Origin of the sequence: Marinomonas algarum (genome assembly GCF_020532605.1) — a bacterium.
GTDB lineage: Bacteria > Pseudomonadota > Gammaproteobacteria > Pseudomonadales > Marinomonadaceae > Marinomonas > Marinomonas algarum.
This window is the reverse complement of the sequence record NZ_JAJATW010000001.1, coordinates 1-57,671: the sequence shown is the minus strand read 5'-3', so window position 1 is coordinate 57,671 and position 57,671 is coordinate 1. Positions and strand designations below refer to the sequence as shown.

The 57,671-nt window shown below is 41.2% G+C and carries 53 protein-coding genes and 1 pseudogene (1 of these 54 running past the window's edge); 23 read left to right on the top strand and 31 right to left on the bottom strand.

Features of this window, described 5'->3' with window-relative positions; genetic code table 11:
- Positions 1 to 86: the 3' portion of an MFS transporter gene (locus LG368_RS00265; RefSeq protein WP_226752744.1), read on the top strand. 1,087 nt of this gene lie to the left of the window's left edge; only the last 86 of its 1,173 coding nucleotides appear in the window; its start codon lies beyond the left edge, outside the window; its stop codon occupies positions 84 to 86.
- 239 nt (positions 87 to 325) lie between these two features.
- Positions 326 to 1,756 carry a sensor domain-containing diguanylate cyclase gene (locus tag LG368_RS00260; protein WP_226752743.1) on the top strand — a complete coding sequence of 477 codons (1,431 nt, stop codon included), beginning with the start codon at positions 326 to 328 and terminating at the stop codon, positions 1,754 to 1,756.
- Between the two features lie 781 nt (positions 1,757 to 2,537).
- Here LG368_RS00260 and LG368_RS00255 read toward each other — a convergent pair.
- The 3 genes from LG368_RS00255 to LG368_RS00245 all read right to left on the bottom strand — a co-directional run bounded on the left by LG368_RS00255 (position 2,538) and on the right by LG368_RS00245 (position 5,772).
- Positions 2,538 to 3,053, bottom strand: a complete 516-nt coding sequence (locus tag LG368_RS00255; RefSeq protein ID WP_226752742.1) for a tyrosine-type recombinase/integrase — start codon at positions 3,051 to 3,053, stop codon at positions 2,538 to 2,540.
- Positions 3,054 to 3,877: 824 nt separating this feature from the next.
- Positions 3,878 to 5,275 carry a DEAD/DEAH box helicase gene (locus LG368_RS00250; protein ID WP_226752741.1) on the bottom strand — a complete coding sequence of 466 codons (1,398 nt, stop codon included), beginning with the start codon at positions 5,273 to 5,275 and terminating at the stop codon, positions 3,878 to 3,880.
- Complete coding sequence (locus LG368_RS00245; RefSeq protein ID WP_226752740.1) at positions 5,272 to 5,772, bottom strand: hypothetical protein; 501 nt, start codon at positions 5,770 to 5,772, stop codon at positions 5,272 to 5,274. Before LG368_RS00245 ends, LG368_RS00250 begins: the two co-directional genes overlap by 4 nt.
- Before the next feature lie 91 nt (positions 5,773 to 5,863).
- On the opposite strand from LG368_RS00245, the gene LG368_RS00240 reads away from it, so the two are divergent.
- The 12 genes from LG368_RS00240 (at position 5,864) to brxL (ending at position 25,761) form a co-directional block, all read left to right on the top strand.
- Complete coding sequence (locus tag LG368_RS00240; RefSeq protein WP_226752739.1) at positions 5,864 to 6,073, top strand: helix-turn-helix domain-containing protein; 210 nt, start codon at positions 5,864 to 5,866, stop codon at positions 6,071 to 6,073.
- 260 nt (positions 6,074 to 6,333) lie between these two features.
- Positions 6,334 to 6,933, top strand: coding sequence for a DUF1819 family protein (locus tag LG368_RS00235; protein ID WP_226752738.1), 600 nt, complete (start codon positions 6,334 to 6,336; stop codon positions 6,931 to 6,933).
- Complete coding sequence (locus tag LG368_RS00230; RefSeq protein ID WP_226752737.1) at positions 6,921 to 7,496, top strand: DUF1788 domain-containing protein; 576 nt, start codon at positions 6,921 to 6,923, stop codon at positions 7,494 to 7,496. The genes LG368_RS00235 and LG368_RS00230 overlap by 13 nt, the downstream gene beginning before the upstream one ends.
- A gap of 39 nt (positions 7,497 to 7,535) precedes the next feature.
- Entirely contained in the window at positions 7,536 to 11,249 is a 3,714-nt protein-coding gene (brxC, locus tag LG368_RS00225) for a BREX system P-loop protein BrxC (RefSeq protein WP_226752736.1), read from the top strand.
- 8 nt (positions 11,250 to 11,257) lie between these two features.
- Positions 11,258 to 12,427, top strand: a complete 1,170-nt coding sequence (locus tag LG368_RS00220) for an AAA family ATPase (RefSeq protein ID WP_226752735.1) — start codon at positions 11,258 to 11,260, stop codon at positions 12,425 to 12,427.
- Positions 12,424 to 13,182 (top strand): hypothetical protein, encoded by a 759-nt coding sequence (locus tag LG368_RS00215; protein ID WP_226752734.1) that lies wholly within the window; start codon positions 12,424 to 12,426, stop codon positions 13,180 to 13,182. The genes LG368_RS00220 and LG368_RS00215 overlap by 4 nt, the downstream gene beginning before the upstream one ends.
- 3 nt (positions 13,183 to 13,185) lie before the next feature.
- Positions 13,186 to 16,857 (top strand): BREX-1 system adenine-specific DNA-methyltransferase PglX, encoded by a 3,672-nt coding sequence (gene pglX / locus LG368_RS00210; protein WP_226752733.1) that lies wholly within the window; start codon positions 13,186 to 13,188, stop codon positions 16,855 to 16,857.
- A complete protein-coding gene (locus tag LG368_RS15425) occupies positions 16,857 to 16,982 on the top strand; it encodes a hypothetical protein (protein ID WP_264193927.1) in 126 nt (41 codons plus the stop codon). The genes pglX and LG368_RS15425 overlap by 1 nt, the downstream gene beginning before the upstream one ends.
- Positions 16,983 to 17,320: 338 nt before the next feature.
- On the top strand, positions 17,321 to 18,289 hold the full coding sequence (locus LG368_RS00205) for an AAA family ATPase (RefSeq protein WP_226752732.1): 969 nt from the start codon (positions 17,321 to 17,323) through the stop codon (positions 18,287 to 18,289).
- Between the two features lie 80 nt (positions 18,290 to 18,369).
- Entirely contained in the window at positions 18,370 to 20,853 is a 2,484-nt protein-coding gene (locus LG368_RS00200) for a S8 family peptidase (protein ID WP_226752731.1), read from the top strand.
- Between the two features lie 114 nt (positions 20,854 to 20,967).
- Complete coding sequence (gene pglZ, locus LG368_RS00195) at positions 20,968 to 23,670, top strand: BREX-1 system phosphatase PglZ type A (RefSeq protein ID WP_226752730.1); 2,703 nt, start codon at positions 20,968 to 20,970, stop codon at positions 23,668 to 23,670.
- Between the two features lie 12 nt (positions 23,671 to 23,682).
- Positions 23,683 to 25,761, top strand: coding sequence for a protease Lon-related BREX system protein BrxL (brxL, locus tag LG368_RS00190; RefSeq protein ID WP_226752729.1), 2,079 nt, complete (start codon positions 23,683 to 23,685; stop codon positions 25,759 to 25,761).
- A 274-nt stretch (positions 25,762 to 26,035) separates the two neighbouring features.
- Here the strand turns inward: brxL and LG368_RS00185 are convergent, their stop codons facing one another.
- The 10 genes from LG368_RS00185 to LG368_RS00140 all read right to left on the bottom strand — a co-directional run bounded on the left by LG368_RS00185 (position 26,036) and on the right by LG368_RS00140 (position 35,276).
- On the bottom strand, positions 26,036 to 26,437 hold the full coding sequence (locus tag LG368_RS00185; RefSeq protein ID WP_226752728.1) for a DUF6262 family protein: 402 nt from the start codon (positions 26,435 to 26,437) through the stop codon (positions 26,036 to 26,038).
- Complete coding sequence (locus tag LG368_RS00180) at positions 26,430 to 27,902, bottom strand: tyrosine-type recombinase/integrase (protein WP_226752727.1); 1,473 nt, start codon at positions 27,900 to 27,902, stop codon at positions 26,430 to 26,432. Before LG368_RS00180 ends, LG368_RS00185 begins: the two co-directional genes overlap by 8 nt.
- Positions 27,883 to 28,950 carry a tyrosine-type recombinase/integrase gene (locus LG368_RS00175; RefSeq protein WP_226752726.1) on the bottom strand — a complete coding sequence of 356 codons (1,068 nt, stop codon included), beginning with the start codon at positions 28,948 to 28,950 and terminating at the stop codon, positions 27,883 to 27,885. The genes LG368_RS00180 and LG368_RS00175 overlap by 20 nt, the downstream gene beginning before the upstream one ends.
- A gap of 218 nt (positions 28,951 to 29,168) precedes the next feature.
- Positions 29,169 to 29,849 (bottom strand): pyrimidine 5'-nucleotidase, encoded by a 681-nt coding sequence (gene yjjG, locus LG368_RS00170; RefSeq protein WP_226752725.1) that lies wholly within the window; start codon positions 29,847 to 29,849, stop codon positions 29,169 to 29,171.
- Between the two features lie 2 nt (positions 29,850 to 29,851).
- Positions 29,852 to 30,496 carry an inosine/xanthosine triphosphatase gene (gene yjjX, locus LG368_RS00165; RefSeq protein WP_226752724.1) on the bottom strand — a complete coding sequence of 215 codons (645 nt, stop codon included), beginning with the start codon at positions 30,494 to 30,496 and terminating at the stop codon, positions 29,852 to 29,854.
- Between the two features lie 86 nt (positions 30,497 to 30,582).
- On the bottom strand, positions 30,583 to 31,680 hold the full coding sequence (gene aroC, locus LG368_RS00160; RefSeq protein WP_226752723.1) for a chorismate synthase: 1,098 nt from the start codon (positions 31,678 to 31,680) through the stop codon (positions 30,583 to 30,585).
- A gap of 3 nt (positions 31,681 to 31,683) precedes the next feature.
- The gene (prmB, locus tag LG368_RS00155; RefSeq protein ID WP_226752722.1) at positions 31,684 to 32,598 is read right to left on the bottom strand and encodes a 50S ribosomal protein L3 N(5)-glutamine methyltransferase; all 915 of its coding nucleotides are present in this window, start codon (positions 32,596 to 32,598) and stop codon (positions 31,684 to 31,686) included.
- A gap of 58 nt (positions 32,599 to 32,656) precedes the next feature.
- The gene (locus LG368_RS00150) at positions 32,657 to 33,436 is read right to left on the bottom strand and encodes a hypothetical protein (protein ID WP_226752721.1); all 780 of its coding nucleotides are present in this window, start codon (positions 33,434 to 33,436) and stop codon (positions 32,657 to 32,659) included.
- Between the two features lie 164 nt (positions 33,437 to 33,600).
- Entirely contained in the window at positions 33,601 to 34,629 is a 1,029-nt protein-coding gene (gene sppA, locus LG368_RS00145) for a signal peptide peptidase SppA (protein WP_226752720.1), read from the bottom strand.
- 2 nt (positions 34,630 to 34,631) lie between these two features.
- Positions 34,632 to 35,276 (bottom strand): HAD family hydrolase, encoded by a 645-nt coding sequence (locus tag LG368_RS00140; RefSeq protein WP_226752719.1) that lies wholly within the window; start codon positions 35,274 to 35,276, stop codon positions 34,632 to 34,634.
- Positions 35,277 to 35,343: 67 nt separating this feature from the next.
- On the opposite strand from LG368_RS00140, the gene LG368_RS00135 reads away from it, so the two are divergent.
- From LG368_RS00135 to LG368_RS00125, 3 genes are all read left to right on the top strand, one after another.
- Positions 35,344 to 35,769: a MaoC family dehydratase gene (locus LG368_RS00135; protein ID WP_226752718.1), complete on the top strand. Its 426-nt coding sequence runs from the start codon at positions 35,344 to 35,346 to the stop codon at positions 35,767 to 35,769.
- A gap of 149 nt (positions 35,770 to 35,918) precedes the next feature.
- Positions 35,919 to 36,221 (top strand): hypothetical protein, encoded by a 303-nt coding sequence (locus LG368_RS00130; protein ID WP_226752717.1) that lies wholly within the window; start codon positions 35,919 to 35,921, stop codon positions 36,219 to 36,221.
- 46 nt (positions 36,222 to 36,267) lie between these two features.
- Complete coding sequence (locus tag LG368_RS00125; protein WP_226752716.1) at positions 36,268 to 36,861, top strand: CBS domain-containing protein; 594 nt, start codon at positions 36,268 to 36,270, stop codon at positions 36,859 to 36,861.
- A 57-nt stretch (positions 36,862 to 36,918) separates the two neighbouring features.
- Here LG368_RS00125 and tusA read toward each other — a convergent pair whose 3' ends face one another.
- Together tusA and LG368_RS00115 are read right to left on the bottom strand one after the other, a co-directional pair.
- Positions 36,919 to 37,155 carry a sulfurtransferase TusA gene (gene tusA, locus LG368_RS00120; RefSeq protein WP_226752715.1) on the bottom strand — a complete coding sequence of 79 codons (237 nt, stop codon included), beginning with the start codon at positions 37,153 to 37,155 and terminating at the stop codon, positions 36,919 to 36,921.
- A gap of 43 nt (positions 37,156 to 37,198) precedes the next feature.
- On the bottom strand, positions 37,199 to 37,786 hold the full coding sequence (locus tag LG368_RS00115; RefSeq protein ID WP_226752714.1) for an alpha/beta family hydrolase: 588 nt from the start codon (positions 37,784 to 37,786) through the stop codon (positions 37,199 to 37,201).
- Between the two features lie 123 nt (positions 37,787 to 37,909).
- On the opposite strand from LG368_RS00115, the gene hemN reads away from it, so the two are divergent.
- The 3 genes from hemN to LG368_RS00100 are packed head-to-tail and all read left to right on the top strand — an operon-like array spanning position 37,910 to position 40,632.
- Positions 37,910 to 39,280, top strand: a complete 1,371-nt coding sequence (gene hemN, locus LG368_RS00110) for an oxygen-independent coproporphyrinogen III oxidase (protein ID WP_226752713.1) — start codon at positions 37,910 to 37,912, stop codon at positions 39,278 to 39,280.
- Positions 39,281 to 39,303: 23 nt separating this feature from the next.
- The gene (gene fnr / locus LG368_RS00105) at positions 39,304 to 40,065 is read left to right on the top strand and encodes a fumarate/nitrate reduction transcriptional regulator Fnr (protein WP_226752712.1); all 762 of its coding nucleotides are present in this window, start codon (positions 39,304 to 39,306) and stop codon (positions 40,063 to 40,065) included.
- Positions 40,066 to 40,089: 24 nt separating this feature from the next.
- Entirely contained in the window at positions 40,090 to 40,632 is a 543-nt protein-coding gene (locus LG368_RS00100) for an adenine phosphoribosyltransferase (protein WP_226752711.1), read from the top strand.
- A gap of 128 nt (positions 40,633 to 40,760) precedes the next feature.
- Here LG368_RS00100 and LG368_RS00095 read toward each other — a convergent pair whose 3' ends face one another.
- The 4 genes from LG368_RS00095 to LG368_RS00080 all read right to left on the bottom strand — a co-directional run bounded on the left by LG368_RS00095 (position 40,761) and on the right by LG368_RS00080 (position 44,587).
- The gene (locus LG368_RS00095; RefSeq protein ID WP_226752710.1) at positions 40,761 to 41,327 is read right to left on the bottom strand and encodes a YfaZ family outer membrane protein; all 567 of its coding nucleotides are present in this window, start codon (positions 41,325 to 41,327) and stop codon (positions 40,761 to 40,763) included.
- A gap of 10 nt (positions 41,328 to 41,337) precedes the next feature.
- On the bottom strand, positions 41,338 to 42,177 hold the full coding sequence (gene ttcA / locus LG368_RS00090) for a tRNA 2-thiocytidine(32) synthetase TtcA (protein WP_226752709.1): 840 nt from the start codon (positions 42,175 to 42,177) through the stop codon (positions 41,338 to 41,340).
- 92 nt (positions 42,178 to 42,269) lie between these two features.
- On the bottom strand, positions 42,270 to 42,803 hold the full coding sequence (locus LG368_RS00085) for a SprT-like domain-containing protein (RefSeq protein ID WP_226752708.1): 534 nt from the start codon (positions 42,801 to 42,803) through the stop codon (positions 42,270 to 42,272).
- On the bottom strand, positions 42,794 to 44,587 hold the full coding sequence (locus LG368_RS00080) for a RecQ family ATP-dependent DNA helicase (RefSeq protein ID WP_226752707.1): 1,794 nt from the start codon (positions 44,585 to 44,587) through the stop codon (positions 42,794 to 42,796). Before LG368_RS00080 ends, LG368_RS00085 begins: the two co-directional genes overlap by 10 nt.
- A 96-nt stretch (positions 44,588 to 44,683) precedes the next feature.
- On the opposite strand from LG368_RS00080, the gene LG368_RS00075 reads away from it, so the two are divergent.
- Positions 44,684 to 45,331, top strand: coding sequence for a UPF0149 family protein (locus tag LG368_RS00075; RefSeq protein WP_226752706.1), 648 nt, complete (start codon positions 44,684 to 44,686; stop codon positions 45,329 to 45,331).
- A gap of 32 nt (positions 45,332 to 45,363) precedes the next feature.
- Here the strand turns inward: LG368_RS00075 and LG368_RS00070 are convergent, their stop codons facing one another.
- The 7 genes from LG368_RS00070 to LG368_RS00040 form a co-directional block, all read right to left on the bottom strand.
- Positions 45,364 to 46,503 carry a PP2C family protein-serine/threonine phosphatase gene (locus LG368_RS00070; RefSeq protein ID WP_226752705.1) on the bottom strand — a complete coding sequence of 380 codons (1,140 nt, stop codon included), beginning with the start codon at positions 46,501 to 46,503 and terminating at the stop codon, positions 45,364 to 45,366.
- A gap of 9 nt (positions 46,504 to 46,512) precedes the next feature.
- A complete protein-coding gene (locus LG368_RS00065; protein WP_226752704.1) occupies positions 46,513 to 46,815 on the bottom strand; it encodes an STAS domain-containing protein in 303 nt (100 codons plus the stop codon).
- A 27-nt stretch (positions 46,816 to 46,842) separates the two neighbouring features.
- The gene (locus LG368_RS00060) at positions 46,843 to 47,148 is read right to left on the bottom strand and encodes a BolA family protein (RefSeq protein WP_226752703.1); all 306 of its coding nucleotides are present in this window, start codon (positions 47,146 to 47,148) and stop codon (positions 46,843 to 46,845) included.
- 79 nt (positions 47,149 to 47,227) lie between these two features.
- Positions 47,228 to 50,617, bottom strand: coding sequence for an SbcC/MukB-like Walker B domain-containing protein (locus LG368_RS00055; RefSeq protein ID WP_226752702.1), 3,390 nt, complete (start codon positions 50,615 to 50,617; stop codon positions 47,228 to 47,230).
- A 3-nt stretch (positions 50,618 to 50,620) separates the two neighbouring features.
- Complete coding sequence (locus tag LG368_RS00050; RefSeq protein ID WP_226752701.1) at positions 50,621 to 51,265, bottom strand: DUF4194 domain-containing protein; 645 nt, start codon at positions 51,263 to 51,265, stop codon at positions 50,621 to 50,623.
- On the bottom strand, positions 51,259 to 52,656 hold the full coding sequence (locus tag LG368_RS00045; RefSeq protein WP_226752700.1) for a Wadjet anti-phage system protein JetA family protein: 1,398 nt from the start codon (positions 52,654 to 52,656) through the stop codon (positions 51,259 to 51,261). The genes LG368_RS00050 and LG368_RS00045 overlap by 7 nt, the downstream gene beginning before the upstream one ends.
- Positions 52,657 to 52,692: 36 nt before the next feature.
- Positions 52,693 to 53,100, bottom strand: a complete 408-nt coding sequence (locus tag LG368_RS00040) for a sirohydrochlorin chelatase (RefSeq protein WP_226752699.1) — start codon at positions 53,098 to 53,100, stop codon at positions 52,693 to 52,695.
- A 177-nt stretch (positions 53,101 to 53,277) separates the two neighbouring features.
- Here LG368_RS00040 and LG368_RS00035 point away from each other — a divergent pair, with 177 nt between their 5' ends.
- Entirely contained in the window at positions 53,278 to 54,183 is a 906-nt protein-coding gene (locus LG368_RS00035; RefSeq protein ID WP_226752698.1) for a TIGR01777 family oxidoreductase, read from the top strand.
- A gap of 37 nt (positions 54,184 to 54,220) precedes the next feature.
- Here the strand turns inward: LG368_RS00035 and LG368_RS00030 are convergent, their stop codons facing one another.
- The 5 genes from LG368_RS00030 to LG368_RS00010 all read right to left on the bottom strand — a co-directional run bounded on the left by LG368_RS00030 (position 54,221) and on the right by LG368_RS00010 (position 57,342).
- Positions 54,221 to 54,727, bottom strand: coding sequence for a DNA topoisomerase family protein (locus tag LG368_RS00030; RefSeq protein ID WP_226752697.1), 507 nt, complete (start codon positions 54,725 to 54,727; stop codon positions 54,221 to 54,223).
- Positions 54,728 to 54,748: 21 nt separating this feature from the next.
- The gene (locus tag LG368_RS00025) at positions 54,749 to 55,090 is read right to left on the bottom strand and encodes a hypothetical protein (protein WP_226752696.1); all 342 of its coding nucleotides are present in this window, start codon (positions 55,088 to 55,090) and stop codon (positions 54,749 to 54,751) included.
- Positions 55,091 to 55,102: 12 nt separating this feature from the next.
- Positions 55,103 to 55,825, bottom strand: coding sequence for an HAD family hydrolase (locus tag LG368_RS00020; protein ID WP_226752695.1), 723 nt, complete (start codon positions 55,823 to 55,825; stop codon positions 55,103 to 55,105).
- A 2-nt stretch (positions 55,826 to 55,827) separates the two neighbouring features.
- A complete protein-coding gene (gene hemH, locus LG368_RS00015) occupies positions 55,828 to 56,820 on the bottom strand; it encodes a ferrochelatase (RefSeq protein WP_226752694.1) in 993 nt (330 codons plus the stop codon).
- 99 nt (positions 56,821 to 56,919) lie between these two features.
- Positions 56,920 to 57,342: a hypothetical protein gene (locus LG368_RS00010; protein WP_226752693.1), complete on the bottom strand. Its 423-nt coding sequence runs from the start codon at positions 57,340 to 57,342 to the stop codon at positions 56,920 to 56,922.
- 122 nt (positions 57,343 to 57,464) lie between these two features.
- Here LG368_RS00010 and LG368_RS00005 point away from each other — a divergent pair.
- Positions 57,465 to 57,671 (top strand): annotated as a pseudogene (locus tag LG368_RS00005) (IS1380 family transposase); the annotation flags it as partial.

Here is a 57,671-nt window from a genome sequence, read left to right as displayed (position 1 = left end):
GGGCCATATTGTCATTCTTAGCGTTACTTATGGTGTGGTCAAACTATCGAAAAGCCAAAACCTTAATCGCAGAACCCGTTGATTAATGTCACTTTACTTTTACACAAGGTAAGCGTTTGTTATGTTGCAGCTTTTCTTTATAGTCTTTACAATTTGATACAATTTTATTTCCTACGTGGCAACTCCATTGCATTCATTTAAAAGAAGATTTCTGACTCTTAATCGCTTGATTTTCTCATTGGCATTAACCGCCACGGTAGCGACATTTCTTAATAGCTTCTATTCAAGTTATGAAGTTCAAAAAGAGCAGCTTATAGAACAGAGAATGGAAGTAAATCGGGCTTATGCCAGCAAACTTGCCAAAACGACTGAACTTTTCTTACTGTCTTCACAGAAAACACTCGCTTATTCAGCGGATTCGTTAAGTAATAAAATGCAAGACAGTAATTGGTTACAAACAGAAGCCAATCGCTTGAAATTTCAAATCGACAGTTTTAACTCTGTTGTTATCAGTGATAACACCGGCTTAACCAAGGCGGCATCACCAGAAACACTCAATCTTGTTGGTCGAAAACTCACCTCCGCAGGAAGCGTCCGAGCACTAGAAGAGAAAAGGGCGTTTATTAGTGAGGCTTACATATCAACGTTAAAAAACCTGATTGTGGTGCTTTTTTCGCCTATTTACGGTGAAGGGCAAGAGTACCTTGGTTTTGTCAGCGGTTCCATCTATCTAAAAGACGACAACATCTTAAAAGAGCTGCTCGGCGAACATTATTATAAGAATGGTTCTTATATCTACGTTGTTGACCGCGAGCAACGTATATTGTATCACCCAAATAAAGCTCGAATCGGCGAGATTGTTACCGATAACACTGGCATGGCAAGAATGCAGGAAACCAAAGAAGGCGGTGTGCTGCTGACAAATAGTCAAGGCATCGATATGTTAGCAGGTTATGCGGACGTACCCAGTACCGGCTGGATTGTTGTAACACAGAGCCCATTGGAATCAAGTTTGTTGCCATTAACAGGGATTATGGAGCAAGTTATTTTACGCACTATGCCGTTGGCGATGTTGGCCTTTATTTTTATCTGGTTTTTCGCAAGGGCGATTTCAGAACCTTTACAACAGTTAGCCGATAAAGCTAGACACATAAACAGTCCCAACGTCAGTGTTGATATTGAGAATATCAACACTTGGTACATGGAAAGTTTAAAGCTAAAAAAAGCGTTGTTAAGTGGAGTGAAACTGATTGAGACGCAAATATTTGAGTTACGCAAAGACGCGGATACAGATCCATTAACCGGTGCTGATAACAGACGATCTCTGATGTTTAGATTGAATCAATTTTCTGTCTCAGAAATGCCTTTCGTTGTATTAGCCCTGGATATTGACCATTTTAAACGCGTCAATGATACCTTTGGTCATCCTATTGGTGACGAAGTATTGAAAAGAATGACGGATATTATTCGTTCATTTTCACGTGCAAACGATATGGTTGCACGTACTGGCGGTGAAGAATTTGTTCTTGTGTTAAAAAGTATGGACGTGAAAAATGCTTACAAAATTGCAGAACGTCTACGACTTGCTGTCTTTGAGGAAGAATTTAAAACAGTTGGCCATATCAGCGTGTCGATTGGCATTGCTCATTGGCGAGTGAGCGATTCGATTACGATTGACGAAACCTTGTCACTGGCAGACAAAAGTTTGTATCAAGCAAAGCAAAACGGACGCAATCAATGTGTCATTGCATCTTAATGATGCGCATCAAATAATCGACTAAAACAGTTTAATTGGGCCAGAAGTATCTATTTAAAGGCAATTATACTATTTCCGATAATTACTATTCTAAGCACCGAAAAGTATAAAATCATTTAAAATCAATGACTTATACGTAGTACACATAATGTTTTACGTATAGGTAAAAAGTCTGCAAGCTTATTATTTCACCCACCTTTTATGTAAATAATCACGCAAATTTCTTCATTCTATAAAGATTCTCAATTTGTCTGATTGTATCCACTATAATTTTATTTTCAGTTCGCAGACCATTAAGTGAGATGTAAGGGTTAAAGAAACACTATCAACTCAATTAACACCGAGTTATTAGGAGTCAGCATCAGGGGGAGAGTAGAGCTCTCATGTCTAATACTAAAATATCTGTTCAAGAAAAAGGTATTATTTAAAGATGATAATGAACTCGTAGTCATGTGTTAAGTTGTAAAATTAGTGCATATTGACCAAGTGAAATGATCTATATGAGGTTAGTAGATTTAGTTATCCGGTTATTTGGGAAATAAATCATTTGAATTGATGGCACAGCCCCCTAGACCTTTTATTAAAAGACATAGGGATAGCCGCTAGAAGATTGTAAAATTATTTTAATGTAACCTAAGAATATTTTTTAATTTGGTCTTGACTGGTTCTAATAATAATCCGATATTTTATTAAAATATCTATGATTAAATTCAATATTTTTTCTAATTTATAAACTGTTATATTCTCCTTAAAGCGAAATCATCATAAAGTTTGATTTTATTTATGAGCAGTAATACGTAGAAATATTGCGGATGGAATGCCCAGTGGTATTAGCTATCATTTCAAGTGATTGACCACTTTCTAATAAATGATAACAACTCGTTTTTCGCATCATATTATGGCTTAATTTCATATTAATATTGCCATGTTCACCAACTACCTTAAACGCATTGAAGACAGCCATATGGCTAACAGGTGCATTTAAAGATTTTGAAGAGTCGGATTCAGTCTGAAATAAAAATCTATGCTCAGGATAAGCTATTCTTCGTTTGGTGATAATATCAAGTGTAGCTTGATTGAGCTTTATCTCTTTTTCTTCTCTCGCAGTATTCTTAGTGAGAGTAAGTGTATCACCACTTACGGCGTCAAACGTAATAGTAAGTAATTCAGATATACGTAAAGCACTACATATACCCATTTGCCATATATCACCATAAAGATCACCAAAGTTTTCTCGTAGAGCGACCTCTATTTCTTTTACTTTATTCAGGTCTTTAATTACCTCAAAATCATTCATATAATGCTCAGTTGCTGATTTATTTTAGTTGTCATAAATCAAATTTATTGAGGCTAAAATAGGTTTATAGCCTTATCTTAAAGTTTGCTTGATGAGGTTACTTCCATGCTTTTATTTTCCTAGTTATGGCCAGTTCTATCAAGGATAAAGCACAAAACTATGAGATTCACTTGATACAAAAAGGTAAGTAATGGTTCTTCGGCCTAAAAAATTACATCAACGTTGATGCTAGTACGGGACTAATACATGGTTTCAGCACTACGGCAGTAACGTACACGATATTACAGAAACAGAACATCTGCCTCATGGTGAGGAACGTTTTATCTCGGTAGATTCAGGTTATTGAGGCGCTCAAAAATAAGAAGAGCTCAAAGACATCAAAGCCGATTGGTAGATTGATGAGATGCCAAATAAGGTACGTCTTCTCAAAAAGCACCCGAGAATAAACAAGCTATCGATCCAAACGGAATATATTAAGGCCAGCATTCTAGCAAAATTAGAACACTCATTTCGGATCATCAAGCGTCGGTTTAATTTTAGGAAAGTGGTCTATCGCGGCTTAGAGAAAAATGATAATAAACTGGCTATGCTGTTTGCCTTAGCCAATGTGTTTAGAGCTGACTAAGTCATACGAATCGCAAGAGATTAATCCGTTAAAAAGCCCCTAGATAAGGCTAAAATAGCTTTTTTAGAGGCTAAAAGTACAGAAATGGGTGATATTTTGTGATTTTTAACCGAGTCAGAAACACTGGCAACTGTGAAGCTTCTTAATCGCAGTTTCCTTAGCTAATTTACAAAGTTTTTATTTATAAATGAGAGGTTTATCATAAAGATAAAATAGTTGTCTTATAAGAGTCCTTGCAAAAAGCCATCTTAATAGAAGTTGACGCTTCTAATGCTATATCGTGAAGCCTATCATACGAATATGTGTGATCTGATGATGTAGTTTTCATGCTCATAAAGCTATTTTCCTTCGGGTCTTGAGTAGATGTAATTGAGTCAGGCACGTTTATTAAAGTCTTCTGTTCAAGGTCTTTTATTATCATCGAATCTTCTGGTAGATCTTGATTTATTCGTCTAGAGTATTCAACTAATGTTGGTTCAGCAAATGCTATCATGGAGCAGGGCTCATCTGTTTTTTGATTTATTCGTAGAATCCGCCCAAGCACTTGGCGAAAGTAAAGCTCTGTTCTAATATTACTTAGGTAGGCGCAAACCTGTAGGCGCGGGATATCTGTACCTTCACTTACCATTCCAATAGATACAATCCAATCGATTTCTGAACTTTGGAAGTCTCTGATGTTTTCGTGAGCATCAATTTGATCATAGCTAACTACGATAGAGCTTTCGCCAAAGGTTGTGGTAATAAACTGTGATATCCGGCGAGCTTGATTAATTGAGGACGCAACAACTAATCCTGCGGCACAAGGGTGTTTTTCTCTAATTCTAATCAGTTCTTTATGAGAGAAGATCAAGAGATGACTTAATGAATCTTGATTCGTTAGTAGTTCGCCATATTTTAGTTTTTCAGCGTTAATAGCCTCACGAATACTGCTAAATTTATAAGTTTCAGAATCTTTTTGGATATCAATCGAACCATTGTCAAGCAGTATTAAACTAGGTCTCCTACAGACCTTATCTCGAACAGCATCACCCAGTCCATACACAAAGTCTGTATCAAGCTCTTGAGGCTCGCCAGAGTAGCTCTGAAGCGCTATTTTTGTGCTATCTGATCGCCAAGGAGTACCACTCAAAGTTAATGTTAATGGATTCCCTTTTGATATTAAAGAAACTAATAGATGCCCCCATTGATTAGATATGCTATTTGCTCCAGAAGCGCAGTGATGAATTTCGTCAGAGATTATTAAAATGCGGTAGTTCTTAATTACATATGCAAGATCTTTATACGAGTATTGTATTCCTTGATAGGTAATAACCAAGCCTTTTGCTCCTATTCGGCCATCAAAGCGATCATTTAATACATTACTGAAGGTTTCTTGAATACTGTTTTGTACGCTTACAGATGGGGCAAAGCAGAGAACGAAATCAATGTGGTTATCATCTAATAAGCTTTTTGCCAGTGATGCAGAAAATCTTGTTTTACCGGCACCTGGCGCAGCAACACACATGAAGTTTTGTTGGCCTCTTTGATAAACTTCTAATGCTTTGGATAAACAGTTCTTTTGCCAAGTTCTTAATGAGAGATTTTGTTTTTTCTTCATGATAAAGCACGTAATATGGTTTTAGTACTAGTAAGTAATCCGTTTAATGTTATTGCCTGCTTTTTCGCTTCACTTTTCTTAGATGTCAACAAATCAAGCTGAGCGGGTAATAGAGATTTCATCTCTTCATAACCTTGAGCTTCGGCAATACATAGTTCAAGTTCATACTCAAGTTCAGCTTTACGCTTTAAGAGCATTTCTTTCTCACTTGCTACAACATCAATGAGTCTGGTTTTTTGCGTCTCGGTTTCCTCTAAGATTTTCGCTTTGGCATAATAAATGCTCTTCCCACTTTTTGAATCAACGACTAATACACCTGATTTGACTAAACGGTTAATTTTAAGGTAGATGGCATGTCGTGCTTTTTTCATTTCAATAGGGTTGTTCTCACCATATTTTTCAACATAGTGTTTGAGTACGTCATTTATAGTGGTTTTATTTTGTACAGTTGTTTGGAAGAATTCTTCTACAACATGAGCTATGGGTTTAGATCTCAAAATAACTATCTCAATTTACAGTAAATGCGGATTATAGTCCGTGGAAACATAGTCCGCAATTAGAGATTGTGTTTCGTTTTGAGATGCAAATATGAGAAACATAGCAAAAGAGGTGGGAGCTCTAATCAGGAGCCACCGCAAAGCATTGGGTATCTCTCAAGAAGCTCTCGCAGCAAGGTCCCAAATAGATCGGAGCTACATGGGACGAATAGAGCGAGGAGAGGTAAATGTTACATTAAAAGCTTTATGGGATATTGCCGCTTCAATGGAAATATCAGCAAAACTGCTAATTCCTGAATGATAAAGATGTCAGGCCTGAAAAATCCAGAGAGATCGGATTACTTTAGGCTAGCAGTTTCTTAAGCTTCTATTAGATTTGCTATTTGTCTCGGACTTGAACAATTATGCATAGTGATTACCGTTAAATGTGTGGGCTTCAAACCCCAGTGAAAGTGCCCAAGATTGACCTGCTTGTTTATCATGTAAAATGGAACACGACTATTAACGTTACATAATGTAAAATGTAGCAAACTAAAGTTAACAGTTCCGTAGAGTAAAATAATGACGTTAAAACAATATTTTGGAGACCTGAACGGAGGGAGTTTGTTGCTTGCTGATGCTAGGCATGTGGCTGCCCTGATGCTTCAGATGAATTCCGAAGAAGATTGGCAGTACGCTTTGAAGGACCAAAATATCTTGCAGAGAAAGTCAATTCCGACAGCTCTACGCACCGCTGCAACAATTCGTAAGAGGCTTTCGTATTTTGATAAAAGCTACATTGAAGCCGTTGCTCATGCAGACAGCCCTGATTACCAACAGTTGCTAATGGCTACCCTTGTCAAAGATTCCCCCATTGTTGCAGATTTTCTTGATCTTTATGTTCGTGAGACAGCCCGTATTTACAAACCTGCGATTACTAAAGACATGTGGTGGGAGCATGTTGATGTCCTGAGGCGTCGAGCAGAAGGTGATTTACCATATTCAGATTCTACAATCGAAAAAATGGGAAAAAACCTATTTAGAGCATTAGCAGAAAGCGGCTATATCGATAGTGTAAGAAATAAACAACTACAGCATGTTTACATAAGCCCAATGGTAAAGTGTTTGATTGAGCAAAATGGCCATTCAGAGTTAGTAGAGAAGATTGAATGGACACTTTAAAAGTACTTAAAGAGCGGCTTGATCAGGTTCAGGATCGTATAGAAAGTTCTTCATTTTTGGAAAGTCAGGGGCTTGGTAATGAAATTGGTTTCTGGATCTTTGACTATCCAGCTGAGCATGAAATTGAAGTTCGAGAGCATCTTCTGCACATCACTGAGCGACTAAATAAGCGTAATTACAACTTTCTAAACTTGAATGTATTTGAAGTGATAACTTCCTTGCTGGACTCTCGCAAGTTATTTGATAAAGCATGTAAACGCGAGTTAGAAGCCGGATCTGAAAAGTTACTACAGAGTCTAAAAGGGCCATTAAGCCAAGATAAAATAGTGAAATACATAGTCGATGCATACCAGCCCCAGAACTACGATTTTGTCATTCTTTCTGGGATAGGTAGCACTTGGCCATTAGTGCGTAGCCATGAGCTATTAAGTGCACTACAAGACGTAATGGGGCGCACGCCATTGGTGCTGTTTTATCCTGGAACATACAGCGGGTTTGATTTACACCCTTTTGGCTTGATCAAGTCAAAGAATTATTACCGAGCGTTTAAGTTAGTACCTTAATCACCAAATTTATATTTTAAAGCGAGCAGGGAGCCTCTAATGAACATCCAAAAGATTTTTTCAAAAGAACTGACCCGTGATATTAACGGAGTGGTCAAAGCCGAACAAAAAGATAATGATAGCGTATATGTAGAGCTTGATGAATACGTTGTGACACGAGAGCTGGATCGTCACTTTCGAGAGTTCTTTGAGGCTTACACTCCAACAATTGGTCATTTCAATTCATCGGCTAAGATCGGGGTGTGGATTTCAGGCTTCTTTGGCTCAGGTAAATCACACTTTCTAAAAATCCTTTCCTACTTGCTAGAGAACAAAGAGGCTGATAAGGACGGTGTGGCGCATAAAGCCATTGAGTTTTTTAAATCTAAAATTGACGATGCTATGTTAATGGCAGACATTCGTTCAGCAGTGAATCAAAAGACGGATGCGATTCTTTTCAATATTGATTCCAGAGCGAACACCGATGACAGAGAAGATGCGATTCTTAAGGTCTTCCTCAAAGTGTTCAATGAGCGTTTAGAGTATTGTGCTGACTATCCTCATATTGCACACCTTGAGCGAGAGCTTGATAAGCGTGATCAGTACCAAGCATTTCAAACTGAATTTGCTTCGATAACTGGTTCTACATGGAAACAAGAGCGTGATGCCTACGACTTCTATCGGGATGAGATTGCCCAAGCGTTATCTGTTGCGACCAATCAGTCGCCAGAGTCATCCCGAGCTTGGGTTGAACAAATAGAAAACAACTTCCCATTAGATATCAATAATTTTTGTAAATGGGTCAAGGAATACCTAGATCAATCTGGTGATAGCAACATTGTGTTCTTGATCGATGAAGTCGGTCAGTTCATTGGTAAAAATACCCAAATGATGCTTAAACTTCAGACCATCACAGAGAATTTAGGCACTATTTGTGGCGGTCGTGCATGGGTCATTGTGACTTCTCAAGCGGACATTGATGCGGCCGTCGGTGGAATTGATAAACGTGATGGGGAAGACTTCTCAAAGATCCAAGGTCGTTTCAATACACGACTGCAGTTATCTAGCTCAAACACCTCGGAAGTTATCCAAAAGCGTTTATTAGCCAAAACAGATAATGCTAGTGATCTTCTAAATGATATCTTTCTTGAAAAAGGCGATATTCTTCGTAACCAGCTTGCTTTTGATATGACAACCACTGCGTCATTAAAAAGCTACAATGATGCATCTTCCTTCGTTGATAACTATCCGTTTATCCCTTACCACTACACATTAGTGCAAAAGGTATTTGAATCCATTCGTACCAAAGGGGCGACCGGTAAGCACTTAGCGATGGGCGAGCGTTCGTTGCTTGATGCATTCCAAACATCTGCCAAGCAAATTAAAGATCGTGGCACTGATGTCCTAATTCCGTTTCATAGCTTCTACTCGTCTATTGAAAGCTTTTTAGAGCCTGCGGTTAAGCGCACCATTGATCAAGCTTGTGAGCTTGATTCCTTGACTGAGTTCGATGGTAAGATTCTTAAGACACTGTTCCTAATCCGTTACGTAGATGTTGTTAAAAGTACTCTAGACAACTTGGTAACATTATCGATTGATTGTATTGACGCTGATAAAATTGCCCTAAAGAAACGGATCGATGAAAGTCTTAATCGATTAGAGCGTCAGTTGCTGATTGCTCGAAATGGCGACGAATTTATCTTCCTGACCAATGAGGAAAAGGAAATAGAGAACGAAATTCGCCATACGGATATCGAAGCTTCAGAAGTCTCCAACAAGCTTTCAAGCATCATTTTTGATGGTGCCACCATCTTAAAGGGTAATCGTGTCTACCGTTACCCAGTGAACAAGCAAGACTTTGCGATCAGCCGCTTCTGTAATGGCCATCCAAAAGATGGTTCAGGCTTAGAAGATTTAGTCATCAAGGTTATTTCGCCGCTCGATTCTCATTATGAGAGCTTCCATTATGACCAGGCCTGCATTGATCATACGGTGACAGGTGACGGCTGTATTTTGGTGAAACTTGGTGATAATAAACGTCTTTGGGAAGACCTAAACACGCTTATTAAAACGGAGCGCTTTTTAAAACATAACTCTGGTAAGCGTCCAGAACAAGAGCATTTGCTTCGTGAGAAGCGAATGGAAAACATCGAGCGTGAAAAGCATCTTCGTGAAGGATTTGAACCTTTGTTTGCAGAGGCTGATGTTTATGCTATTGGTACAAAGTTACCGAAGAAGTCAGCAACGCCATCTGCCATTGTCGATGAAGCCTACCGCTATGTTATTGAAAACACTTTTGCAAAATTAAACCTTCTTAAGGCCACTCCAGGTGATGTGCTGCGTGAGTTACATGCAGTGTTAACCGCAGATGATATGGCTCAAATCGGTTTAGATCTTCAAGCTGCCGAGTGTAATCCAGATGCTACACGCGAAGTAGAACAATTTGTCGCGTTGAAAGTAGATCGTAATGAGGCAGTGTATTTACGTGACATTATTGATCGTTTTGGGCGACGACCTTATGGCTGGCCTGATAATGAAACACTCCTATTGGTCGCTCGTCTGGGCTTATCGAGTAAGGTGTCTTTTAGTCAGCAAGGCTCGGACTTGGTACTAAAGAAATCCTATGAAGCTTTTACCAGTGTTCGTAAACGTGGCGAAATCCGTGTTCATAAAATTCGTCAGCATGACGAGCGCCAACTTAAAAAAGCAACGACATTAGTTAAAGATATTTTTTCAAAAAGTTTCGCTGGAACTGAAGAGAAAAACCTCTATGAATTGATCGTTAAAGAGTTCAATAATTGGTCTGAGGATCTAAAGTCTTTTCGTAGTAAGGCTCAAACCGGCCAGTTTCCAGGCAAACAACAGATCGAAGATGGTTTGGTATTAATTGCGGGCATTCAACAGCAGTCCAATAGCTTTAGTCTGATTGAGCGCTTCTTAGAAGACGCGGATGCACTGCAGAACTTTGCTGAAGATTATGAAGATTTAGAAGACTTCTACACGACTCAATTCCAAACCTGGCAGGCTTTAGCTAAAGCGTTGAATGAGCAGTTTAAAGCGAACCGACCCGCATTGGAAAAAGATGATAAAGCATCATCTTCTCTAAAAGAACTTGATCGCATTTACAATTTGCCCGCGCCATATGACCAGTTGCGCAATATCAATCGATTGATTGAAGAAGTGTCGAAAGTGAATACTTCATTGATTGATGAGCGTAAGTCTCATGCTTTAGATCGTGTTGATATACGAATTGAACGAGTGAAAGAAGCGCTAGCTGAAGCTCATGCACCGTCTGAACTACAGAACCAAGCACTGCGCCCGTTACAAATGTGCAGACAGCGCATTGAAGCAACCTCTTCAATACCACAAATTATCAGTGAGCAAACGGAAGCGGATGGCTTTGAAGAAGACGCATATGATCAACTGAATAGGTACATTGATGATTTACGCAAGAAAGCTGAAGCAGAGCGACGTCGTGTAGAGATCGAGCGTAAAAAGCAAGAACCTACAGCTAATGCATCTAACGCAGTTTCATCTGATTCAGTTTCAACAGATAGCTCACAAGAAGATATCGTTACTTCAAAACCTGTGGAGCCGACTATCCCTGCTCCAATTGTTAAACGAACAGTAACTATTGATCCTGGAGTAACAGCTGCCAAGGCTATACCTGCAGGTTTTATTGAGTCTGAAGAGCAAGTAGAAGGGTATCTTGAAGCACTTCGTAAGCAGCTCATGGATGCTGTATCTGCAGGTGACCGAGTTCGAATTAAGTAGGTGGAGCGATGATCAAAAGAATAAGTGTTAGCGCATTCAAATCGTTAGTTGATTTTGAGTTAAACCTTGACCCGAAGTTTAATTGTATCATTGGTTTAAACGGCGCAGGGAAAAGTTCGGTTTTACAACTGTTTAGTTATGTATCTGCTCTTATGGAAGGAAAAATTGACCGTTGGTTAAGTGAAAGAGGTTGGGAAGAAAAAGATGTTGCTTCTTATTTCTTCCCTACACGAGAAACATTTGACCTCGAAGTCGATATAGAGTTTTCAGATAAGAAATTGCGGTGGAGGGGCACATACAACTGGAAAAGAGGCCTGTGTACAAGTGAGACTCTAACGGATTTATCTAATGACCAGCAGCTGTTACGCCTATTTCAGGGAAGGCTAAAAACTAAGCGTGACAGTTTTCCGGATCTTATGTTCAAATATTCAGGTTCAATATTGTCAGCATTGGATGGACTTGCTTTACCACAAGAAGCTGCCATTTTTCGAAAAGTTATGACTAATGTTGATAGCCATGACCTCTTATCGCCTAAGGTCATGCGTTCAGGGCGATTTGTATCAGCAGGAAAAATTGGTAGTGCTGGTGAGTACTTGATTAGCTATATCCATAATTTAGATAAGAGGTCACAAGGTATCTTATTGAAGAACCTATATAGCTATTTTCCCCAAGTAGTGGAAATGGAAACTAAAACTGAGTTGAATGGCACATTAAGTCTTGTGCTAACAGAGCGATTCTACAGTGATGACGGCTCTCACGTTGATGTATTAACGAATGCCAAGCATATCAACGATGGCATGTTGCGTATTTTAATCATACTGGCAAGTCAAAGGTCTAGTTCCAGATTCCAGCAGTTTGATGAGATTGAGAATGGCGTCAATTCTGAGATTACTGAAAAGCTTGTCGAAACATTTATCCGATCACCACAACAAATATTGATCACGACCCATAGTCCATTAGTATTGAATTTTATTGACGAAGAGCTTGCGAAAAACTCCGTACACTTAGTTTATAAAAATAGTCAGGGTCATACTAAAACAGTAAAATTCTTCGAGCTTGAGTCTGCTGATAGAAAACTGGAAGCGTTGGCTCCAGGTGAAGCAATGTTGGACTTACACCTGTCCGATGTGGCTAAGGAAGCTGAAAACTTTCGAAGCAAGAGGTTAGAAAAGTTATGATTTTACACCTAATTGCGACAGGTGAAGGGCCAACTGATATCGGTATTAGCCAGAATAGTTTAGAGGTATCAAATGGTGAAGACTTTCTACAAGGCCCAATGTACGCCCTGATTATCAAGCTTTTAGAGAACTGTTTACCTGAGTGGAATCAAGGTCAAGATTTTACGCATACCTTTATTTATCGTAAAGAGTTAGGGCAAAGAGCAAGGGCTAGCAAAGTTAGACTACCGAGCAAAGATAAAGCGGTAAAAGGACATTTAGAACATGCTAAACGTGCTGCTGCGCTTGCTGAATTCACAAAAGAGAATTTTCCAGAAACATGGGCTAATAGCCTATCCGTATATTTTCATGACTGTGACGGTACACGATCTGAATTAGACCGTGAACCAGACATGCAAGCTAATCGTGTTAAAGCCGTTTTATCTGGTTTCAAAGCAGTAGGGTACAAACATGGCGTTGCCATGATTCCTAAGCCTACATCTGAGTCATGGATCATTTGTTCGGTTAAAAAAAACCCATATTGTCACTGTCAAAATCTAGAAATGGATCTTTCTGGCAACGACCGTTCCGCAGAGCGAGCTCCGAAAGTTGTGCTAGGAAATGCAATAAATAATCAAGACTATAGCCGTGAAGATCTCAGTACTCTTATAGCTGAAATCGATGTTAACCGATTAGAGGATATGCCTAGCTTTAGTCAATTAAAGAGTAATATTATCGCTGTAGTTAAAAATGCTTGTGGCGAAGTAAGGAATTAATTTATGAATACTGCAAGTCTTAAAAAATATGCCCCTCAAGCAAGACGTGAGTTTATCAGCGCTGTCTCAAAAAAATTAAACCAATTAGGCATATACAGTGACAAACAGATATCGGATGTCAAGCAAGAAGGCTCAGTATTACTAATCGAAGGCAAAACCTTCGAGCCTATTGTAAAGATAGCTAGAGAACGGTTGGTAAAAACAGTACAGGCAATGGGTTATAACCAGCTCGTCGAACAAGTAGCTTATACCTGGTTCAACCGTTTGTGTGCTATTCGCTATATGGAAATCCATGACTATCTAGGCCACGGTTTTCGCGTTCTTTCATATCCAGCGTCGCACCCAGACAACTCCCAAGGCGCTGGCGCAACGAACAAAGGGCGCTTTGAAATTATCGACCATGCGCAAGATGCTGCGGATGAACTCGGGTTAGATAGAGCTCGCATTATCGAACTCAAGCTTGCGGGCAACAAAGACGAAGAACTGTATCGTGAACTGTTGTTAGGCCAGTGCCATAAGCTACATGAAGCTATGCCTTTCTTATTTGACGCATTGGACGATGAAACTGAGCTTTTGCTACCAGACAACCTAACACGCACCGATTCAATTCTGCGTGGATTGGTAGACGGCATCCCTGAAGAGGACTGGCAACAGGTAGAAGTTATTGGCTGGCTTTACCAGTTCTACATTTCTGAAAAGAAAGACCAGGTAATGGGCAAGGTGGTCAAGAGTGAAGATATTCCTGCCGCCACCCAGCTATTTACACCTAACTGGATTGTGAAGTACCTGGTACAAAACTCAGTCGGTCGTCAATGGCTGCAAACCTACCCAGACTCTGCCATTAAAACGCAGATGGAATACTACATTGAGCCTGCTGAACAATCTGACGAAGTTAACCAACAGCTTAAGGCTATTACGCCAGAATCTATTGAACCTGAAACCATCAAAGTACTTGACCCAGCTTGCGGCTCGGGCCACATACTGATCGAAGCTTACAACGTACTAAAAGCCATCTACGAAGAACGAGGTTTCCGCTCTCGTGACATTCCAAAGATGATTCTGGAGAACAACCTCTTCGGCTTGGACATAGATGATCGTGCAGCGCAGCTATCTGGCTTTGCGCTGATGATGATGGCTAGAGATGACGATAAGCGTATTTTTACCCGTAACGTGCGACTTAATGTACTGTCATTGCAGGAAAGTAACCATATTGACCTGCCAACGATATGGAAAGCACTCAACCTATCGGGAAGTTGGAAAAGCGGCACATCGCAAGGGCTGTTCTCTGACGAAGCGCAAGATTTAAGCTCGTTCAATGCAGACAACCGCTACCAACTGCTGAAGCGAACGTTGGCAAGATTCACCCAAGCAAAGACCTTTGGTTCTTTGATTGATGTACCTAGCGATGACCATGACCTATTAAAAGAGCTACTAAGCACGCTTGTCGAGCTTCAAGAGTCAGGTGACTCAATGCAAAAACCTGCAGCGAAGCAATTGATAAAATTTGTGCATCAGGCATTGGTTCTGTCGATTCGTTACGATGCTGTTATTGCAAACCCCCCATACATGGGCAATAAGGGTATGAATGCTGAAATTAAAAAAATGTCTGGGTCGCATTACCCCGAATCCAAATCAGATTTATTTGCAATGTTCGTTAGTAAAGGTATCGAATTCCTGAAAGATTATAGAATTATATCGATGGTTACAATGCAGAGTTGGATGTTCTTAAGTTCATATGAGCATTTTAGGAAAAAGCTCATGAGCAATAACATGTTGATTAACTTGTGTCATTTGGGACCTAATTCATTTCCTGAGATAACGGGGCCTGCGATTCAGCTAGCTAGTTTTACATTTATGAAAAATCGTAGTGAAAAATTCAAACCAACGTTTATTAATAATGTAAAAGGTGATACCGAAGAAAAAAGGCAGCGAGTTTTAAATAAAGACTGCATATTCAAATCGTATCAGATCAGAGAGTTTTTTGAAATTCCTGGGATTAGGCTTGCTTATTGGATTGAACGAGAGTTATTCGATACATTTGATAATGAGGAAATACTTGAAGATGTGCTTTTCCCAAGGCAGGGAATGGCTACTTCAGACAACGATCGATTTTTGCGGCTTTGGTGGGAAGTATCGAATCATAACATTAAGCGCGAAGCATTATCTCACGAAGATGCCGAGATGAGTAACTGTAAATGGTTTCCATATAATAAAGGGGGAGCCGCAATTCGTTGGTTTGGTAATCAAGAATATGTGGTTAATTGGGCAGGCTCAGGCAAAGACCTTATTGAATATGCAAAAAGTCTTTATGGTTCCCCAACACGAACTATTAAAAATATTCCTCTTTATTTTAAGAAAGGAATTACATGGGGAGATATGACATTTAAAAATAAAGCAGGAGAAGAAACATTTGCGGCAAGATATAACCCTCCAGGATTTATTTTCGATATTAAAGGTCCGTCAGGCTTTCCAAGTGAAGAAGATTTGTTTCTGGTTCTTGCTATTTTAAATAGTAAGGTATTGAAAAAATATATGTCTTTCATGAATCCAAGTTCATCATTCCAAGTGGGAGATGTCAGAAAGATACCGTTTAAGTCTAGCGCAGACTTAAAAGATAAAATTTCTAATAGCGCACAAAAAGCAGTAGAAATAAGTAAAATTTTATATCAGCGAGATGAAACTTCCTCAAGTTTTACATTGAATAAAGTACTTAATCTATCGAATAAAACAATCTCGAATTCATTCGAGAAGGAGCTAGATGAACAAAAGGAGCTTTTAAGCGCTCTGTCAAGTATGGAATCAAACATCAACCGATTCTGTTTTGAGATGTATGGACTAAAATTTGAGACTGCGGAAATTGAAGATGAGGTTACATATCAAGAAAGAAGCGTATCCGACTTGACTCAACAAGTTATTTCCTTTTCTGTAGGTTGTATGATTGGGCGCTACTCTCTTGACCAAGAAGGCTTAGTCTTTGCTCATGCAGGCAATGATGGCTTCGATAAACTAGTTCACGAAGGAGCTTACCAATCTTTCGCTGTTGACGAAGACGGCATAATTCCGTTAACAGATAAAGAGTGGTTCAAAGACGATGCAACAAACCGCTTCCGAGAGTTTGTTCAAGTCGTTTGGGGTGATGATCACCTGCAAGAAAACTTGAATTTCGTTGCCGAATCACTTTGCTTAAATGCCATAAAGCCCAAGAAATCAGAATCAGCGCTAGAGACGATTCGTCGTTACTTATCTACCCAGTTCTATAAAGACCACCTGAAGACTTACAAAAAACGTCCTATTTATTGGCTATTTAGCTCAGGCAAACAGAAGGCTTTTGAGTGCCTGGTTTACCTGCACCGTTACAATGAGGGCACGCTTTCTCGTATGCGTACTGAGTATGTCACCCCGTTACTAGGCAAGTACGATGCGTATGCAGAGCAGCTTGAGAAGCAAATTGAAACGGCTGACTCGACTAGTGAAGCGAACCGTCTCAAGAAGGAGCTGACAACTCTAACTAAGAAGCAGGTGGAGCTACGTGAGTTTGATGACAAGCTAAAACATTATGCTGATATGCGTATTTCACTGGATCTCGATGACGGTGTTAAAGTGAACTATGGTAAATTTGGTGATTTATTAGCAGACGTGAAAGGGGTTACTGGGTCTGCCCCTGAGGTGAAATAATGAATATTCATAAGCTTGAAATTCGCGGATTTAAAAGTATTGCCCACTTGGAGTTGGGCGATACATCACCATTTTTGGTTTTTGCCGGCACTAATGGCGCTGGCAAAAGCAACCTTATGGATTGACTAAGCGAAATTGCTTAAGAAATAGGGCTAAAGGAAAAGGGCACAATAAGATTGCCTTTGCTAAACGTATGGTTAATTATTGGGGCTTTTCAGTAGAGCAGTCAGCGTTACATCCAGCTTGCCCGAGCGCCACCGAGTTGGTTAAATACTTTTCAGTATAAAAGATCGCTTTCTTATTACTCATAACATCGCCCAAAATCATCAAAATTGGCTATTTTATGCTAGATTGGAGGATATATTTACTCTTGGTCTATGGATGATCGATGACTTACGGTAAAATTCAGCGCAAATATCTAATACTTATTTTTTATTAACTGTCAAAGGCTTTGGATTTTGTAATGGCAACTGCGGATCAGATTAAATCTCTAATTCGCTCATATTCTGAAGAGGATAGAGAGCGATTCTATTCTATTGCTCTTCAAGTGGCCGCTCATGAGGCCAAGCAAGGTCATGCAACACTGGCCCATGAAATACGTGGGCTCGTTGATAGTCATAAGAATAAAGCTTCACATAACTTAAAGGTGGTACCGTTCCCGCAAGAGCTTAAAGGGCTTGTTGTTACGGAAGCGCCGGATATCCCGATTAAATCTTTGGTGGCGCCCGAGGTAACCCTTGAGCGTTTTCAACGAGTCATAAGAGAGTTTTATCAGCGCGACAAGTTGCACCAATTTGGTATGAGCAATCGCCGACGCTTACTGCTTGCTGGACCTCCTGGTACTGGTAAAACAATGTCTGCGAAAGTACTGGCGCATGAATTGAAGTTGCCGCTCTATACAGTTCAGGTCGATAGAATGGTGACGAAATTTATGGGAGAAACCAGTGCAAAATTGCGTCAGATTTTTGATGTGATGGTACAGAAGCAGGGGGTCTACTTCTTCGATGAGTTCGATGCTATTGGTGGCGATCGATCCTTAGACAATGATGTAGGCGAGATGCGACGAGTTTTGAACGCATTGCTTCAATTTATCGAACAAGATCAATCTGAAAGCATCATTGTTGCCGCAACGAATAACCCTAAATTACTTGATCAAGCTTTGTTTCGTCGTTTTGATGATGTGTTGTATTACTCACTACCTAATCAAGAAGATTGTCGACGTTTGATTGAATTAATTCTAGGTACCTTTCTTGGTTCTCGATTCGCTTGGAAAAAAGTGCTTTCAGGATGCGATGGCTTGAGCCAAGCTGAGATCGGATCTGCTTGTCGCGATGCTATGAAACAAGCCATTCTGAAGGATGATGCTAAAGTGTCGGCTAGTGAGCTAATAGACGCTCTAGGTCAGAGGAAAATGGTGTACTCTCAGCTCTAATAGAGTATTTCTTTTATCAAATGAGACTGTTGACGAAAGTGTTTCCTAACAGTCCCTTTCAAAATGGAATTCAATAGTTTATGGACAAGCTACCTCATATTCTCTTGCCTCAGAAACCTGAATCACATCCTTACACATCACCAGTTAGTTTACCGATCACAAAAAATCTTATCCCAAAAAATAGGGCTCAGCATGGCAAGTTTTTACAGAATCAATTAAATGAAGCTTGGAAGCAGTCAGAGTGTAATCCCCTTGCTATGGTTGGCACAAGAAACGGTGTGTATCTTGAGTTTATTAGTGATCCTGGGGCAGAGCTAATTACAAAGAGCTTAGAGGATTTAGGCTCTAAAGAAATTCGGCTATTGAATGTTCGGGATGAGCTGGATGCTTCAGGTCAAAAAGTGACCTTTGCGACCGTGTATGTGTCGAATAAGAAACGCGACTACTTTTTAAAAAAGCTGGATGAATACCTTCATCAGAATACTTCTACCGGTAACCCGAAAAACCGAGATTTAATCGTTAGCATAGCCAGTATCAGAAGCGCTCTATTAATCGACTCATTTTGGACCGACGCTAAGACAGCTAAACCCAATCAAAGTAAATCTTGGATTGAGGTATGGCTTCGTAGCGACAGCGATGAAGTGTTAAGTATATTTGAAAGACTTCTACACAGCCTTAAAATTGAAGCCCGAGTCGGCGTATTAAGGTTTCCGGAGCGAATGGTCAAAGTGATTTTTGCCAACGCCTCAGATCTTGAGATGATTACTCGATCCAGTGACGTGATTGCTGAATACCGCTCTGCTAAACCGACCACCGCATTTTTTATGGATATGGATCTTAAAGAGAAATCGGAGTGGGTTGAAAATATTCGAGCTCGAATTGAGAGACCGGAGAATGTCAAATCGGCAGTATGCATTTTGGATACTGGTGTAAACAGGGGCCACCCTTTGTTGTATCCGTTTCTTTCTGGCGACGATTGCCAAGCAGTAGATGCATCTTGGGGCGTTCATGATCATGATGGGCATGGCACCTTAATGGCAGGAACATCTTTGTACGGTGATCTTACTGTTTTACTGGATAGCAGTGAGCCCGTCTATATTTCTCATTATCTCGAATCTGTGAAAATTCTTCCAAATGTTGGTTCTAATGAAGCAAATATTTGGGGCTACATTACCGCTCAAGGTATTAGCCGTGCGGAGATTCAAGCGCCTTTTAGAAAGCGATCTTACTGTATGGCAGTTACTTCAATAGAGACTTCTGATAGGGGGCGCCCTAGTTCTTGGTCTGCAGAAATCGACCAACTGACATCAGCATGGCAAGAGCAGCGGTTATTTATTGTCAGTGGTGGTAACTCAATAGCAAATATTTCTATGAACGATGCCGCCCAGCATTATCCGAATATACAGCTTACTGAGTCAGTGCATGATCCGGCTCAATCTTGGAATGCATTAACGGTTGGCGCCATAACCAGTTTGGTTGATATACAAGATCCTAACTTATCAGGCTATCGCCCCGTTGCCGACGCAAATACGTTATCACCATATTCGACGACTTCCAGTACTTGGGAAGAAAGTAAATGGCCTGTAAAGCCAGAATTGGTTTTGGAAGGAGGGAATCTGGCCGTAGATCAGTCTGGTTTCGCTACAGAGAGTGATGATTTATCGATTCTCTCAACGGCCTATCGACCTGACCAGCAGGGATATTTCTACCCTTTCAATATGACCAGTGCGGCGACTGCACAGTTGGCTAACATGGCCGCTACGATTCGCTCAGTATACCCTGACTATTGGGAAGAAACAGTGCGAGCTTTGTTGGTCCATTCAGCAAATTGGCCAGAGCCGCTTAAGCGGCAATTCATGGTGAAGGATTCCAAAACAAATTATCAGCAATTGCTGAAAGTTTGTGGCTATGGTGTGCCCAATTTGCAGCGAGCTCTTTACAGTGCCACTAATTCGCTGACTTTAATTGCACAAGCAGAGCTTCAGCCATTTGATAAAAAGCCTCGTGGCGGTTTTCGCACAAAAGATATGCATTTCTATGATCTGCCATGGCCAAAAGATGTTTTAGAGTTATTGCCTGACAATATTCAGGTGAGAATGAAGGTAACGCTTTCCTACTTTATTGAGCCTGGTCCTGGAGAAATAGGTTGGAAAGATCGCTATCGCTACTCATCCCATGCGTTACGATTTGAAATCAATAGTCCAGGTCAGTCTAAAAATGAATTTATTAAGGGTATTAATAAAGCTGCGCGCGAAGAGGATGAGGAGCGACAAAACAAACAGTCCACATCCGAACACTGGCTGCTTGGAGCAACTGCAAGGGATCGAGGCTCAATTCATTCTGATACATGGGTAGGGACCACTGCAGAGCTTGCCTCATCGAGCTTTATTGCCATTGTGCCAAAAATTGGTTGGTGGAGGGAGCGCCCTCACTTAGGGCAATGGGACCGAAAAACTCGTTACAGTTTGATCGTTTCTATTGAGTCTGATGATGCGGAGGTAGACGTATACACACCAATTGCAACTCAGTTGAAGCTGCCACTCCCTGTTTCTGTTGTTATCTAAAAAAATTATTGGAAGAAATTGGCTTCTTACTGGTTGTTCACAATTTAGTATAGCCAACGGCATGATAGAATAGGGGCTAATAGTATTAGATAGTCGTATTGGGCCTAAAAGTAGATGCAGACAAATGATTTAGTAAAAGGGATTTCCCAGAAGTTCGAGCAATCAAGAATTGTGTTTTGGCACGATGTTGATCAGCATTTTACAGAAGAGCTTCCGTTGATCCTTTCCGATACAGGTATGCCTAGTGGTGTAAAGGTAATACATGTTGATCAAGAGTCTCTTTTAGCGACCAAACGACGAGTTGAACTTAATGAGCCTAATTGTCCATTCTTATTGTATTTCACTACCTCAGAACCAAAGCCTGAGCTTGATTGGTTATTAGATATTCGTTTATATAGCGAACACTTTTATGCCGATCGAAGCTCTATGTTACTTGCTGAGCTTGGTATCGGAACAATGTCTCTTCGCTCACACATACATCAACGTCAGTCTTTCTTTGCAAATAAGCAACGCCTAGCTGCACTTCATAAATGGGTGGTCGAAGAAGAAAACGAGCAATCCTTAGATCGTAAAATGATTGCGGTGGTTGCAAGGTCTGATTCATCGTCTGTTACCGACATCCTGTTCAGTTTATTAAGAGAATATGCTGGGCAAATTTCTGAGCTTGAACATGAGAAGAGTTTCGACCAAGCTTTAGATCTCAGTCCAATGTTTAAGCAACTGTTAAAGTATGACTTGCTGAATAGCTTTTGGTCGTTAATGGAAGAGAGTTTTGGCTACAAAAATAGCGAAGAGCAGCCTTCTTTCGAAGTATTTATTCGAACACTTTTATGTACGGACCTTTGGAGTCACATCGTAAAAGAAGATCGTAGTTGGCTGCAAAATAACATTTTGTCTACGCCATCAGGGCGCTCAACAGCGTTGGCATTTTTATCTTCATGGCGTGATAGCCGAACTTACTCTGATTTCTATGAAATTATTGCGGAGCATTTCTCTAAGCAGCTAGAAGTTAAAGCTAATATTCAAGGTTATTCAGTGTTTGCTCTGGAAGAATGTGAAACATTCGCTGATATCGAGCAAGTAGTTATTAAAGGTCTAGTTTATGGTGTCATTGACCGAAGTGAATCGCTTGACCCGACTGTATTTGAGCGAATTTTATCGCGTCGATTAGCGGGGCATTGGACACATGCTACAACCGATAAAGGTAATTTCTACGCCAGTATCTACCAAGGTCTGCGTAACGCTCAAATACTGTTTAGTTTACGTGAACGGTTTGTTGACGGCTTTCATTATGAAAGCGCTTTAAGTTTATACAAAGCCTATGAAGAAGAATTGTATCGCTTTGATCAGGCGTATCGTTTATTTAATGAACATGTTTACTCAGTCCAAAGTAAAGGGGCTGATATACTTCGTGAGCTTGATCAAGCTGTAGAGGATTTGTATTCAAATTGGTACCTATATGAGCTTGGCTTAGCATGGGATCGATTACTTGATAAGGAAAACCGTTTAGAGCAGTGGCAGCTGCCGTCGATTCCAAATCAATATCAGTTCTATAAAAACGAAGTTCAGAGTCGACTTGAGGACACTCAAGTGAAGCGGATATTTGTCGTGATCTCAGATGCTTTGCGTTACGAAATAGCCCATGAATTAAAAGATATTATTGATTCAGAGAAGCGTTTTAAAGCAAGTCTAGGTTCTCAACTTGGGGTGTTGCCAAGCTACACACAGCTTGGTATGGCGGCTCTTCTTCCACATAAAACGGTTCATTATGATCAAAGTGCTCGCAGCGGTGAGGGATCTGATAGCATGTCACCCACAAAAAGCACCGTGTATGTGGATGATCTCCCCACTCAGGGGCTTTTAGCCCGTAATTCGGTTCTCGAACGTTATAAAGGGATGGCAGTCAGTGCAAAAGACTTGATGAGCTGGAGCAATCAGGAAGGTCGGGAGCAAGTAAAGGACGCGCAAGTCGTTTATATCTACCACGATACGATCGATGCGATCGGTGATGTTGCTAAAACGGAGGAGAAAACCTTCGAGGCCTGTCGTGATGCAATTAACGAGCTAAAAGATCTAGTTGCCAGAATTATCAACCGACTTAACGCTAGCCAAGTTCTTATCACTGCAGACCATGGCTTTTTATTCCAGCAGCAGGCAATGGAACAGACCAATCGTACAAAACTTCAATCATCTCAGTTCAATACGATGGAAGCGAAGAAGCGTTATATTATAGGTAGTGACCTGCCAAGCGATGAAAGTTATTGGAAAGGAAATATTTCCAATACCGCTCAGCAGGTGAAAGAACTGGCCAAGAACTCTGAGTTCTTGCTACCTAAGGGGGTCCAACGTTTTCATTTTGTCGGCGGTGCTCGCTTTGTTCATGGTGGCGCTATGCCTCAAGAAATTTGTGTTCCTATATTACATGTACGTGAATTGCAGAAGCATCAAGCAGCTCAACATGAAAAGCAGCCTGTTGGGGTTGTTGTGGCAACTCAGCCTATTAAGCTAGTCAACAACATCGATAAGGTTCAGTTTATCCAAACTGATGCGGTAGGAGGTCAATTTGTACCACGGCAATTGGAGCTCGTGATCGTAGACCCAAGTGGTAATGAAGTATCGAGCCGTGAAACAGTGTTGTTTGATAGTCAAGGGAAGACTATCGATGAGCGCAAGCGAGAGGCGCGTTTTAAACTGATTGGCTCTGCATTTAACCGTAATACGAGTTACAAGCTTATACTTGAAAATACATCAACGAAAACCCGCTACAACGAATACAGTGTGACCATTGATTTGGCTATCCAAGACGACTTTTTTTAGGAATAGTGAGATATGCAAGACAACAATCTGAATAGTGAAATCTTGGATGAGTCAAATGATATTAAAAATAGCGATCTTAATGACCTTCTGATCAAAACTTTTAAAGGTCGTGTGGTTCGTAAGGATTTAACCAAGTCATTAAAAGAAGGCGCTAATGTACCTGTTTACGTGCTGGAGTACTTATTGGGTATGTACTGTGCTTCAGATGACGATGAAGTGGTTGAGATGGGACTGCAGAGCGTTAAGAAAATCCTAACGGAGAACTATGTTCGCCCAGATGAAGCTGAAAAAGTTAAATCTACGATTCGTGAGCGCGGCACGTTCAAGGTCATTGATAAAGTAGGGGTTAGACTTAATCAAAAAAAAGATATCTACGAGGCTAGACTTTCAAATCTTGGTATTCAAGATGCTTTGGTTCCTACAGGCATCGTTAAAGACAACGATAAACTATTAACCGGCGGCATTTGGTGCATTGTTACCTTACAATATTTTTATGAGGAAGGGCAAAAGACATCACCTTTTTCAGTGGTAACGTTGAAGCCAATACAAATGCCGAATATGGATGTGGAAGAGGTGTTCACTGCGAGAAGATCATACTCTACGGATCAATGGTTAGATGTTCTATTGCGCTCTGTCGGTATGGAGCCAACTAACCTTGAACAACGTGTAAAATGGCACTTACTTAGCCGTATGATTCCATTTGTCGAAAATAACTATAATGTATGTGAACTTGGTCCTCGTGGTACGGGTAAAAGTCATGTTTATAAAGAGTGCTCCCCAAATTCTTTGTTGGTATCTGGCGGTCAAACAACAGTTGCCAACTTGTTTTACAACATGAGCTCTCGTCAAGTCGGTCTTGTCGGTATGTGGGACGTAGTTGCGTTCGACGAGGTCGCAGGGATTAACTTCAAAGATAGAGATGGCGTGCAAATCATGAAGGATTACATGGCGTCGGGCTCATTTGCACGTGGACGAGATTCGATCGAAGCTAAAGCCTCGATGGTTTTTATTGGTAATATCAACCACAACGTTGAGACATTAATTAAAACAAGCCACTTACTCTCACCATTTCCGGATGCCATGATAGACACCGCTTTTTTTGATCGATTCCATGCTTATATTCCAGGATGGGAAATTCCTAAAATGCGGCCCGAGTTTTTCACAAATCAATACGGTTTAATTACAGATTATCTTGCTGAATTTATGCGCGAAATGCGCAAGCGTAGCTTTGCTGACGCAATTGATAAGTTTTTTAAAGTAGGCAACAATCTAAATCAGCGTGATGTAATTGCTGTCCGCCGTACAGTATCTGGTCTACTTAAGTTACTCCATCCTGGAGCGCAATATAATAAAGAAGATGTCCGAGAATGCTTAGTTTACGCACTAGAGGTTAGACGTCGTATCAAAGAGCAGCTGAAGAAATTAGGAGGTATGGAGTTTTTTGATGTAAACTTTAGCTATATTGATAATGAATCGCTTGAAGAAATCTTTGTGTCTGTTCCAGAGCAGGGTGGTAATAAGTTGATACCTGAGGGCGTCCCAAAACCTGGGGTTATCCATCTTGTTTCACAAGGCAGTTCAGGACAAATAGGGCTCTATCGCTATGAGACACAAATGATGTCTGGTAGTGGAAAACACTCCGTATCTGGCTTTGGGTCTAATACATCGGCAAAAGAGGCCATTCGAGTCGGTTTTGACTATTTTAAAGGCAACCTCAGCCGTATCAGTACTTCAGCTAAGTTTTCCGAATATGAATTTCATTTACAAGTTGTCGAGCTAAACAATACCGGCCCTAATACGAAATCGTCTTTAGCTGCATTGATTGCATTTTGTTCTGTACTTATGAATCGCTCTACCCAAGAACAAATGGTTGTGCTTGGGGACATAACGTTAGGCGGTATTATTAATCCTGTTGATGACCTAGCTGGGAGTTTACAGTTAGCAATGGACAACGGCGCAAGACGGGTACTATTACCCATGTCGTCAGCGACAGATATTCCATCGGTACCAGCTGAGCTCTTTTCTAAGTTCCAGATTAGCTTTTATGCTGATCCCGTTGATGCCGTGTATAAAGCTTTAGGAGCAGGGTAGTTATTGCCTAATGATCTTTGTACTCTAAAGAGTAATCATCTATATTATACAGGAACCTATATTAGTGATATAAATATTTTAATACCTGTAGAGTTTCTAGGTAGCTTCAATTATCTATAAGCTCTACAGGAATTATCTACAGACTCGCAACTCTTTTTCAGTGTGCAGGCAAGCTCTTCTAAGATATTTTATTATGCTTAGCTGATGAAATATTCCACGCTGATTCTACTTTTCCAAGATAAAAAACTATTTTCTTTTCTACATAATTTTAGAGTTACTTTACAGATCTAATAGCTTTATTTGATTGAAGCTCTTCAATGTATTCTCTTAATCTTTTATTTTCTTCCTTGATATTTGATAATTCTTTTTTGAGAACAATACATTCGTTTTTAATCGAATCATACTTTGACTTAATTGAAGATATTGCCTTTTGCTCTTTTCTTGTTATGAAGCTTATAGCTTTTGTGTCGGAATCTTTGTTTATTTCCTTGATATATTTAACTATACTTTCATTTTTATAAATAAAAGATTTTGATACGTTACACTTAAAAGCTAGATCAGAAACTTTAACTGCTGACTTCATTGCTTTGTAACGTTTTAGTTCGCTCATAACTCGATCTATTTTTTTCTTTGAATCATCTTTTTTATAAGTTACAGCTGCCGAAATCTTACTCATCTATTTTCTCCAAGATCTTATCAAGGCCTTCTAATGTTTTTGTATTTATTAACACTTGATCCCTAAGGCTACCTTCATCTGCAATATTAATGATTTTAATAAGTCTCTCACGCTGATCTATAAGTGTATCTTTGAACTGCTTACCTGTTCTAAAACTTACACACGTTAGACAAGCGTTACCATGATGACAAGTTTGTCGGATAGGTAATGAGCAGATACCATTAGGTAATATATGAGCAGATATATTCTTACGTAACCATTCTTTATCTAAGTCACCATCAAGACTCTCATCAAGATCATACTCAACATTTTTATAGATATTACCATAAATATCTTTTAATTCATGCTGGTTGATTTCATCAAACTTAAGTTCAACTCTCATTTTCTTCTCTGAAATTTGAGCGTAAAAGTTAGTCATTGTTGGTGTTTTGTGACCAAGATACTTTTGAACAAAAACTTGATTTACACCCGATTCAACAAGATTACTTGCAACAGTATGCCTGAGCATATGAGAGGTAAAAACTAATAGATCACCATTTTCATCACGAATATCGTGTTCTTCAATGAGCTTCTTTGACATATAATTAACATTACGCAAACAATATTTTGAAAATTTATTTTTGTAGAAATGAATAAAAATATAGGGCGAGTAATCTTTATATCGCTCACAGTTTTTATAATTTGGATTTGCCTCCTGATACTCTAAACGAGCTAATTTAGCCAATTCAATTTGACTTAAAATCACTTCTGCACATTGATCTGAAATTGGTGTTGTAATATACCTGCTTGACTTACTTTCATATCGGGTTAAGTTCCAGCCAAGGCTACTTTTATGTATAGATTCATCTTTCAGGAGCAATATTTCATTAGCTCTTGCTCCAACCTCCAAATTTATATTTAAAAAACGTTTAATGAAAGTATCATTCATTTTACAAGCATGTTTTAACTGCTCTACACTTTTATTTGGAATAGGCCTTGGATTAACTGTTAATTCATGCTTAGGCTTCATGTCTAATGGAAGAAAGTTATTTGCAGAACTTATATAACCCTTCATTTCAAGAAACGCATAAAACTCACGTAGGCTTGAAAAATAGACGTGTACAGAAGCACTTTTATGATCTACAACACTATCAAAAAATGAATCAACATTACTAGGATTTAAAAAACGTGATAAATCTAAGGCGTCACTGTAAATAAAATCTAAATGCTTATAAAACTTTTTTAAAGTCATAATCATATTACATAACCTAGATGGCTTTACTCGTTTCGATTTATAAAGCATAAAGTCTTTGGTAATATCTTTTAACCAATCAGCCTTTATTTTATCAAAGTTAAGACTTTTGTTTCCAGAACCAATTTCCTCTTCACTAAACCCCATCTCTTTAAAAGTCCACTTATCATCATCATAAAAATGTGAGGAGGGCGCTACAACCGAAAAATTAGGATTATTGTTTTTTATCATCATCTCTCTCCAAAACTTCTCTTAAATCATCTACATTTAGATGCTCATATATTTTCTGGGTCGTCACTGCTGATTTATGGCCAACTTGCCGTGATATATAATCAATAGGTACTTTGTTTCTCATACTCCGTGTTACAAACGTATGCCTGAACATATGACAAGTTATATGAATCCCAGTTTCATGTTCAAACTTATTAAGTAAATTCTTATAGTATTCATAACTAATTGGTTTATCTCTAGCGTTTCTATCTCTGTTGTATATAGAACAAAATAGATACTCTGTATTATAGTCGTCTGAGTCTTCTATCAAATAATTTGTGTATTCTCTTAGCCAGAATAGTGGAGTGAAAACTTTATAAGTTTGTTTGTTTTTTGAGTAGACTCCATTTGGGTTATCTTTACGATAAACCACATCAATGGAGCCTTCTTGATAATTTATATCTACATGCTTCAGTTGTAGTGCCTGACCAACACGCAAACCTGTTTCCCATAAAAGTGTGAAAAAAAGCTTATCTCTAGATTTAACTAACCATGAAAGAAGTTGTTTGTATTCTTGTTCATCAATTACCTTTATATTATTTTCACTGCTAGTCTTTCTTATTCCTTCTATTACTGAGTATTGCTCATGCTTCCTAGGCTCACCAGTTAAAAACGCTCTTTGCTTATAATATCTTTTGACAATTAAAGGTGATACAAAAATTCCAGAATAGAAAGTCTGATATCTATAAAATGAGTTAATGCTTGATATTTTTCTTCTTATAGACGAGTTTGAATTTTTAGGCTTACCATTAGATTTAGATTGATAGCTTAAATATGATAAGTAATCTTCAAGATCTGATAGTGAGACATCTGACCAGTCTATATTATTAACACTTAGCCAAATAAAGAACTCTTTAAGATCAATCGCATGGCTTTTAATAGTTAATGGAGCATAACCACGATTATCTCTGTTTCTCAGAAAACCATTGATTATATCTTGAGGAAGTCCATCTGACTGATAGACGCGATATGAAACTGATTTATCAGCCTTAGATAATTTTTCAACTTTCACTTTGACACCTAACGTTAAACAAACACATTAGATAATAGTGTATAAAGCGACAACAATCGAACCTAATACACGTAAAACACTACTTTAACATAATTCCGATAATAACATTTATCGGAAATAGTGTGTTGATATTGGTAATCCATGTTGCTCTATTTTATATGTGTGCTTGCATTTCGCCTGGCTTGATTACGCATCCGTTCATTCAGCATTAACACGCTTTAATGGTTGGCTTTAAACCAATCCAATAATTCCGTCAGTGTGTTTGCCTGCCATGTTGGTACGATGTCAGTTTCATTCTCTCTATGATGACCAAGCCAACAAGTGTCTATGCCAATATTTTGGCCACCTAAAATATCAGACGCTAGCGTATCACCCACCATTAATACTTTTTGCTTGTCAGGATTGCCCATTTCAGACAAAGCTTGTTCAAAAATAATTGGATTCGGTTTGGCCACACCAACTAGTTCAGAAATAACAACAGGAGAAAAATACGGTAAAAAACCGGTGCGTTCCAGTCGTATGCGTTGAAGTTGTTCAAACCCATTGGTAATAATCCCCATACAAATGCCTTGACGATCTAGGTATTCTATTAATTCGTAAGCACCTGCAATAGGCTCACAAATCTCCGCCATGGCATCCAAAAATTGATGGTTCAAGGTTTCTGTGCTGATAGCCAGACGATCACTCCATAACTGAAAACGTTGTGTCTGCAGCTGTTTAGCGGTAATTTCATCATTTTGGTATGCAACCCAAAGAGATTTATTTAAGGTCTGGTATTCATGAAATTCTGTTTCAGCAAACTCTACTCCATGATGTGAAAACATACGCTTTAGGCCAGCGTAATTGTCGAAATGAAACAAAGTCTCATCCGCATCAAATAAAACCCATTGGTATTTCATTGTTAAAGCTCCCAATCATGAGTTGCTTGATCTTGATAAAGTTTAGGATGAAATACTGGAGCCATTGCAAGCAGTAACGCCTGAACATAAATGCTTTGCCGAGTGGCAAGTTGATTGGTTAGCATGCCGATGGCGCCGCCTTTTTGTTTAACATTATCAGTCTGAAAGACCTCATCGATAATGCTTCCTAATTCTTCACCGTGCTGGAGTCGCTGAAAAATTTTGGCTGGTAATGGCAGGTTTGCTGAACGTCCTGCCAGTAAATTGTGGTCAGCGGACAAAATAGATACGTAAGCAAATGTTGCAGCGCCCTCCTCAAATTGATCCACGCCGCCTTCCATTGCGACGTAATAATCCATCTGTTTTTTAATATCGTGAGAAGCACAATAACGCGCTCTATTTTGTGCGCCTTGCCGAGTTTCAGACTCTGTCATAGGTTGATCAGAAACGTTAGATGGCGCGTTAATGCCATGACAATCAATTATTATGTCTGGAAACATTAAAGTGAATGCTTCTTTCGCCGCAGCGACTTTGATCGGATTGGTTGAGCCTACTTGAATATGGATTTGGTCGCGTGGTTTCGTAGGCAAGTCAGTAGAAGACGATGAATGAGACGGAAAGATTGAACGGGGAGAAAGTGATGTCACGTTGCCCTCAATATAAAAGAAAAGACCAAAAGGCGTATTTTAAAACAATAAAACACAACTTTTGGTCTTAGTAAGAAACAGTACTATTAAGCTTGGGCGTTGATAATGGGAGTTGCGCAGACAACATCCGCATTTTGACCACGATGTCTTAGTAAATGATCCATAATGGTCAATGCCAGCATAGCTTCTGCAATGGGTGTTGCACGAATACCAACACAAGGGTCATGACGTCCTTTGGTAATCACATCAATGGCTTGACCCGAACGATCGATGCTTTTTCCTGGCGTCGTAATACTCGACGTTGGCTTCAATGCCATATGAACAATAATATCTTGGCCAGAAGAAATACCCCCTAAAACGCCACCGGCGTGATTGCTCAGAAAACCTTCTGGTGTCATTTCATCTCGATGTTGACTGCCTTTTTGCTCAATAACATCAAAACCATCGCCAATTTCAACGCCTTTGACCGCATTAATACTCATCATCGCTTTCGCAATGTCGGCATCCAAACGATCAAACACAGGTTCGCCTAATCCAGGCATGACATTCTTGGCGATCACACTGATTTTAGCGCCAACAGAGTCCCCTTCACGACGCAAAGCTGTCATGTAAGTTTCGAGTTCAGGAATGGCATCTGGGTCTGGGCTAAAAAAGCTATTATCATAAATCTGACTGAGGTCTTTAACCGCTAACTTAATGGGTCCTAACTGCGACAAAAAGCCTTGTATCTCAATGCCAAATCGTTGTTTTAGATATTTTTTAGCAATCGCACCCGCGGCAACACGCATGGCTGTTTCACGCGCAGAAGAACGACCACCACCGCGGTAGTCGCGGAAGCCATATTTTTGATCGTAGGTATAATCCGCATGCGCCGGACGAAAAGTATCGGCGATATTGCCGTAATCTTTCGAGCGTTGATCGGTGTTTTGAATTTGCAGACCAATAGGTGTGCCAGTCGTCTTACCCTCAAACACACCCGAAAGAATTTTTACCTCATCCGCTTCACGACGTTGTGTTGTGTGCTTAGAGGTTCCTGGTTTACGTAAATCCAAGTCACGCTGCAAATCCGCTTCACAAATTTCAATCCCCGGTGGGCAACCATCAATGATGGCACCCAATGCAAGACCGTGGCTTTCACCGAATGTGGTGACCTTAAAAAGTGTTCCAAATGTATTACCAGACATAGGTTAATTCTGCTCTTGTAATAGTTCGATAAGTTGTTCTTTTGTCAAAATAAACACGCCATTTCCACCTTGTTCAAGCTCTACCCACATGAAAGGTGTCTCTGGGTAAGCGGCTTGAAGTGCTTCTTCTGTATTGCCTACTTCGTACACTAAAATACCATTGGGCTGTAAATACTCCGCGACTTGAGATAAAAACGCACGGGTAAAATCTAAGCCATCATCACCTGAAGTTAACGCCAGCTCAGGCTCATTGTGGAACTCTTTCGGTGCATTATTAAAATCGTCCGCGTCCACATAAGGTGGGTTGCAAATAATCAAGTCGTATTGTTTATCTGATACATTATCAAACATATCAGAATGAATGGCCTGAACACGATCTTCCACCTGATGACGATGAATGTTCTCCTCAGCGACAAGAAGTGCGGCTTCGCTGATATCAGACAAATCCACTTCTGCCTCCTCAAAAACCAGCGCGGCAGCGATGCCCAGACAACCAGACCCAGTACACATATCCAATATATGCAGTGGGTAATGTGCGAGCCAAGGTTCAAACTCATTTTCAAGCAACGCCATAATAGGCGAACGAGGGATAAGTGTGTCTTTGGTTACTTTAAATGGCAACCCCATAAACCACGCCTCACCTAATAGATAAGGAAGCGGTTCTCTTTGTGTAATACGCTTATGCACAAGTTTTAAAATATGTTTTTTCTCATTTTGTGTCAAAGCACAATCAAGCATACTGCGGTCAAAATCCAAAGGAAGTTTTAGTGCTCCCATGACAAGCTGAACGGCTTCATCCCATGGGTTATCTGTCCCATGGCCATAAAACAAATCCGAGTGTTGAAATCGACTAAAGGTCCAGCGGATAAAGTCTTTGATCGTTGATAAATCTCGAATCGCAGTGTGTTTATTACTCATGCTCTCTACTTATAGAAAATGACACCAAATGACAAGATGAGCATTATAACGGTTATTGTTAGTCGTCTCTATCCTTGAGTTGCATGGTTTTCACTGAGGCAGACAAAGCTTCTATTTTTTCGGAAATAACCTGCCAACTCTCCTGCTGTTTATTCTCTTTTTCATACCTAAGTTGCTGAATGGATTCATTTAACCGTGTGTTTTCATTGCGTAGCTGTTGTAACTGAGTATCTTGCTTGGCGAGCTCTACCTCTTTTTGCGATAGGTTTAACTGTAATTCTGTATTATTTTCTTGCTCTTGGGATAATTGATAAGTCACGACTTTATTTTGTGTAAGCACATCTTCAGCTTGCTGTTGCGCTCTGCTAACGTGATGTTCAGCTATCGCTAATTGCTGCTTTAATGTGGCGACTTGTTCTTCTAATTGAGTGCAGTTTTTCGAGAGCACATCATTGCTGCCTTGTAATGCAATAATGTCCTCAGAAAGCGATAAGTAACCGCCATCGATCGAGCCTTGCTTTACGGTGTTTTGCTGCAGAATTTCCGCTGTTTTTTCATCCAGTAACTGCCCAAAGCACTGCGTTACTTCACGGGAAAATCGTTTAAATATGGGAGACAAATCTTCATCGAGGAACGTAAGTTGATTCTGCTGCTGCTCTTTATACTGCTCTTCCCACTCAGTCACAGCATTCAGTAATGTTGTATTAGAACAACGACGACCATCTTTCTTTAAAAAAAAGTCAGCGAGTCTTGGGATATTTGGGAAACAGTTATCTTCTATCAACGACCAACACGCTTGGTGTATTTCTTCTTTAGATATGTTTGCTTTACGAGCCATAGGTCAAGCGCCATTTTATAAATAAATGAAATATATTAATTATGAAACTTACTTTTAATTTCTTTATTCTAATACAACTACCCTACTTTAAGAAAGAATTGAAAGGCGAAAATTTAGCAAAAAAAAGCCCCGAATGGGGCTTTTAATAAGTACTAACGAAATAGCTACTGCAAATTCATCTTATGAAGCACTTTTGTCGCGATTTCTACCCCTAACTCTTCTGCCAGCTCTTTCCAAGCATTTTGAGAAGGCTTATAAAAAACAGGGTTAGCCGATGGAAACTCATTCGCCAAGACCGCATTAACACTTGATAAACCATCAATCAAGCCAATATTCTCGGCTTGTGAACCAGTGAAAACCATGCCCGAGAAAACATCATCGGTCACCGTCAAGCGTTCACCACGCCCTGCTTTTACCGCTTGAATAAATTGCTGATGCGTTTCATCTAAAACCGCCTGCCACTTACGTTTAGCCTCTTCTGTCATGGGAGCAAAAGGGTCAAGAAATGCTTTATTGCGACCCGCAGTAAACGTTCTACGCTCCACCCCCACTTTTTCTAATAAACCGCTTGCATCAAAACCGGAAGAAATTACACCAATTGACCCGACTAAACTGGCCTTGTCTGCATAAATAGTATTTGCGGCAGAAGCAATATAATACCCGCCAGATGCCGCCATATCTTCAACCACAACATACACAGGAATGCTCGGATACAAGACTTGCTTTGAACGAATCGCATCATAAATAATACCGGAGTGAACAGGGCTACCACCAGGACTGTTCATCTCAATAACAACACCTTTAAGGCGAGTATTTTGATAAGCACGGTTGAGTAAATCGACATAAACGGAGGAATCGATATCTGCACCTGACCCAATAACGCCTCGCATAGGTATCATTGCCACAATGTCGGTTTCGAGGCGAACATCTTGCAAACTTGATTTAACAAACCAAACAGATGCCGTCGTCACAAAAATTAAAAAAGTAAAGAATCGAAAGAATATTTTCCAGCGACGAGCGCGTCTTTTCTCAACCACATTATCATTCAGTGTTTTTTCTAAAAGCGCTAAAATAGCGGAATTTGTGTCTCTTTCGCTCTTACTGTCTGTATTTGGTGTATTTTGATCCTGTGGCGCCTCACTGACCTTCTTATCATCAACCGCTTGCTTATCTTCTTCTTCAGTCCAACTCATTTTTATAAACCTAATATTTGTGGTAATTCAGTAAAGCAGTCTATTAAAGCCAATGGCTGACATGCCTCTAAACGAGATTTTGAGTGAGCGCCGTAGGTTACGCCAACACTGGGTATTCCTGCATTATTCGCCATATTGAGGTCGTATTCAGTATCCCCTATCATGACAGCATCCTCCGGCTTGATGTTTAATTCTTCTAATAATTGCTTAAGCATCAACGGATTAGGTTTAGATAAAGCTTCATCAGCACAGCGTGAAGCCTGAAAATAATGCTTAGTTTGTGTTAAAGAAAATGCTCGATCCAAGCCTTTTCTTGTCTTACCTGTCGCCACTGCCATCTTTATTGATTTCTCGTGTAGTTGCGCTAATACGTCTAGCACACCGACATAGGCTATCGGTGCTTTTTGATCAGCCGCCACATAGATCTTTTTGTAATGCTCAACAATGATTTTTTGTTCAGATAAGGTCAACTCTGACCAAACAACGGAGATCGCTTTGTCTAATGAAAGGCCTATGATGTTTTTGATGTCCTCTTTACTTCTTTCTGGTGCGCCAGCTAAATGTCCTGCTTTCAACATACAGTCACAAATGTTGTCAATGGAATCGAACAAGGTCCCATCCCAGTCAAAAATCACCAATTTAACCATAGATACCTCTTAAGAATAATGCGCTGAAAGTGTACCATATCGCAAATTTACAAGATAAGGATTCACCATGACTTTAGGTTATACGTTAGAACAACTCACTATTGATCAACAAATCGAGTATCGAAAAACAGTTACCCAGACAGATGTACAGGCTTTCGCAGAGATAACTGGTGATACCAACCCTGTTCATTTAGATGCAGAATTTGCTGCAACGACTTCTTTTGGCCAACCCATTGCTCACGGCATGCTCACGGCGGGCTTTATTTCTGCAGCCATTGGCACTCAATTGCCAGGACCCGGCTGCATTTATTTAGAGCAAACACTTAAATTTCGTGCGCCTGTTTTTATTGGACAGGAAGTCGTTACAACCATCACAGTAGCCGACATGAATATCCGTCGCCGTCGAGCCACACTAAAAACCGTTTGCGAATGCGATGGAAAAGTCGTTGTAACCGGTGAAGCAACCATTATGATCCCTGCGAAGGACGTCTAATTTTTTAGCGTATTTAGACTTATTTCACTGAATTTTAAGTAAATAATGCAAATACATAGCAATATCTAAATAAAGCTGTGCTTTATAATAAAGCCAGCTTATATTGAGTAAGTCAGCTTTTTCAATCATTAGGCAAACTCAAACTTACCATGAAACTTCAACTCTTTATGATTATCGCAGTGATCTTATCGTCTCTTATGACGATATCTCAGCGTGCTCATGCTCAAGAGGAAAGCAGTTATCGCTGGTTAGAGCCAAGTATTGAAGAGCGATATAATGAGATTAACAATACTGACAGAGACCACGATGCAGACAGTGGTTATTACCTACCACCTTACGTAACCGTTCAAGATGCCGCTCAGCGGTTAGAACTTGATAATTATTATCTTCCACCCGTCACCTTTAGACTCCATCACCAGAGTATAAAACCAAGAGCGCCACCTTATTCATGATATAAGCCATCCTATTTTTCTTTCTATATTTTTATTAGGACGTATCATGAAAACACTTACTTATGTATCTACCAAAAATATTAATACCCTTGTTTGGCCTGCCGCAGTCGACAACACTGGACTATACTCTCCAGCAACCACGGTATTTACTGACTTTAAAAAAGCAGGACCTAGGGTAATAGAAGCCAACACTCGAGCCGAAGAGTTGGTGCTGTTAATGCGCAAAGAACATGTGCGAATGAAATTAGTCGTGGACAGTGACAATCACTTTCTAGGCGTTATCAGTCTGGAAGATTTATCTGAAGAAGCTTTTATTACAAAAGTAGCTGACGGTTTTACAAGATCAGAGCTAACCGTAGCGGACTTAATGAGGACAAAAGACATTTTGTTAGCCCTATCATACACTTCATTATTGCACGCAGATATTGAGTCTCTACTATACAGCCAACGTCAAAACCCCCTTCAACATTTATTAGTGATTGATGAAGAAAGCAAAGCAATTCGCGGACTTATCTCTTCTAATGATGTTGCTCGCCAACTGCGATTGGATGTTGATATTGCCTTCTCAAGTTTTGCGATGATTTATGACAACGCTATTTTAGGTGTAAAAATGCCCCATGGAAAACGTCAAGTTGCGTAATGCGGTTAACGTTATTATTTAACAACCGTTAAACAAAACAATAAGCCTGATCATACATCAGGCTTTTTGCTTTTTCTCAATCCAATAAAAATACGTCTCTCCGTCTTGAGCCTGATCCAACAGTCGATGCCCCAAAAACTGACAAAACTTAGGGATGTCTCTTGTTGTAGAAGGGTCTGTAGCAATGACTTTCAATACCTCTTGCGCAGATAGCTTCCGCATTTCTGCATGAAGCATCATAACCGGCTCAGGACAAAGCAAGCCGGTGGCGTCCAACAGTGCAGTATATTCCATAGCATTCACTTAATTCTAAACATTTGACGCTATTATCCTGTTTTTAAAGCGCATTTTGAAGCCACTTTACAACGGTTGCTGCTATTTCATTGACAACGTCGTCCTGATTTCTATTGTATTTTTTAAGTACATTGAAATCATGGTCAGCGCCTTCCACCCAAACAATCTCAACAAGATGTGAAATGCTCTGTTGAGATACCCACTCAAATCCTCCAAGACGGTCACGAGTGCCTTGAACAATGAGACAAGGCACTTGCAACGCCTGCAAAAATGCCAATCGATGCTTTTCAGTTTTCCCTGCGGGATGAAAAGGGAAGCCAAAGCACACAACCGCTTTCACCATTGGACACGCAGATAGCTGCGAAGCAACCCGCCCCCCCATTGATTTCCCAGACACAACGCAAGACTTTTTTTGTTTAGAAATGACGGCTTCATATTCAGGGATCAGCTTAGCAAAAGCGGGAGGTGGACGCTTCTTCCCCATCGCCTCCTGCTGCTTCATATAATCAAAAGTCATAGGAATGACGGATTCTATTCCTGATGACAAAAGTGCCCTATTAAGCTGCTGTAAAAAAGAACTGCTGTGTCCAGCACCCGCGCCATGTGCTAAATAGAACGGCATAGATATCATAGTAAAGGCTTCCAAAGCTGTTTTAATTAAACGTGACTGTGTGATCGCACCTTGATATGTGTCAGATAACCACTCTAGATGAAGAGGTAAACTCGCATTAGAAAATTTAATAGGAATTACACCATGATCTGGGATTCTTCACTCATCACTAAATACGATTTATCTGGGCCACGCTACACATCTTACCCAACGGCGCCGCAGTTTAACCCTGCTATCAACAAAATTGCACTAATAGACAAGATGCTCACGCCTTCGGACAGGCCGTTGAGTCTGTATTTTCATGTCCCTTTTTGTGCGCATCTTTGCTATTACTGTGCTTGCAACAAAATTGTCAGTAAACGATACAGCAAAGGAGTTGAATACGTAGAACTTCTTAACGAAGAAATGCGCCTCAGAAGCTTAATGCTCGACCATGATAGACCGGTCACTCAACTGCATTTAGGGGGTGGCACACCTACGTTTTTAACGGAAGATCTGCTTAAAACGCTATTTAGTCATATTAATGAGCATTTCACTTTGGTCAATGATGGCACCCAAGACTACAGCATTGAAATCGATCCAAGGGAAATTTCGCGTTCAAAATTAGCATTATTAACTGAAGTGGGCATTAACCGGATCAGTGTGGGCGTACAGGACTTTGATCAAAAGGTACAAAACGCGATACATAGAGTGCAATCTCTCGAAATGGTGGCAGATCTTGTAAATTATTCGCGAGAATTGGGCATTAAGTCCATTAATTTTGATCTCATTTATGGTTTACCCTTTCAGTCAATCAGCGGCTTTAAGGAAACATTAGATCAGGTCATTGAGCTGTCACCAGAGCGAATTTCACTGTTTAATTACGCACACCTGCCAGAGCGTTTCAAAGCACAAAAACGCATATCTGACGACACTCTTCCTGCACCGGAAATGAAGCTTAATTTACTAAAAATGAGCATTGAAGCGTTAATGAATGCGGGTTATGAATACATTGGTATGGATCACTTCGCTAAGCCAGACGATAGCCTTGCTATCGCTCAGAAACAGGGCCAACTGCAACGTAACTTCCAAGGTTATACGACTCATGCCGGTACAGACCTAATTGCTTTTGGTGTCTCTGCTATTAGTGACTTACAAGGGGTATATATTCAAAATCATACTGATTTAGAAGACTATCGTTATAGTATCGAAAGCGGTCAGCTTGCTATCGCAAAAGGTTACGTGAGTGACTTTGACGACCGAGTCCGACACAAAGTCATTATGACGTTGATCTCTCAGTTTGCCCTTAACACAAAAGATATTGAAGAAGAATTTACATTAGATTTTTCTGATTATTTTTCAGAAGAACTAGACAAACTATCCCCCATGATTGATGATGGTATGTTAAATATTGACCAAAGTGGAATGCAGACCACTTTACGAGTTACAGAACGCGGACGCTTACTCATTCGCGGCATCTGTATGGTATTTGATAAATTCTTAAGCAAAAATATAAAGTACTCAAAAGTGATCTAAGTCGAGAGATCAGGGAGATTGAAATGACAGCCACACATGCATCGTCACGTTTTAACAGCACACTTACCTCACAATGCCAAAACTGTAGCCTGAGCGCATTGTGTCTTCCTCTTGCTTTGGCTGATGAAGACATTAATAGGCTTGACCAAATCATTGAACGAAAAAAACCTTTGAAAAAAGGAGAATTTCTCTTCCGTCAAGGTGATGCATTCGGCTCAGTCTATGCAGTCAGATCTGGCACTCTCAAGACATTTAATATTACGTCACTTGGAGAAGAACAGATCACCGGTTTTTATTGTCCAAGTGAATTAGTCGGACTCAGCGGTATCGATGCCGATATTTACCCTGTCTCTGCAAAGGCACTAGAAACAACAACAGTATGTGAAATTCCTTTTAGTCATTTGGAAGAGCTGTCTTCTCATATCCCTTCTTTGAAGCGTCAATTATTTAAAGTGCTGAGCCGAAAAATATCAGACGATCAGCAAATGATGGTTTTGCTAGGCAAAAAAAATGCCGATGAAAAAGTGGCGTCTTTTTTGTTGAACCTCTCTAACCGCTTTAAAAAACGCGGCTATTCTGCCAGCTCTTTTCGTCTTTCTATGTCTCGTGGCGAGATGGGGAATTACTTAGGTTTAGCGGTAGAAACGGTTAGTCGCGTTATTACGCGCTTTCAAAAAAATGAGTTGATTCATGTTGACGGCAAAGAAATTGAGATTATTGATTTTCCAGAAATACAAAAACTGGTCGGAGTGGCGAGTGATTGTGGTAAAATATCAAACATCTAAATACATAATCGAGACTTTTAAAGCATGCTTTACGATGATTTTTACATTAAATCGCTCATTAAAACGGTTGAAGACTGGCCAAAACCCGGCATAAGCTTTCGAGACATCACTCCTATTTTCAGTGATCCAAAAGGAATGAGAATGGTTGTAGATGCTTATGTACACAGATACATTGCATCCGACATCTCACATATCGCTTGTATTGATGCTCGTGGTTTCCTTATTGCTGCTGTTTTGGCTTATGAATTACAAAAACCTCTGATCCTTATACGCAAGAAAGGCAAACTTCCTGGAAAAACCATTTCTCAGAAGTATGCTTTAGAATACGGCGAAGCAGAACTTGAAATACAAGAAGGTTCTGTTAAGGCGGGCGATGAGGTCCTATTGTTTGATGATTTAATTGCAACAGGTGGCACCCTACTCGCGGCCATTGAATTACTCACAGAACAAGGCGCTAACATCAAAGAAGTGGCCGCTATCATCGACCTACCTGATCTCGGCGGCAGTCAAAAACTAAGAGACAACAATATTTCTGTCTTTGGATTGTGCGCCTACGCTGACGAATAAACCTACACACTCTGTAAACTAGTTTTCTGTAGATTAGTTTTTGACTTGTCTGTCAGCTTTAAACACCAGATGATATAAAAAAGGTGACTCTAACTAAGCCACCTTTTTGCTTTTTACTACAAAAGATATTAAAAAATTACGTTTGCGCCAAAAGCAACGCCGTCATTAATTTCTTTACGACTTCCGTCGTTATAGATGGTAACCGTTTCACCATAACTCACATAAGCACGTGCATTACGCATCGTCATGTACTCTAAACGAAACTCATAGTTGTAAGTGTGGTCTAGATCGTTAAACGAAAGCACCTCAGGAGCATAATAAAGAGAGCCATAAATACTCACACGATTCGCTTTCTGAAGAGTATAACGATACCAACCACCCAAGCTTACTGCTAAGGACAAGTCGTTGTCATTAGGTCGATTATTATCAATGGCGTTTAAACGAATGCCCAGCCCTGCTTGCAGTGGGCCACTTGTATCTGAGTCTTCAATGGTTGCACCAACATAGCCTGTTGTGCTGTCAGTATCATCATCACGTGAAAGACCTACATTAAGGCCAAAACTGCCCATATTGACATTAAGGTCCCCTTTAACAGTCTCATTTGTCAAACTCACGCCCGCCGATGAGGCAGCCACAACAGATGACCCGAGAATTCCTGCTGCCATTAATAAGGCTTTACATGTGAAACTATTCATATTTATTGTCCTATAATGAAATGATGTTTAATCTATCGGAAGCCTCTTTTGATGGTTCCAACTCTTTAAAATTGAACAGATCGGTGTCAGCAAGGTGTGATGGCACAACATTTTGCATGGCAGAAAACATCGTTTCAGTTCGTCCTGGAAATTCTTTTTCCCATGTTTGTAGCATCTCTTTCACTACTTGACGCTGAAGGTTTTCTTGAGAGCCACAGAGGTTACAAGGAATGATAGGGTATTCCTTAAGCACAGAAAACGCTTCTATATCTTTCTCTTTGCAATACGCTAAAGGACGAATTACAACGTGCTTTCCATCATCACTTAACAGCTTAGGGGGCATGGACTTCAGTTTCCCACCAAAAAACATGTTCAGAAACAGCGTTTCTAAAATATCATCCCTATGATGGCCAAGCGCTATTTTCGTTGCACCAATTTCTTCCGCAAAGCCATATAAGGACCCTCGACGCAGACGAGAACACAGCCCACAAGTGGTTTTACCTTCTGGCACAATCTCTTTGACAATGCTGTATGTATCACGTTCTAAGATGTGAAAATCAACACCAACCTCTTTAAGGTAAGCAGGTAAAATATGTTCAGGAAAGCCAGGTTGCTTTTGATCAAGATTGACTGCCACAATGCTGAAATTGATGGGCGCACTTGCCTGCAAGTTACGCAGTATTTCAAGCATAGTGTAGGAGTCTTTGCCACCGGATAGACACACCATAATTTTGTCACCTTCTTCAATCATATTGAAGTCAGCAATGGCTTGGCCTGTTAATCTGCGGAGACGTTTTTGGAGCTTATTCAGCTCTAATTTTTCTTTAGGTCGGTTTGATAAATCCATCATAAATACGCTATAAACAAAACGCCGCTATGGTACTACAAGGCGTTCTTTATCGCATTAAAAATGGCAGTTATCGCCTGTAAGTACATTAAAAATCACTTTTTGCCTATAAATTGCAAGGTCACACGACAACATTTACAGACATACTGAACACCTTTAGACGCTCTGTTATGACGATGGGGCGTAAACAGGTGATGCTGGCAGGAACACTTATATTCATAGCAACTTTTAGGCGCTGGCGTCTCAAAGTTATGGGTTCGATTAGGCGCTAACGAATAGACCTTACGCATAACTGCTTGCCACTCTTTACCATGGGGTTTCACTGTGTTGCCATAAATCTGGTAAACAATGAGATGCGACACTTCATGAGGCACGACTGTCTCTAGAAATGTTCTAGTATCTTGGCTAAACATAAAGTGATTAAAGCGCAATTCATTCTTTTGTAAATGGGCTGTGCCTGCTGCCCTGCCCTTTTGTTTGAAGTTATAACTGGCTCGTCGAAAAGAACAACCAAAAAAACGCTCTGCTACTTCGAAACACTCTTTTACTTTTATTCCAATGAGGTCAATGTCTTTGTCTGATATTTGACAAAGAAAAGACGACGAATCTTTGCCTTTTTCTAGGGGCATGGCAGTGCTTCCACTGAGGTAGTGTCAGGGTTTAAGATGGCAAACAGATCATCTGCTACGTCGCTAATGGCCTCCTTTGGCAACCCTGTCAATCGACTTAAAGAAGCCACCGTATTTGGCTTATGCAGACAAATCAACCTTAGTTGCGTCTCACTAATTTTCACCTGTAGACAGCGGTGCTTCCAAGCTAGCACCTTATGCCAGTCCACCTGCTCAGAAGCAAGACAATCCTCATTCAACGTTGGGTAAAAGCGTTCTGTTGTTATGATAACTTGATGTTCACCTCGTAAAATAGAACGCGCTTTTTCATTAATATGCACCGTGAAGCCATATTGACTCTGGACAGAAATAAATTGAAAGGCTATTAAATGGCGTACCACTGCTTTCCATTGGCTTTCAGTTAGTTCTTTACCTTTAGAGAACAAGCTTAACGCCTGTGCATTTGCAGCAACTACGGATTTTGTCTTTTTACCCAGCAACACTTGGATGAGTAATGAAAAAGGCTGCACCCCTTTCGTGTGATAAATAAGCGATAACAGCTTCTGACTTGCAATTGTCATATTCTGTTCAGTCGAGTTGGCAAGACAACGATCACAATTGCCGCAAGCGTCAATAACCTCATCAAAATGTGACAACAAATTTTGGCGCCGACACCCTCGCCCTTCGAGAATCTGAAACAACGAGTTTAAAAGCTGTTGCGGGTTCTTTTTGCCAATGACTACTTGAGTGTTCTCTGTGTGCTGACCTTGTGCATGGAGCAATTGTTGAGCTTGAAGCATATCCTGTAGGCCATACAACAAAAGTGCTTTTGCAGGCTCGCCATCACGCCCGGCACGACCAACTTCTTGAAAATACGCTTCTGGGCTACTGGGTAAATCCAGGTGCACAACAAAGCGAATATGAGAAATGTCGATCCCCATACCGTAAGCAGTAGTTGCAACCATAATAACCCCATGCTGAGAGGAAAATGTCTTATGATTGGACTGCTTTTGCTCCTCGGTCATACCAGCGTGATAATGTAGGCAAGGTAGCCCTAATTCACGAATCCAAGTCGCTATCTCTTCTGTTTTCTTTTTCGACCGACAATAAATAATGCCTGTTTCACCGGCGACTTCATGATGTAGAAAATAAAGAATTTGCTGTTTTGCTTTTCGCTTCTGCGCGATATTTAATTGAATATTACTTCGATCAAAGCTGCTTCTTAGTACTAATGGGCTGACTAGTTGCAGAGTTTGTTGAATGGTTTGAATCGTATCTCGATCAACGGTTCCTGTGAGGGCAATAGTGGGAACGTTTGGGAATAGATCGCGTAACTGACCTAGTTGGCTGTATTCTGGACGAAAATACCCACCCCATTGCGCAATACAATGCGCCTCATCAATGGCAAAGAGCGCGATATCAATACTTTGTAAAAAACGCATGACGGAGGGCTGCATCAGTTTTTCAGGCGATAAGTACAGAAGGTCAATATGTTGTCGATGCAACGACCAAGCAAGATCCTCTTGCTCATTAATATTGAGCGTGGAGTTTAAGAATTTTGCACGAATACCTTTTTTTTCTAATGCGACGACCTGTTGACTCATCAAGGACAAAAGCGGGCTCACTATTACCGCCATTCCAGAGCGCATCAGCCCAGCAACTTGATAGACGAGGGATTTGCCCCCGCCAGTCGGAGCAGCAAGTAAAACATCTTGCCCTGCCTGCAAAGCATCAATCGCCTCTTCTTGCAACGGACGATATTGAGAAAAGCCAAAACGCTTGAGTATTTGTGTCTTTACATTCATTTGGGAATTATCTCTTAACACAGCCTTTTCTGCATCGATTTTTCAGCTTCTTTTCGATAAAATCTTAGGCTTAATTTGTATTAGGAAGACATGTATATGGCACACCAACCTCTCGACGATCTTGAGTTAGAAACACTGGAAATCTTTTTAGAATCAGACCAAGTTCATGAGGAATGTCAAAACTTTGTTATGGCACATGGCTTTTTAACGGCGCTGTCTATCTGTCCCATTGCCATAGCAGAAGAGCAATGGCTTCCTGTTATCTTCGAAGATACCCCTACCTTTGACAATGAAAAGCAAGAAAAACAAATACTTCAGTATTTATCACGTTTATTTTTAGATATTCAAAAAGAGCTAGAATCGGAAGATGGTTTTCTTGTTCCGTGTGAACTTGAGATGGGCGATTCTCCTGAAGAACTGAGTGAACTTCAAGAGTGGGCGACCGGCTTTATGGAAGGTGTTTTCATGACAGAAGGCCAATGGTTTGAGTCTGAAAAAGAAGAATCTGTTGCCGAGCTGTTGCTGCCTATTATGGTGGCATCTGATCTTTTCGATGATGAAGAAGTGGTAGAAATACGCAGCAGCGAAAAGTTGACCACCTCATGTATTGCACAAATCCCTGAAGTCGTAACTGATCTATTTTTGGTACTGAGAACGGAACCAGAAAAACGTCCTTTCCCAAAAACTCGACCTAAGTCAGGGGCTAAAAATAATAAGTCCAAAAAGAAGAACGGTAAAAAATAATCGGTTATTTGCTATGATACACAAGGACGTGTTTAGCACCTAAGAGCAACCAACGTAATATCATCTAGCTGTGCAGACTCACCGCGGTAATCCGCCAGTACTTTTTCAGTGTGATATTGTGCCTTTATTAAGTCTTTTTCAGCATAAGCCGTTTGAATAAGCTGCAAGGCTTTTTCGTCTCCAAACATTAAGCCTTCACTGTTCTTAAGCTCCAACACACCATCAGAAACGATGATCAAAGTGTCTCCTGTTGAGAGCTGATTCGCTTCCAGTTTCCCCTCAAACTCTGAAGCAGGCAAAATACCAAGTGGCATATGCGTCGAACGTAAATAATCCATCTCACCGTTCGTACGACGAATCAGTGCATTGGGCATTCCCCCGCCCCAGTAAAGAATGTCACCGTCGCGCCCCATATAGATTAAATAGCCCGCACAGAACATGTAGTCCGGTAGAATGTTTAATAATATACGATTCATTTTTTCCGCTAACACTTCAATTTTTAGTAAGTCATCAACGGCATCAAAGAATGCCTGCATAATCGGCAAAGCGCCAATGGAAGCCGGTAAACCGTGCCCGGTGAAATCCCCAACAAAAACTAAACGCGCGCCATCAGAGCGTGTTTTCACCAAAGCAAGATCACCGTTAAAACTGGCTGCGGATAAACGGGTTATAGCGACATATTGTGAATTTTTCTCGCTGCGCCCTTGAATATGATCAAGTACATGATGAGCCATCTCGTGTTCACGCTCTATCATGGTTTGATAATAGGTAAGGGCTTTGTTTTTACGATACATTTCTTTCATTAAGTGAATGTGGCGTAAATGTGTTTTCAACCGAATATGAAACAACCCTTCGTTAAAGGGTTTTGAAATAAAGTCGTCTGCACCGGATTGAAAGCACCTGTCCATTACGGCATTGGTTGCATGATCTGATAAACAAATAATCGGCGTAAAACGGTCACCTGATGCGGCTTTCAGTGCGTGCAACAAAGCAAAGCTCTGCTCTAGCTCTGACACAACACCCACAATCACAATATCAGGCATAAACTCGCGAAAAGACGAGCGCGCCGCATCGAATTCAGACTCAATCTTTACGGCCATGCCTTCTTTCTCAGCGTATAGGGAAATAATGTCGCGATACACTGCATCAATGTCTACGCACAATAATTTCATTATCGCCCCTTATTGAATCTCAAAGCGTTTATCAAAACGGGAGATCATCAGTATATTTTTGATAAAGTCATTCGCCCCTTTCAACTCAATTTGCGCCGGCAAATCAATAGCATTACGCATACTCAATAACATACCCAGTGCGGCACTGTCCAAGTACTCCACTTGGCTCATGTCAATAATATAACGCTCATATGTCGTTGATAAATCTGTATAGGCCGCACGAAAATCGTTGAATAAAGAAAAATCAAAACTGCCTAAAACACGAATAATGACACAGTCATTTGGCTCATCTACAGCGACGGTGATACTCATAAAGCAATCAGAATAAGACAGGCTGTCTTATTCTCCTCCCTTACACTTAGGTGACGAAGGAATACTGTCTGCTCGATCCGTCCATTCCTTTATTGTGTGAGTGTGCATTGCAAGCGCATGAAACTTTGGCATTTCATCAGATAAAATAGCGTAGACCATTTGGTGGCGCTGAACAGTGCGTTTGCCTTCGAATGCGTCACTCACCAATACCAGTTTAAAGTGCGTTTCGCTGTCAGCAGGCACGTTATGCATGTAGCTTTCATTTTCCAGTGTCATAAAATGCACAGGTAAGGCGTCTTGAATACGTTGTTCGATTTGTGACTGTATTGTCATGATCATCCCTTTCAGTAGTCGTTTAGTAAATAATAAGAAACCGGTTAAAACGGCCTGAATTTAAAGTGGCACAGACTTATTAACCATTCAGTAATGCTTTGCCTTTTTCTTTAGGGTAGGCAACATCAATAGAAACCGCACCCCCTTCGCGCCAAACACTGATAATGGTATCCATGTTGGCCGCCATTACAGCACGCTTATCATCAGGTGCGGCGGCAATAACCTGCAGACCGATGTCTTTCATAAAGCCCATACAAGTAGAGGTTTTCACCATGTCTATCTTATTAAAGGCTTCGTCAAACATAGCAAGGGAGAAGCCACCGACAATCTCACCTTCGGGGGTTTCATGCAAGCGATAGGTTGTTGACAAGGCCGCAGCGATCGCCAAGTAGAAAGGAATTTGATGCTCCCCTCCTGACCCAGTTTGAATACGCTGACTTAAAGTGGTTTTTTTATTCCCTTCTGAGTCCAGAATATCCACTTCAAAATTATAAAACTTACGGTAGTCCGCTAGGTCTTGTTGCTTCTCTTCATCTGAAATGAGTGCCTGTATGGTTTCTATGGCTCTAATATGATCAGGATCTTCACTGGCACTAATATCAAATAAGCTGCCTACATGAGCCTGATCCTGAGAGCTAAAACGCTCAACCAGTTGTAAAATATCTTTCATATCCCCATTTGGGTAAAAACGGAACTGATAGATTTCCTGATTAAAAGGCCGACGCTTCAGACTGTGGTTAAGCTCTCGAATAATGTGCGCGACCTGATCAAGTGAGTCTTTAAGTTTTGATACGTAATCAGATCGGAAAGTCTCTTCTGCTTCTTTACGGGCTGACTCAGCACGTTTTGCGTATTTTGCTAATTCTGTCTCACTCAGCACCTTGATTTGATAACAGACATACTGCTCAAACTCTTCAAATTTAGAATCCAAATAGTCCAGTTGTATGTCGTTGTCTAAGTTCGCTTGATGATATTTAGCATAGTGGTCAGCGACTTCTTTACGCACTTTTTGATCAAAACCACGCGCCTTATCGCTCGCCCTTTCCGCTCGGCTCATGGCTTCTTTATAGATGGCTGCTCCATTTACCATGCTATTTTCTAACAAAGCATAACGTTCGCTGGCGTATTCAGCATCATAATTAGGATGAGAGGTTAGACGATTACGTTCTTCATCCAAAGTCGATAGCGCAGAACTTAGCTGACTTTTTTGAGTATTCAAGGAACCAAATTGCTCGGCAATTTGTTGGCGCTCTCGATCAAGCTTCTTTTGTTCCAACTCTACGTTTGCAATGCGTACCTTAAGGGCTTCAATACGTTCTTGAAGCTCAGTGTCATCATGCTTTTGTAATTGTGCGATTTCTGCCTCAACCGATTCCAACTCTTGAGCGAGTCGGGTCAAAGTATGACTGGCGCCGCTGAGCGCCTCTGTATCAAACTGGTTATTTGCCATCACACGACCGAGCAAAGTATCTGCTTGCTCAAGGCGTTGGTCTGCTTTTAAGAAGCCAGCCAATTCAGAACTTAACGCCATGAGTTGTTTTTCTCTCGACTCACGCATTCCTTCCGTATTAATGCCAACCATCATATGAGGAACAAATCGAATCGTCGAAATGGTACCGGACAGTTTTAACATGCCATCAGCGGTCATCGCACTGTCTTCACGCAGCAGTTCTCGCTCTGTTTCAACCGGCTTGATACCGCCAAGACGACGATTCAAATACGCTTGAGCGTGATCATTACTGCAACGGATAAAACGTAACGCAGAATGCTGATCACCGCGGTTCAACCAAAGCCGTGTCTGTGTGGTATCAATAACACGACACCCCATTAATTGGCGACGGTGAGCACGAAAGATGCGAATGGCTTCTTCGGCGTCCTCCGGCTCAACAATTAAGGCTTCCCGCTGTGAACCAAGGTAACCTTCTATGGCATCTTGCCACCTGCGATCAACCACTTCCGCTAAGTGGCTCAAGGGCGTTGCGGTGATTTGCGCATCAGCGAGCAAAGCGATTAAACGTTTGGTGTTTTGAGAGAGCGGACTCACACCTCCTTTTAAGGAAGAAACATCTGACTCTAACTGCTTGCATTCGTCTTTGAGGTTCAAAATATTACGGTGCAACACAGAACGCTGTCCGAATACCGCTGACTTTTCAGCGTCTAATAGAGCATTCAGGGCAATAAGCTGTTGCGTTAACGGTTTAAGGTTTCCCTCAACTCGACCCTCTTCCGTGATCAGACCATCGAACTCAGCAAAGCGTTTAATAACATCGACGGTGTCTTGAGTTAACAGATCTTCAAATGCCAACAAAGAGGACAGCAGTAACGTCAGCTGACGTACCTGTAAAATGGCTTTTTGATCTTGTTGCCCCTGCAACACAAGCAGCTTTTTACTTTGCTCAAGCTGCTGAAGTTTAAGACCAACATCGGAGTGCTCGTATTGCTGCTCAAAACGCAACAATTGGCTTTGCAGCTGCTTAATTAGACTGCCTTGCGTGGCCAATTCTTCGTCTATTTCTTCTTCACGCTCTTTTTGCAACTCGTATTGATCTTGAATATCGTCTTGTTTGCTGCCTAGCTCATCAAAACGTGCCTCGGTCGCAATCCATTGATAATTCACCGAACTTTGTTCTTGCTGGTGCTTTTTGCCGCAGTCTTGCTGAATCAGTACAAGATCATCAATGCGCTTAGACACTTCAAGTGTCTTGGCTTCTAACTGACGATACTCATTAAGGGATTTCTGATACGCCCCGATTTGCAAAGGCGCTTCTGCCAATACAAAGTCTTGGACAAAGCGAGTGGGTGACGCAATGGGAACAAATTTCAACGCATTTTTAAAATTCTTTAAAAAACCGTCCAACGTGATCAATTTGTCGTTACTTGGACTCAACTCTTCGAGGTAACGATTAATGTATTGAGTCGCCGACGCACTGCCTGATTTAATGTAAGGATCGAGGCAATTCTTTTTCATGGCCTCCCGCACATCAATCCAAGGCTTTGCTTGATAACTCTTACCGTCCATTTGGTCAATAAAGTCTGTTTTTCTGACGCCGACATTAGACAACACAAAACGCCCCAACACATCTTCTTCTGGAGACGCCAAGGACGCACTCAATGCCAAACCGACGGTGGACTCTTTTTGCGTTATGCTGTCTTCAAAGACAAGTGCCAAGTAGCTCACCGCATCTTCTCTAGGCTGCGTACCAAACACTTTTGCATTCGCTTGACCTGAATCTATCATGCCAAGAATATAGGAACGAATGCTACGACCGCTGGCTTTGCCGTCATTGGCACTGGCATTATAATTTAGGTGTCGCTTGCTCGCCCCGGTCAAAACCGTCTGAATGGCATCCAACAATGACGACTTACCTGACCCGGTGGGCCCGATAATCGCAGTATTACCTCGAATATCAATCTCTTCTGCGCCCAACAGGTACCAATTCACCAATACGATTCGATTTAACTTTTTCATTGATTAGCCTTCGTCCTGATTAACATCTTGTTGGGTGTCTGAATCTTCTTCAATATCGTCTTCATCGGGATCGGAACCGTTGAACGACTCTAACTGGCGCAGATACGCTTCAGTCACGATCAATCTCACCACAGGCGTAATATTAATGATTTGGTTTTTACTGTCTTCTTCGTACGTTTTGCCACGAATTAACACACCGTGACGGCTTAACAAAGCCAAAATATCTTTGAAACGGGTCTCGTTAGGTACATCACGTTTGACCAACTGCACAAAACGATCAAGGATAGTACGGGTGTTGCTTGCTACGAAACCATTATCCACTTCAAAGTTTTCTATCTTTTCTTCATAGATCTGGCGGAGTATCAATAGGAACAGCGTTTCATCGGTTTTCAGTCTTACAAACGCTTCCTTTTGAATCGGCAATACGCCAGCCAAACGCTCGTTTTCGTTGATGTATAATTTCATGCCTAACGCGGAAAACAAACGGTCAAAATACTCCTGATAGGACTCAAGCAACAAATAATGTTTACGCTGACCATGCTTATAGGCACTGGCGAATTGATTGGCTAATACGAAATTGGCTGTATGCTGAAACTCTTCTACGTCTTTTCCAGACTCTTCAACCACTTTTTTTAACTCTTTTAACATGGTGCTTTACTCCTACGCACGACCGTAAATTCGCGACATTCAACGAAGCTGTGTACGTCTAGATAACGATGTGTAAACTGTATTTCAAAAGCGTCTTCAATCTTCTTAGCGCTGACACCAAGTGACCCAACGTAACGCAGATGGTCAAAGCATACAAAGTCTTCAACTGACTCAATCGTGAAATCAAGAATGTGTTTGCTGGGATTGTTAGAGAGCTGCTTTTCCAGATAACTTTCCATTTTAGGCAATGTTACTTGGCGGGCTTCATGGAATCGGCGTTGTTGATCACGTACTTTGATGGCTTCAGCAGAGACTTCTGCAGGCGTCATAATACGAGGTGGTGGCGGTTCACGTCGTTTGGAGGGCTGCGCTGCTGATGCAACACCAATAAAGCGACTGCCAATCATGCCCTTCAATACGGGTGGAGCATCAAATTTAGCGGCATCAGAGATAATCCCTGCGATTTTATTGGCCATACCGGGGCGAGAGCTGTCCATATATCGAGCCGTGTCTGCTGCACGTTTTTCGAGACGATAGCGGTATTCGTCTATCCGCTCCAACCGTTGTTCAATATTGCTAAAGGTCTGTATGATGTCTCGACAATCCTTCTCCACCATGGCCTTGGCTTTGTCCATAGAAATAAGCTGCTGGTCGGCATAGCACTGAGCGATATTGTCTAGTACATCGAGATCGCTTAAAAAAGCATGGGTCAGCTCTAAGATTTGTCGCCTAAAACGAAAGGGGTTGTTACTGGTTTTGAGCGTCTTGTAGTCAGTAATGAGAATGCCTTCCACAAAAAGATCAAAGAACCCAGCGACAATGGCCTTTGGGTCACGACTTTCAAACAACTCTAATTGTAGACTGCGAATACCAAGCAAAATCTGATTTAAGTGCGCCGAAAAATCCCGTGCCGCTTCGGCAGACTGACTGAGCGTCACTCCCCTTTCTGTTGGGTGATTCGCAACAGACTCAAGATTGCTTAGGATACTTAATACAGTGGCACCGTAATTGCGCTTGCCGTGATGACTGATTTCAATCAAGGCTTTGAGCAACATAGAAATTTGTGGCGTCATCAAAACACTAACACGATACAACTCTTGCTCTTCGACCAGCCAGCCTGTGCTTACGAGGCGATGGTAGATTCTTAAAGCGTAATCATGAATTGTTTTAGGCGAATCAAAGGACTCTTTTTGATCGTCATGCCAGGCTAATGTGTCTAGCTTGTGCAAGGTGTCTTCAATTGACTCAATGATGACGGATTTGTCTTTAATAGGATCATCCGCATGATCATAAAAGATATCGGCTAAATCAATCAGAACGGCTTCAATCAAGGTCTTGTTGGAACCGCTCAATGCCTGAAAGAGCTCATCTGGCAAATGTTTAAATAGCATTAAGTGGGCTCCAGCCATGGATAACAACACACATGGCTAAACTTTACCAAGATGCGTGGCGACAACCGTTTGCATCGCTTGCTTTACAAGGTCGTCATCACCGATAGGTGGCAGTAAGGTGATTTGCAATTGATCGGTTTGTAATGCCGTAATCTGAGCCGGCACATCGCGTCTCAAGTGACGACCCACAGCTAAGAAAAGAGGCAATACGGCAATGTGTTTGTGTGTTGGATCAAGTTGTTCAACCACGTCTTCAAGGGAAGGTGTGGTGAGCTCCATATAAGCAAGACTGACCTGTTCTGCGCCGTAGGCCTCAGTGACCTGCTGGTAAAGCGTTTCAAACGGCTCTTTCCAACGAATATCCGGGCTTCCATGTGCAAGAAGTATGATGTGATCGTATTCTTTACGTAGCATTTTGATACCTAATGTTTCTTGATGCGTCATTTTATCTATCCTCTGATAGAAAAAGAAGGTGCGGAGGAAAAAAGCTTATAATCTTCTGGTCTTTATTAAGAAAAAAACTGGTACAGTAACAGTGTGATGGGAAAAAGTGGCAGACTGATCCTATTTCTTTGTTTCTACGTAATATTTTAACCTCCACAGTCTACATAAGGTCATGGAATGAACATACTTTTATCCGGCGCGACAGGGTTTATTGGGCAGTCTCTACTGGAGACACTTTCTCAGAATTCTTCTCACCCCCTTTCATTAGGCAATCACAAAATTTATGCGTTAGTAAGGGCAATAAAACCCAACCTTAGCGCGGATATCACTCAGGTCACCCTAGACACATTGCCCAATCTGGATGCCAAAATAGATGTGTTCATTAATCTTGCAGGCGAAAATATTGCCAGTAAACCCTGGACTGAAAAGCGCAAGCACGAGTTACATGAAAGTCGAGTAACCCTCACGGATGCCGTACGTGCTTCTTTAAAGCATCCACCTTCTGTGGTCGTATCCATGTCGGCAATTGGCTTTTATGGTGTGTCTAAAGACGGTATTTTCGATGAAGACACACTGCCCGAGTCTGGCTTTGCCCATGACCTATGTAAGGCATGGGAGGCGTCTGCTAAAGCCTTTGAAAGTGCTCAAACCCGTGTGGTGATCTATCGTTTGGGTGTCGTCTTGGGCAAGGGCGGTGCGCTTGAGAAAATGCGCCTTCCCTTCAAACTAGGTGGCGGCGGCCCTATTGCGGGTGGCGATCAATGGTTTGCTTGGATTCATATACAAGACGTTGTTAAGGCTATTTTGTCTGCAGTGACAGATTCCGATTATCAGGGTGTATACAACTTGGTCGCACCACAGCTGGTTAAACAAAAAGACTTTGCAAAGGCCTACGGCTCAGCATTAGGTCGACCTGCTTTGTTACCCACACCAAAATGGTTACTGACATTGATTTTTGGAGAAATGGCAAGTTTATTAACAGAAGGGCCACAAATCATTCCAAAGCGATTGGAAAAACAAGGGTTTGATTTTTCTTACCCAGACATTGCCCTAGCGCTGCAACAAATTGAACATAACCATTGATACTGCATGTCCAAAAAATTACATGCCCAAAAAGAGACTACCCACGTCTCTTTTTGGGGACAGGCATGCCGTTATCATCATTCAGCGTATTTGTGCAGACTGGGTAGGTAATACACCCCCAAAAGTAGCCATTTTTACTTTTTTTTCTTACTAAATAATGGCCGCAGGATCGGCAAGGGTATTTTTTTGTACTGGACGGGACACCATTATCATCTTCTACGGTTACTTTGCATTCAGGGTAGCGAGAACATCCCCAAAATACGTTGTCTTTAAAGGTTTTTTTGCGCAAGGGTGACTGGCAAGATGGGCAAAGATAGCGTTTCGCTCTAACCGGCTTTCCCCCCTCATCGTTCGCGGTGTAATCGCAGGAGGGATAAGATTCACACCCCCAAAAGTCACCTTTCGCCCCCTTCTTTAGTAGCAATAGAGATTGACACTTAGGACAACGGTAGCGCACTTTTGCCGCAGTAATACGAGCATCATCTTGCTCCAGAAACTCTTGTTCCCAGTTAGAATGACGAATATTACGATCGGAATCAGTCACGACTTGGTTGTCTCGCCCCGACTAATCTTTAAAGCAAAACAGACTGTCTTTGTCGCAATCACTGTCGTTGATGTATTCTTTGACCTTGTCGACACCTTTTTTAGCTCCCTCTTTGGTTGCTGATCCGGCTTCTTTCATTTTTTCCCAAACGACCTCTCCGTTTTCGCCAGCGCTTTTCGATGCTTTTTCACCAAGCACGGAGGCTTTTTCACCTAAGTCTGCAGACACCTCTTTGGTTTTTTCCCAAAAATTTTCTGCCGTGACCTTCGCTTTATCGATCGACTTATCCATTGAACTGTCGTCTGCTTGTAACACGCCAGAAACAAGCAACAGGGCAACACAAACACTTTTTACTTTCATCATATTATGGCCTTTTTATCTTAACGAAACGCGCGATAACCAAGGTATTAATTGGCTCATGTCATCCAGCTGCGTGAGCTGAGGGTATTGCCCTAAGATATCGTCAGACACTTCTTCATGAGCCCATGTCGTATGGTAAGAAATGTGCAGCGCTCTAGCACCTATGTCTAACACAGGTAATATATCTGATTTGAGCGAGTTCCCTACCATTAAAAAATTTTCTGCCGAACATTGATAGCGCTGAAGAATTTGTTGGTACGTTGACGCCTTCTTATCACTGACAATTTCAATATCATCAAAATAATCTACAATCCCTGACCGCGCAAGCTTACTTTCTTGATCGAGCAAATCTCCCTTTGTGATGACCATAAGCTGATAGTTACCTTTGAGTTGAGACAGCACAGACTCAACATGCTCCAAAAGTTCCACTGGAGAAGCCAGCATGATTTTAGCCAGCTGGATAATCTGGTGAATTTCGCTGCCGGTGACTCGACCTTCTGTCAATTCGATCGCGGTTTCAATCATCGACAGGGTAAAACCTTTGATGCCGTAGCCAAAATGCGCCAAGTTATGAATTTGCATCTCGGCTAAATGCGAACGAATAAAATCCTCATTCTGATAAGGCAGAAGCAGGCGAATAAACTCATCCTGAGCATGCGCAAAAATATCTTCATTACGCCATAAAGTATCGTCCGCATCGAATGCGATTCGCACAATAGGCGCGGCAGGCTTTGTCATAGTTACGTCCATTGCTTGGTGTTTTGCTCTATCAGATCCATGTACAAAGCAACCTGCTCAGGAGAGTCGTTCAAAGCGGGAATGTAGTCAAACGCTTCACCACCGTTGTCTTTAAATTCGTCACCCAGCTCAAGCGTGATCTCTTCCAGTGTTTCAATACAATCGATAGCAAACGCTGGGCTAATTACGTTGATTCTTTTTATACCCTGAGACGGAAACATCTTTAACGTGGCATCGGCATAAGGCTTCAACCATTCTTCACGACCAAATCGAGACTGATACACATGCGTCCACTCATCATCACTTAACCCTAACTCTTCTGCAACCAAGCGACTGGTTGTCGTGCAACGCCTTGCATAAGGATCGCCGTTAGTCACATAACGCTTAGGGATACCATGGAAAGACATTACAAGATGGCGGCGCTCGCCCTGCTTCTCCCATTGTCTGCGGACAGAATCGGCTAATGCTTTGATATACAGTGGGTGATCAGCGTAATCATGCAACAACTGCAAAGCAGGCCAATGAGGACATCTACCTAACGAAGACATCAAGCGGTCATAAGCAGCGGCAGTCGTGGTCGCCGAAAACTGAGGGTACATTGGCACGACAATGATGTTGGTGACACCTTGCGCCCGTAATGCGTTCGCGGCTTTTTCAACACTTGGGTTACCGTAAGTCATGGCCAGCTCAACAGGCACGTCATGACCGGCTTTTTCAGATAACGCAAGTTTAACGTTTTCCTTAAGACGTTGGCTAAGCACCAACAAGGGTGAGCCCTCGTCCATCCAAACCTGCTGATACACCTTCGCCACCTTAGGCGGTCGAATGGTAAGAATGACCAAATTTAAAATAGGCTTCCACAGCAGGGGGTTAAGATCAACCACTCGGCTATCAGAAAGAAATTCCCTGAGGTAACGGCGAACATCCGATGTATTTGGCCCGTCCGGTGTGCCAAGGTTCATCATTAAAACGCCATAATTACTTGTGCTCTTCATGTCATACCTTTGAATCAAGATGATTAGATTATTTCCGTAAGCTTAACACTTATCACTGTAATTACTCATAAAGCCTAAAACTAGATCGTTTTATCTGTTTCAAAACCAGAAACGCACCAATGAGCACAGCAGGTAAACCGCCACACACAAAGATAAAACGCGCTTATCCAGTGTATTACCACGCCCTAAGCAAAACCAGTATCCCAGTCCATAACTCATTCCCAATAAGACGGCAGAGGGTAAATGCACGGCACCTGCAAACCCAATAAGGTCAAATGTCTTACTACTCTGTGCTGGATACAAGAAACCGACCATCGCGGCGATGGCAGCAAACAGGGCAAGACCGTCGGTTGAACCATTGATTTTACTGGGGAGAACGCCCTGCCAGCGATTTAGTCGTGTCAATATTGCTTGACCGCTGGTGCCAGATATCACCGACACGCTACCCAAAAATAACCCTATTGGCAGTCGGAGCAGACGATTGTGTGTTGTGTTTTTTTCTGTGTCTCTTATCTCAGGCAACGGACTTTTACCTGATTCCGTGACTTAAAACCCCTCTCACACCCCTGCAGAGCTGTAATCATACGGCCTGAAGCAGTAAAATGACCACTGCTTTTCGTTCACCCAGACAGTGACTTTTTTCCATGCGCACCTTCAAACTCGAACAGTCTAAAACCGAGACTATCACACCCCATGGCGGCCTGGCGTTGGTCGGACATTGCCTCAACAAACAGACCTCGCTGGCCAAAACCTCACGCTCAGTCGTCAAGCGTCATGGCATTGCAAACATCGATCTCATTCGCACCTATCTGGGGCTGATTTGCCTCGGCAAAAGCGACTTCGAAGCCGTT

What these genes read in the sequence shown, in the direction of transcription:
- LG368_RS00060 (WP_226752703.1), bottom strand. Translation starts at nt 47,148, where the DNA reads ATGACAATACAGTCACAAATCGAACAACGTATTCAAGACGCCTTACCT.
- LG368_RS00140 (WP_226752719.1), bottom strand. Translation starts at nt 35,276, where the DNA reads ATGGTTAAATTGGTGATTTTTGACTGGGATGGGACCTTGTTCGATTCC.
- LG368_RS00100 (WP_226752711.1), top strand. Translation starts at nt 40,090, where the DNA reads ATGCTTTACGATGATTTTTACATTAAATCGCTCATTAAAACGGTTGAA.
- LG368_RS00085 (WP_226752708.1), bottom strand. Translation starts at nt 42,803, where the DNA reads ATGCCCCTAGAAAAAGGCAAAGATTCGTCGTCTTTTCTTTGTCAAATA.
- brxC (WP_226752736.1), top strand. Translation starts at nt 7,536, where the DNA reads ATGAACATCCAAAAGATTTTTTCAAAAGAACTGACCCGTGATATTAAC.
- LG368_RS00025 (WP_226752696.1), bottom strand. Translation starts at nt 55,090, where the DNA reads ATGATGAAAGTAAAAAGTGTTTGTGTTGCCCTGTTGCTTGTTTCTGGC.
- LG368_RS00185 (WP_226752728.1), bottom strand. Translation starts at nt 26,437, where the DNA reads ATGAGTAAGATTTCGGCAGCTGTAACTTATAAAAAAGATGATTCAAAG.
- LG368_RS00220 (WP_226752735.1), top strand. Translation starts at nt 11,258, where the DNA reads ATGATCAAAAGAATAAGTGTTAGCGCATTCAAATCGTTAGTTGATTTT.
- LG368_RS00235 (WP_226752738.1), top strand. Translation starts at nt 6,334, where the DNA reads ATGACGTTAAAACAATATTTTGGAGACCTGAACGGAGGGAGTTTGTTG.
- ttcA (WP_226752709.1), bottom strand. Translation starts at nt 42,177, where the DNA reads ATGATGGATTTATCAAACCGACCTAAAGAAAAATTAGAGCTGAATAAG.
- LG368_RS00080 (WP_226752707.1), bottom strand. Translation starts at nt 44,587, where the DNA reads ATGAATGTAAAGACACAAATACTCAAGCGTTTTGGCTTTTCTCAATAT.
- LG368_RS00125 (WP_226752716.1), top strand. Translation starts at nt 36,268, where the DNA reads ATGAAAACACTTACTTATGTATCTACCAAAAATATTAATACCCTTGTT.
- LG368_RS00205 (WP_226752732.1), top strand. Translation starts at nt 17,321, where the DNA reads ATGGCAACTGCGGATCAGATTAAATCTCTAATTCGCTCATATTCTGAA.
- LG368_RS00255 (WP_226752742.1), bottom strand. Translation starts at nt 3,053, where the DNA reads ATGAATGATTTTGAGGTAATTAAAGACCTGAATAAAGTAAAAGAAATA.
- tusA (WP_226752715.1), bottom strand. Translation starts at nt 37,155, where the DNA reads ATGGAATATACTGCACTGTTGGACGCCACCGGCTTGCTTTGTCCTGAG.
- fnr (WP_226752712.1), top strand. Translation starts at nt 39,304, where the DNA reads ATGACAGCCACACATGCATCGTCACGTTTTAACAGCACACTTACCTCA.
- prmB (WP_226752722.1), bottom strand. Translation starts at nt 32,598, where the DNA reads ATGAGTAATAAACACACTGCGATTCGAGATTTATCAACGATCAAAGAC.
- pglX (WP_226752733.1), top strand. Translation starts at nt 13,186, where the DNA reads ATGAATACTGCAAGTCTTAAAAAATATGCCCCTCAAGCAAGACGTGAG.
- LG368_RS00070 (WP_226752705.1), bottom strand. Translation starts at nt 46,503, where the DNA reads ATGAAATTATTGTGCGTAGACATTGATGCAGTGTATCGCGACATTATT.
- LG368_RS00040 (WP_226752699.1), bottom strand. Translation starts at nt 53,100, where the DNA reads ATGACGCATCAAGAAACATTAGGTATCAAAATGCTACGTAAAGAATAC.
- LG368_RS00215 (WP_226752734.1), top strand. Translation starts at nt 12,424, where the DNA reads ATGATTTTACACCTAATTGCGACAGGTGAAGGGCCAACTGATATCGGT.
- LG368_RS00055 (WP_226752702.1), bottom strand. Translation starts at nt 50,617, where the DNA reads ATGAAAAAGTTAAATCGAATCGTATTGGTGAATTGGTACCTGTTGGGC.
- LG368_RS00250 (WP_226752741.1), bottom strand. Translation starts at nt 5,275, where the DNA reads ATGAAGAAAAAACAAAATCTCTCATTAAGAACTTGGCAAAAGAACTGT.
- brxL (WP_226752729.1), top strand. Translation starts at nt 23,683, where the DNA reads ATGCAAGACAACAATCTGAATAGTGAAATCTTGGATGAGTCAAATGAT.
- LG368_RS00065 (WP_226752704.1), bottom strand. Translation starts at nt 46,815, where the DNA reads ATGAGTATCACCGTCGCTGTAGATGAGCCAAATGACTGTGTCATTATT.
- LG368_RS00020 (WP_226752695.1), bottom strand. Translation starts at nt 55,825, where the DNA reads ATGACAAAGCCTGCCGCGCCTATTGTGCGAATCGCATTCGATGCGGAC.
- aroC (WP_226752723.1), bottom strand. Translation starts at nt 31,680, where the DNA reads ATGTCTGGTAATACATTTGGAACACTTTTTAAGGTCACCACATTCGGT.
- LG368_RS00035 (WP_226752698.1), top strand. Translation starts at nt 53,278, where the DNA reads ATGAACATACTTTTATCCGGCGCGACAGGGTTTATTGGGCAGTCTCTA.
- LG368_RS00115 (WP_226752714.1), bottom strand. Translation starts at nt 37,786, where the DNA reads ATGATATCTATGCCGTTCTATTTAGCACATGGCGCGGGTGCTGGACAC.
- LG368_RS00130 (WP_226752717.1), top strand. Translation starts at nt 35,919, where the DNA reads ATGAAACTTCAACTCTTTATGATTATCGCAGTGATCTTATCGTCTCTT.
- LG368_RS00050 (WP_226752701.1), bottom strand. Translation starts at nt 51,265, where the DNA reads ATGTTAAAAGAGTTAAAAAAAGTGGTTGAAGAGTCTGGAAAAGACGTA.
- LG368_RS00240 (WP_226752739.1), top strand. Translation starts at nt 5,864, where the DNA reads ATGAGAAACATAGCAAAAGAGGTGGGAGCTCTAATCAGGAGCCACCGC.
- LG368_RS00260 (WP_226752743.1), top strand. Translation starts at nt 326, where the DNA reads ATGGAAGTAAATCGGGCTTATGCCAGCAAACTTGCCAAAACGACTGAA.
- hemN (WP_226752713.1), top strand. Translation starts at nt 37,910, where the DNA reads ATGATCTGGGATTCTTCACTCATCACTAAATACGATTTATCTGGGCCA.
- sppA (WP_226752720.1), bottom strand. Translation starts at nt 34,629, where the DNA reads ATGAGTTGGACTGAAGAAGAAGATAAGCAAGCGGTTGATGATAAGAAG.
- LG368_RS00095 (WP_226752710.1), bottom strand. Translation starts at nt 41,327, where the DNA reads ATGAATAGTTTCACATGTAAAGCCTTATTAATGGCAGCAGGAATTCTC.
- hemH (WP_226752694.1), bottom strand. Translation starts at nt 56,820, where the DNA reads ATGAAGAGCACAAGTAATTATGGCGTTTTAATGATGAACCTTGGCACA.
- LG368_RS00045 (WP_226752700.1), bottom strand. Translation starts at nt 52,656, where the DNA reads ATGCTATTTAAACATTTGCCAGATGAGCTCTTTCAGGCATTGAGCGGT.
- LG368_RS00075 (WP_226752706.1), top strand. Translation starts at nt 44,684, where the DNA reads ATGGCACACCAACCTCTCGACGATCTTGAGTTAGAAACACTGGAAATC.
- LG368_RS00150 (WP_226752721.1), bottom strand. Translation starts at nt 33,436, where the DNA reads ATGGCTCGTAAAGCAAACATATCTAAAGAAGAAATACACCAAGCGTGT.
- LG368_RS00230 (WP_226752737.1), top strand. Translation starts at nt 6,921, where the DNA reads ATGGACACTTTAAAAGTACTTAAAGAGCGGCTTGATCAGGTTCAGGAT.
- LG368_RS00200 (WP_226752731.1), top strand. Translation starts at nt 18,370, where the DNA reads ATGGACAAGCTACCTCATATTCTCTTGCCTCAGAAACCTGAATCACAT.
- LG368_RS00135 (WP_226752718.1), top strand. Translation starts at nt 35,344, where the DNA reads ATGACTTTAGGTTATACGTTAGAACAACTCACTATTGATCAACAAATC.
- LG368_RS15425 (WP_264193927.1), top strand. Translation starts at nt 16,857, where the DNA reads ATGAATATTCATAAGCTTGAAATTCGCGGATTTAAAAGTATTGCCCAC.
- yjjG (WP_226752725.1), bottom strand. Translation starts at nt 29,849, where the DNA reads ATGAAATACCAATGGGTTTTATTTGATGCGGATGAGACTTTGTTTCAT.
- LG368_RS00180 (WP_226752727.1), bottom strand. Translation starts at nt 27,902, where the DNA reads ATGATGATAAAAAACAATAATCCTAATTTTTCGGTTGTAGCGCCCTCC.
- pglZ (WP_226752730.1), top strand. Translation starts at nt 20,968, where the DNA reads ATGCAGACAAATGATTTAGTAAAAGGGATTTCCCAGAAGTTCGAGCAA.